Source organism: Ruminococcus difficilis, from assembly GCF_016680995.1.
Genome location: NZ_JAEQMG010000041.1, coordinates 1 through 57,671, shown reverse-complemented (window position 1 = coordinate 57,671; position 57,671 = coordinate 1). Strand labels below are relative to the sequence as shown.

Here is a 57,671-nt window from a genome sequence, read left to right as displayed (position 1 = left end):
CTACAACAACGGTTCGATCACCAAGGAGACCAGGGACAGCTTACAGTCATCGATCAAGGCGAATATGGAGCTGTATACAAAGAAAGCGACAGCAGTAGCCAAGTCGTATGAAACCACCAAGAAGACGATCGATAACCTGACAGCAGCACAGGTGACCGTGGGCGGAAAGACAAAGAATATGTTCTCCTTCGGCGACGCATGGGCAACTGTCTCCAAGAACGGCGGTACCATGAAGCTGATGCAGGATTGGAAGAGCAACAACCTCTCCGCGGATACCTACTATTACAAAGACGGTACTACCTTCAGCGGCGGCGCGCTGTATGTCAAAGATAAAACCGTAACCCTCGATCTGAACGGTCATTCGATCATTCATTCCGAACGCCAAAAATTTGATATCAAATCCGACAACGCCACCTTAAGCGTGATCGATTCCACCGGAAATCGCGGCGCGATCAACGGATTGCTCGTCAGCGGCGGAAAGCTCAATCTCGATAACATCACCGTGAAGGATTCGACCGACTCCGGTCTGAGAGCCGATCATGTCGATCTGAAAATCAAAAACTCAGACTTCCTCAACAACGCAAACAGTGCGATCGTCACAGAGATGAACGCCGACGGAACCATCGATCATTCGACCTTCCGCGACAACAAAAACACCGCTTTGTTTAACAAAGATTCGAGAGTCACGGTCAACAACTCTGTATTTGAGAACAACTCCGGACAAAACGGCGGCGCGATCTATACGGGTTGCGTGATGAAGATCAACAACTGCACGATCAAATCCAACAGCGCAGCAAAGGGTGGCGCGATATTCGGCGATTATACCACCGAGGTCAACAACTGCACGATCATCGATAACAAGGCTACCTCCAACGGCGGCGGCATCTGCTTCGGATACAGGGGCGGCGGAATGTGTGTACCGCTCACCGTAACGAACACAAAGCTGAACCGGAACAGCGCCGGCTGCGACGGCGGCGCGATCTGGTGTGACTCCATGAACTACCTCACTTTGGAAAATGTTGAGATAACAGACAATAAGGCAGTCAATAACGGTGCGGGTCTATACGCGCAAAAAGGCGACACATCCGCCTGCGATCCCATTATCAGCGGAAAGATGACCATCATCAACAACAAGCTCACCAACGGTACGGCATCCAACGCGTTCCTCGGCGAGAACACAACATCCAAATGTATCTTCCGCATCTTTGATAACATAGACCCCTCGTCTCGTATCGGTATCACGAGCAATACAAGCGACAACAAGCTTGACGTCGTCAGGATCACTACAAAAAACGCATACAATAACACAGCCAATGTATTCAGCTACGATACATCGAAGTACAGGATCAACCGCTACAACCCTTGGTATTCAGAATGCTTCTATGTTGAGATCGTAAAGAACTAATATCATATCATAGAATCAATACGGAGCAGTTCACCGCGAACTGCCCCGATTTTTGTTATTTATTATTGATCTGCCATTCCTTGATATCCTTGACCTCGTTATACATCCTCACGTAACTGTCATGGCGAGATTGAGGGATGATCCCCTCTTCGACGGCTTCCAAAACCCGACATCCCTTTTCACACACATGATTGCAGGAATTGAACTGACAGGTACCGAAGTATTCGTCAAACTCAGGAAACGCGAACTTCAGCTCATCCTTACGGATCAGCTCAAATCGTTCGATGTCCACGGTAGAGAAGCCGGGAGTATCGGCGATATAACCGCCGTGTTTTTTGAACAGCTCCACCGTACGGGTCGTATGTCTGCCGCGACCGAGCTTATCGCTGATCTCTCCGGTTTGGAGCGACAGCTCGGGAAACAGCGCGTTGAGCAGTGTGCTCTTCCCTACTCCGGAGTTTCCGCAAAAAGCGGTCACCTTGTCCTTGAGCACCGCTTTGATCTCATCCAGACCTTGGTTATCAATCGAAGAAAAGGAGAACGCCGGGATATTGACCTTGCGATAGATCTCGACCAGATCATCTGTCTGCGCCAAGTCGCTTTTGGAGAAAACAACGATCGGCGTGATCTCTTTATTCACAGCCGCGGCGGTCATTTTATCGATCAAATACAGATTCACATCCGGTTCTTTGACAGAGCTGATGATCATCAGATTATCCAGATTCGCCAGTGCCGGACGCACCAGAGAATTACGGCGTTCATGGATATGATCAATGGAGCAATAGCCGTCATCAGGCACCGTGATATCGACGACGTCACCGACCAATGGAGTCATTCCTCTCTTGCGAAAAACTCCGCGTGCCTTACACTCATATACACTATCGGCGGCTTCTACATAATAGAAGCCGCCTGTGATTTTCATAATAATACCTGTTTTCCGATCCATATTTATCCTGTCGTTAATCCACCGACTTCTTCCTGATTGGAAGGAGTTTCTTCCGGTTCATCAGCGGCGGGCGCCTGTGTAGCGGGAGCATCCGTCGATTTCGGGGTATACGGATAAGAATTCGCCAAAGAAACAGAATTGTTTGCGTAATCGACCTTATACTCACGGTACTGCTGATCATCCAGCAGGACGACAATAGTAGCGTCATCCTTGACCTTGACCGTGATCTTATATTTGGGACTGTACGAAGGTACAACGTCCTTTGAGTTATCATTGTCGACCGCGCCGTCAACCAGCACCTTCATACTGACGCTTGTTGTCACCTCAGAAGGCAGATCGACTTCGATGTTTACCTTCTTTTCTTTTTGTGATCCCTTGGAACAGATCACAGTAATCTCATAGTCGGAAGGAACCTCACTGCCCTGCATCGGATTCTGTCTGACAACTTCATCCTTTTCGGCCTCGATCCTGTCGTCATATTCCACATTGCAGTTAGTAAAGCCTGCTTCTTTTAACGCGGCGACCGCCTTTTCGGCAGAATAGCCTTTGATATCGGGCATCACAAACCTGGGCTTGGTAACTCCCTTCGAGACATAAACATATACCGGAGAACCGATCTTCACCTGTGTACCGGTAGGCGGATAAATGCCGTCGATCTTCTGCGCGGTCTGTTCACTTTCGACATACAGGATCTTGGGTACAAGGTTGGCTTTTTCGATGGTCGCCTGGATCTGTTCCGTGCCGAGAGCGCCGTTGATATAAGGGACGGCTATGTAGGTATCCGCAGAGTTAACGACCAGCTCGATGGTCGAGCCTTCTTTCATCTTTTTCGAACCGCCGGCAGGGCTTTGTTCGATAATGGTGTCGACAGGAATATCGTCACTGTAACGACTAATGTAGCTGAAGTTGAATTTACCGTTATTCTTGGCATTCGCCTCACTCAGCGTCATATTGGTAAAATCGGGAACCTCGATCTCCTTCGGCTGAGCGGAAATATAACCCTGGTATGCCGCGACGCCGCCGAAAACGACCAGCGCGATCACAGCCGCCAGAATGATACCCTTGATAGCGGAGAGAACGGGGCTGCGAACGGGAACATCCTCATCGTAGTAGACTTCCTCCGCGTCCGCTTCGGGATCTTCATAATCCTTTTTGGAATCTTCCTCGGGGACATCCTCAGGGGGAGCGGGATCGGTATGATAAGTATAATGGAACAGGATGCTCGGATTGAGGCGGAAACGCTCGATATCGCTGAGCATTTCGACAGCGGAGTGATAGCGATCCTCCGGATCCTTCTGCATCGCCTTCATGGTGATCTCTTCCAGACCCTCGGGGATATCGGGATTGATCTCACGCGGACGCTTCGCCTTTGCCTGCAGCTGCATCAACGCAACTGTCACGGCGGAATCGCCGTCAAAGGGCAGTGTGCCGGTGAGCATTTCATACATCATTACACCGACGGAATAGATATCGGTCTTGCCGTCGGTCTTTTCACCTCTCGCCTGCTCGGGAGCGATGTAATGAACGGAACCGATCGCCTGTTCGGTCATGGTGCGGGTCGCGTTCGAGGAAAATCGCGCGATACCGAAGTCTGTGACCTTGATGGTGCCGTCCTGCAGCAGCATGATGTTATGCGGCTTGATATCGCGGTGGACGATGCCGTTCTCATGCGCGTGCTGCAGCGCCTTTAAGATCTGGGTGGTAAGGTGCACGGTCTCCTTCCAATCGAGCACCTTCTGCATATCGATATATTCCTTGAGCGTGATGCCGTCGATATATTCCATAACGATGTACTGGATCATATCGCCGAAGCTGACGTCATAGACGCGGACAATGTTCGGATGATTCAATACAGCGATCGCTTTGCTCTCGTTCTTAAAACGGCGGATAAAATCCTCGTTGTCCAAAAATTCATCTTTTAATATCTTGATCGCAACTTCACGTGCGTCGATCGTATCATAGCAGTGATATACATTTGCCATACCGCCTACGCCGATCAACTCACGGATCTCATATCTGCCGTCGAGCTTCTTACCGGTATATTTATCCATGTGACTCACTCCAATCCTCAGTAAACTACCGTGACGGTGATGTTATCATGACCGCCGTGGCGTTTCGCAATCTCTACCAATGTATCAATGAGTAATTCGCCTTTTTGTTCCGTGACGGTGCGCACCATATCAGCCTTGCTGACATAGTTGGACAAACCGTCGGAGCAGATCAGCAGGACGTCGCCTTTACTGAACTCAGCCTCGATATAATCGATATGAACCTCATGGGAGATACCGAGCGCTCTGGTGATCAGGTTCTTGTTGGGATGGTGCATCGCCTGATCGGGAGTCAGCTCACCGCGGCGAACCATCTCCTGCACCAGAGAATGATCCTCTGTGATCTGCAGTATTTTACCGTCGCGAATCGAATAAGTACGGCTGTCACCGACATGAACGACATGGGCGACCTCTCCGCGAACAAAAACCAGATCGCAGGTCGTACCCATTCCGGCAAGGTCGTAATCCTCCATCGACATCTTATAGACGCAAAGATTGGCACCGTCAACAGCGGATACCAGCATCTCATACAATGCATCGTCATCCATATCTTCCTTGAATTCGCGATTGATAAATTCAGAAATGTAATTGACAGCGACAGAAGAAGCCGTTTTGCCTCCGTTAGCGCCGCCCATACCATCGCATACAACTGCCCATGCGCAGTCTGAGGAGATGACAGAATACGCGGAGCTGTCCTGATTTTCCGAGCGGACCAGTCCGATATCGGTTTTAGAGAAAACTTCCATGTCATACATCCCCTTTCGTAAAGTTTCTTTTCAGTTGTCCGCAAGAAGCGTCGATGTCGGAGCCGAGGGTTCGGCGCACCGTGGCGTTGACGCCATAGCCGGACAATATATCAACAAAGGTCTGTTGCCTTTGCAGTGAGCTTTTTTTGTACCCCGCACCCGTCACATTGTTGACGGGGATCAGGTTAACGTGACAGAGCAAGCCTTTGAGCAATTTCGCGAGCTCTCTCGCTGTTTCATCAGAGTCGTTCTCGCCGTCGATCAGCGCGTATTCAAAGGTGATCCGTCGGTTGGTCTTATCGACGTAATAGCGCGACGCTTCCATCACCTCAGCGATGGGATATCGGCGGTTGACGGGCATCGTGCGCGAACGCATGATATCATTCGGCGCGTGGAGCGATACGGACAAGCCGCATTGCAGCTCCAGATCCGCGAACTCCTTCATCCGCGGTTCGATCCCGCAGGTGGATACCGTGATGTGCCGCATACCGATATGAAGCGAATCCTCAGAGGATACCAGCTTCAAAAATCGAATGACGTTGTCGAAGTTGTCGAACGGCTCGCCCATCCCCATCAAAACGACATTGGAAACGCGCTCGCCGCAGTCGATCTCGGCACTGCGGATCTGTGCGACCATCTCGGACGCGGTCAAAGAGCGGGAAAAGCCGCTTTTACCTGTCGCGCAAAAGGTACAGCCCATCTTACAGCCGACCTGCGAGGAGATACACATCGTCCTGCCGTGGTGATAGTGCATCAACACGCCCTCGACATACTCGCCGTCATAAAGACGGAACAGGTATTTGACAGTGTCATCGAGCCTCGAGCGCTGAACGCGAACGATCTCGGCACAGGCAAGATACGCGTCAGATTTCAGAAAGTTCCGCAGCTTTTGCGGAATATTCTTCATATCATCAAAGGATGTGACATCCTGTTTGATCCAGTTGAGCACCTGCTTGGAACGGAACTTTTCAAAGCCGTTCTCCACAAGATATGCTGTCATCTCAGAAAGATTCATCGACTTGATATCCGTCATGTCGGTCTCCTCCTGAGCTTTGCGATAAAGAATCCGTCCGTATCATAAACGCCGGGCAAAAGGGTCAGGCAATACGGCTCTTCCTCGATGATGTGATCGATCCCTTCGGGCAGCTTGATCGGCTCGCCGACAAAATCAGGGTGCTCCTCCAGAAAACGACTGATGATATCATGGTTCTCCTTCTTGCGGAGTGTGCAGGTCGAATAGACCAAAACACTATCTGAGGGTAGATCCTTTATACTCATACACAATATACTGTATTGCAACTTTGTCAAGTTGTCAATATTTGTGTCTGTTTTGTAACGAATTTCGGGCTTTCGACGAAGGATACCCCATCCCGAGCACGGAACATCACACAGGATCCTGTCACAAGCTGGCAGTTCACATGCTGACGACGCGTCTCTGAGGGCAGTCCGGATGATCGAAATACCCAGTCGACGAGCGTTGTCCTCCATCAGTTTAATCTTATGCTCATGGATATCATAGGAGTAGATCGCTCCCCTGTTCTCCATGCGGATCGCGGAATAGAGCGATTTGCCGCCCGGAGCGGCACAGACGTCCGCGATCGTTTCATCGGGCTGAGCGCCGAGGATCTCGGCACACAGCTGTGACGCCGCGTCCTCTACAAAGAAGTGACCTTCTCTGTATTGCGGGAGCTGATCGATACTTCCCGCGGCGCTGAGATTCAATGAATTTTCTAAAAAAGAAATATCATCTACTGTCGCGCCTTGCTTTTCCAGTTCTCTTCTCAATGTGGATTTATCGGTTTTCAGCGTATTGACGCGGACGGTGATCGGCGGTCTGCCGAGGATCCCCCGCAGCGCCTTCTCTGTCAAATCCTGTCCGTATGTCGCGATCAGTTCCGTCACCATGCTTTCGGGACAGGAATAGACCACGCTGAAATATTTGACGATGTTTTGCTGATCCGGCAGACAATACGCTTTATCCGCGCGCACAAAATTGCGCAGGATCGCGTTGACGAAGCCGGAGCTTTTATACAGCCTGAGCTGTTTGCAGAGCTTAACGCTCTCATTGACAGCGGCACTGTCGGGCACCTTATCCATATAGATCAGCTGATACATACCCAGATACAGGACGATCAGCGTACCCTTTTCGATCTTTTTGATACGGATGGACGAATACTGACGGATGATATACTCCAGCGTCAGCTTGCGTTCCAACACGCCGTATACCAGCGCCGACAAGAAGGAAACATCCACGCCGCTGAGGTTTTCTTTATGAACGGCGTTATTGATGGCAATGGCAGAATACGCGTCCTCATAGAGCACGCGGTACAGCACGTTATGCGCGATGGATCTGACATTAGCCATGATTATTTCCTCTGCAATAATGTATAGTAGTTTATCTTCTGCGGTTATTCGCGATCATCACCAGACGCAGGAGCTGTGCGATCGACGTCGCGGCGGCGGCAACATAGGTCATTGCCGCGGCGCTCAATACCTTTTTCGCGCCGCTGTATTCATCAGGGTTGAGCATGTTGGTTTCTTTGATCGTTTTCAGCGCGCGATTTGACGCGTTGAACTCGACCGGCAGTGTGACCAGCGTGAACAGTACCGATAAGGAAAACAGCACGATACCGATGATCAGTACAAAGTCGTATTTTGCGGGCAGCAGTAATCCGACTACCAAAAAGAGCCAGCTCAATCGGGAGCCGAAGTTTGCCATCGGGACGATCGCCGAACGGATCTTGTTGGGCAGATAACCCTCGGCGTGCTGAACCGCGTGACCCGCTTCGTGACAGGCTACGCCCACCGCCGATACGGTAGCGGCGTTATAGACGGATTCGGAGAGACGGATCACATTCGTGCGCGGATCAAAATGATCCGTCAGATTGCCCTGTACCGGTTCGATACGAACACCGGTCACACCGTGTGCCGACAACACCTGCTGTGCCGCCTGAGCACCGGTGAGATGTCTGGAATTCGCGATCTGTGAATACTTGCTGAAGCTCGATTTGACCGCGATATTGCAGATCAGCGACAAAATGAAACACGGCAGCATATAGATCAGATAGTTCAAATTATAAAATACCATCGTTCTTTCTCCTTTTCGTTTATTCTCCCAGCTTATCCTTGCCGGTGAGCGGATGACCGATCAAAAATGTTTTCGCGTCCATGCGCTTTTTACCTTCAAGCTGTAATTCTTCGATCACGACAGCGCCGTCGGAGCAGGCGATCGTAAGCGGATCGGTCGCGATCACCGAACCCGCTTCACCGTTTCCTTTGCCTAAGGAAGTACGGTAGATCTTGAGCTTTTTGCCGTGCAGTGTCGTCTGCGCGATCGGCCAGCTGTACAGACCTCTGACAAGATTATGCACCTCGAGTGCCGGTTTATGCCAATCGATCTCAGAGATCGACTTGTCGAGCATCGGCGCGTGGGTCGCGAGCGCTTCATCCTGCTTTTCGGCGGTCAACTCGCCTTTTTCGAGCATATCGAGCGCTTCCGCGATCATCTCGCCGCCTAAGTCGGAGAGCTTGTTGAACATACTCTCGGCGGTATCGTCGATGTTGATCGGGATCGCCTTTTGATACAGCATATCGCCGGTATCGACGCCCTCAGCCATCTGCATGATGGTCACGCCGGTTTCCGTATCACCGTTGATGACCGACCACTGGATCGGCGCCGAGCCGCGGTATTTCGGGAGCAATGAGCCGTGCACGTTGATACAGCCGTACTTTGGCAGATCGAGGATCTCTTTGGGCAGGATCTTGCCGTATGCCGCGACCACGATACACTCGGGGTCGATCTTTTGGATGATATCAAGCGCTTCGCCGTCACGCAGGGTCTTCGGCTGACAGACCGTCAAGCCGTGCTCGAGCGCGCATACCTTCACCTCGGGAGGTGTCATCACCATTTTTCTGCCACGGGGCTTATCGGGCTGGGTGAACACCGCCGCGATCTCGTGTCCCGCTTTGATCAGACTTTCCAAACAGGGTACGGCGAAATCGGGTGTACCCATGAATATGATCTTCATTCTTCCTCTTCTCTCATTTCACGCAGTTCTTCATCGGTCAACATCCGCTCCACCTTCGATTTGAAGATGATGCCGTCGAGGTGATCGAACTCGTGGCACATCGCCTGTGCCAGCAGATCGTCGCCCTCCAGCTCAACGAATTCGCCGTTTCTGTCCTGAAAACGCGCTTTGACATGGGCGGGACGCTTGATGATGCCGAATTCGCCGGGACAGCTCAGGCAGCCTTCCTGTACCTCCTGCTCACCCTCGGATTCAATGATCTCGGGATTGATGAACTCGATCGGACCTTCGCCGACGTCGATCACGCAGATACGGCGCATCACGCCGACCTGAGGCGCGGCAAGACCTACGCCGCCGGAATCGGCAAGGGTCTCGACCATATCGTCGAGCAGATCCCATATCCTTTGATTGAATTTTTCTACCGGGCGGCATTTTTTGGTCAGGATCGGGTCGCCCTCTTTTACAATATTACGCAGTGCCATATTGATCACTCCTGTGATTGGATCTATCGGGAGAAGCAAGACCCTCCCATACATAGTAAAATAGTCATTGCGAAGTTCCGTAGGAACTGTGGCAATCTCAACCTATTTATAAACTCAGCGGATCCATATCCGCGTAGACCGTGACATTGCCGAACTCGCGATTGGATGAAAACTGCACGAGCATACGCGCGAGCATCTCGCGAAAACGGCTGTCGTTACGGCATTTGAGTATCAGCTTGAATCTGTATTTATTACTCACCTTGAATACCGCCGCCTGTGATGGTCCCAAAACCCTGAGCGGGATATCGGTGAATTCTGTCTGCAATAATTGTGTCATCTGCTTGGTGAACGCAAACGCGGCGCCTTCGGTCTGCTTCGCGTTCTCGCCGACAAAGCCGACCATGCAAATGCTTGCGAACGGCGGATACAGCATCGCTTTTCTGATGCCGATTTCCGCGTTATAAAACGCGTCATAATCCTGCCTTGCCGCTAAAGCGATGATCGGATTCTCGGGTGTGTAGGTCTGGATGATGGCTCTGCCCTTATCCTTTCCCCTGCCGGATCGACCGACTACCTGTGTCAAGAGAGAAAAGGTGTTCTCATAACTGCGGTAATCATCGAGATACAGCATGTGATCGGCATTCAGCACGCCGACCAAGGTGACGTTCGGGAAATCCAATCCTTTCGCGACCATCTGCGTCCCGACGAGGATATCATACTCGCCGTTCGCGAAGGCGGTCAGCTTCTTCTCATGGGAAGAACGCGTCATGGTGGTATCGGTATCCATCCTGAGGATCCGCGCTTGCGGAAAGATCTGTGCGATCTCGACCTCGGCACGCTGGGTACCGGTGCCTCTGAGCCGCAAACTGTGGCTGTGACAGGTGGGACACTCCGTCCTGTACGGCACGGAGTAACCGCAGTAGTGACACATCATGCGGTTGTTGGCGCTGTGATAGGTCAATGAGATCGAGCAGTTCGGACAGGTCAGCGGTTCGCGGCAGGAATTGCAGGTGACATAAGAATTGTACCCGCGGCGGTTCAACAGCAGAATACTCTGCTTGCCGTTGTCGAGATTCTCCTCAATATTCTGCAAAAGAATATTAGAGAACACACCCGTGTTGCCGACTTCGATCTCCTCATTCATATCCGCGATCACAACGTCGGGCAGGGTCGCCGTGCCGTAACGCCTGGTCAGCACATGCTTATGATATCTGCCCTCGTTGGCGTAGTAATAAGTCTCTACGCTCGGAGTCGCGGACGAGAACAATAACAGCGCTTTATGATAAGAACAGCGGAATTTCGCCAGTTCTTTTGTATTGAATCGGGGCTTTGACTCGGATTTATAAGTATGCTCCTGTTCCTCGTCCATGATGATCAAGCCGAGATTTTGAAACGGTGCGAATATCGCGGAGCGTGTGCCGACGGCGATTTTGGCGATCCCGCGGCTGACGCGCTTATACTCATCCAACCGCTCACCCAGCGACAACGCGCTGTGAAATACCGCGACCTTGTCACCGAAATGCGCGCGGAACATTGCGATCATCTGCGGCGTGAGCGCGATCTCGGGCACCATCAAGATGACGTCCTTGCCGTCGTTCGACGCCTGCTCGATCAGCTTGAAGAACACCGAGGTCTTGCCCGAACCGGTGATGCCGTAGAGCAATGACACCTCGGGCTTGTCCGAATGATACAGCGTACTCAGCTCGTCATACGCCTTTTGCTGTTCCTCGGTCAGGGTGATCTCACGCTTGTCGGATACTGAGGATCTCGGCACGCGAAACACCTCGTCATCATAATAGACGGCGATGTTTTTGCGCACCAGCGTATCGGGCACGGAGGTGGTCACGCCGGTATAGTAGCATACCTCTTTGACCGAAGCCGAACCGACGGTAGACAGCAGATCGATGACGCTCTCCTGCTTGGCGCTGAGCTTCATGCCCTGCAGCAGGGTCTCGGCGTCGTCACTCAGGCGGATCATCTTGATCGTCTTGTCGCCGATACGGCGCAGTGCCGCATCGTTCTTAAACAAAATGCCTTCCGCTTCCATCTGATCCAATAAGGAGGAATCGGCATAACCGAGCTCTTGCAACAAGTGATGCTTCTCGACTTTATTATTCTTTGAACGAATAATAGTAACGATCCTGCGATATTCATCCGAAAGATCATAGAAGCGATCGCCGAGGTCGGCGCTGACGGAATATTCAAGCGACAACCGATAGTTGATACCCGCCGGCAGCATCGCTTTGACCGCGTCGTAATAGGTGCAGAAGCAATGACTTTTGATGAAGCTGCACATTTTGAGCATTTCATCATTCAAGACAGGCTCGTCATCCAACAGCTCGGAAACTGTTTTCAGATCATCGGCGTCCTCTTCACCCAGTCCGAGAACGATCCCCTGACGCTTACTGTCGCCTCTGCCGAAGGGCATCGCCACACGGCATCCCGCCTGTACGGGCATCCCCTCGGGGATCCGGTAGCTGAACGCGTTGTCAAAATGCAGCAGCGCGTTTTCCACCGCGACATAAGCGATCTTGTCGGTCATCAGTCCTCGTCGTCCTCTTCGAGGATGTTGTATTTATGGTTCTTGAAATCTTCGATCGCCAGCAGAACGGGCTTTTCATCGGTGATGATGCCCTCTTCCTTGAATCCGTCCGCGATCTCTCTGGCGCGCTTCGCGACGCCGATCACCAGTGCGTAACGGCTCTCCTTGCCGCTCAACATATCATCTAATGATGCTCTTTTCATAATGATGCTCCTTTATTTTGATTGTCATTGCGAGGGATTGACGCAGTCAACCCGTGGCAATCTCAACTGATTACTATTTGTCATTGCGAGGAATTGATGTTTATCAACCCGTGGCAATCTCAACTGATATTGTCATACGATTCCCGCAGACATTTATACTTTTTTCTTATTTTCAGCGATGATGGACAGTACCTCGTTCACCGCTCTTTCAAGATCGTCATTGACGACCACATAGTCGAACAAATGCTGATGCTGCATTTCTTCCTGCGCGATCCTGAGACGCTCGGCGATAACTTCTTCGGACTCTGTCCCTCTGCCCTGCAATCTCAACTGCAATTCCTTGAATGACGGCGGCGCAATGAAGATCGTCACGCAGTCGGGGCAAGCTTTTTTGATCTGCAAAAAGCCCTTGACCTCGATCTCGAGGATCACATCCAAGCCCTCGTCCAGCATACGAAACACCGGTTCCTTCGGCGTACCATACTTATTGCCGACATACTCGGCGTGCTCCAAAAAGCCGTTTTCGGCGATCATCTCGTCAAAACGCTCGTGGCTGACGAAGTAATACTCTCTGCCGTCCTGCTCACCCAAACGCGGCTTTCGCGTTGTCGCGGAAACCGAGAGTCGAAGGTTGGGATTTCTCTTGAGCAGCATTTTCATGATCGTGCCTTTGCCGACGCCCGAGGCGCCGGTGTAGACGATCAGCAATCCTTTATTCTCCATTCGCGTCCTCCATTCTCGCGGCGATCGTCTCGGTGGTCAGCGCCGACAGAACGATATACTCGCTGTCGGTGATAATGACAGCCTTACACTTTCTGCCGAAGGTCGCGTCGATCAGCGTCGAAGCTGCCTTGCTCATCTGCACGATACGCTTGATGGGCGCGGATTCGGGGCTGACAACGGACACGATCTTGCTGATATTCACCACATTGCCGAAGCCGATATTCACAAATCTCATAACAACAATCCTTATTCGATATTCTGGACCTGTTCGCGGATCTTCTCGAGCTCGCCTTTGATGTCGACCACCTTATGCGCCAAAACGGAGTCATTCACCTTGGAGCCGATGGTATTCGCCTCACGGTTCATCTCCTGCACGATGAAGTCAAGCTTTCTGCCGACCGGTTCACCGGAGCTGAGGAACTGCTTCATCTGGTCAAAATGAGAGCGCAGACGGACGGTCTCTTCATCCACCGCGACCTTATCGGCAAAGATCGCCGCCTCGGTCAGGATGCGCTGGTCGTCGATATTGGTGCTCTGCAAAACCTCGCTGAGCTTTGCGTACAGTCTGTCGCGATACTCCTGCACGGTCTGCGGAGAACGCGCCTCGATCTCACCGACGATGTCGATGATCTTACCTGCACGATTGAGGATATCCTCCCTGAGCTTTTCACCCTCTGCCTGACGCATGGAGAGGAATCGCTCCAGCGCCGCGTCGACCGCGACCTTGACGTCGGCAAATACCGCGTCTTCATCCGCGGGCGGTCTGGTGATCTGGAAAATGTCATTGAAGCGAGACAGCACGGATACGGAGATATCGTTCGTGATCCCGTATTCATCCGCCATCGTCTTCATCGCGTCGATATAACCCGACGCGAGCGGCTTATTCAATTCCACCTCGACGGACGAATCATCATTATCGGTCACGGATACATACATATCCACCTTACCGCGGCTGACACGTTCGCCGACATACTTCTTGAGTTTATCTTCCAAAAAGCTGTAACCCCTGCTGGTTCTGCATGAGAACTCAAAAAAGCGGTGGTTGACGCTTTTCATCTCAACGATAATATCACGGTTCCCGACAGATACTTCCGCTCTGCCGAAACCGGTCATCGACATTACCATCATCATTCCCCCTTTTCTTACATACACACTTATCTTACCATTATCCTCATCAAACTACAAGGAGTTTATTACAAAATTGTAACTATTATTTTCAATTCCTGAGAATTGTGGTATATTAATACAGTTAAAATACTGAAAAGGAATGATAAACAATGTCAGGACATAATAAATGGAGCACGATCAAGCAGAAAAAGGGTAAGAACGACGCTGCCCGCGCAAAGGTATTCACTAAGATCGGCAGAGAGCTGATGGTAGCGATCCGCGACGGCGGCAGTGCAGACCCGAACGTCAACTCCAAGCTCAGAGATTGTATCGCTAAGGCGAAGGCGGCGAATGTGCCGAACGATAATATCGAGCGTATCATCAAGAAGGCGCAGGGCGGCGAGGCTGCCGATTATGAGGCTGTCACCTACGAGGGCTACGGTCCCAGCGGCGTTGCCGTTATCGTAGAAGCGCTGACCGACAACCGCAATCGTACCGCGGGTGAAGTCAGACATTATTTTGACAAGTTCGGCGGCAACATGGGTACCCCCGGCTGCGTCGGCTTCATGTTCGCCAAGAAGGGCGTACTGATCATCGAGCGCGAGGATCTCGAAAAGGATGAGGACACCGTGATGGAAGCCGCTCTGGAAGCGGGCGCCGCTGATTTTGAAGCGGATGAGGACATCTTCACCATCTATACCGAGCCCGAGGATTTCGGCGCGGTACGTGACGATCTGCAGGCACAGGGCTATGAATTCGCGTCCGCAGAGATCGAGCAGGTTCCCTCCACCTACACCAAGATCGACGATCCCGATACTCAGGTTCAGATGCAGAAAATGCTGGATATGTTCGAGGATAACGACGATATCCAGAACGTCTGGCATAACTGGGAAGACGCGGAGTAAGGAACTGAGAAACCATAAAATGAAAGGCTGTTCAAATCGAACAGCCTTATTTTTATTTATTCGGTTGAGATTGCCACGTCGCAGAACGCTCCTCGCAATGACAATTTTGCGGTTGAGATTGCCACATCGAATACTTCTCCTCGCAATGACAAGTTATAGTTGTGAAAGATACTGTTCAAATTCTTCTTTGGTGAACAGACAATTCATCGCGGCGAGCATGGCGTTTGCGGAAAGGTATTTCGGCAGACCCAATGAAGCGAGCACCTCTTCCCTGTTTTGCGCGGCATTCGCACAGCCGGAAAGACCGTAGTCGAAGAAATCCATTTTGGTGATATCGCGGTTCTCGCTGTCGCTCGTAAAATTCTGCAATCCCTCCGAGTCGGCTTGCGCCGACCCACCTCCCTTTACCAAAGGGAGGCTGTTTTCAATATGTGCGCCGCTGTTGCGGATGGATGCGATCAGCGCGTCACGGTCGATGCCCTCCACGCCGAGGATACCCTCCTTGGACGCCTCGGGCTTGCGCTTTTCCTTCCCCTTGATCGTCGGGATATAGGCGTGCAGGATCTGCTCCTGCGGCACGATGCCGCGCAGGAAGTTACGGATCACAAAGCCCGCGGAATCCACATCGGTCATCACAAGGATCCCTCTGCGTTTGGCGACAGCACGAATCAGTTCTTGCTTTTCCTTATCCTTGAACACCCGAAAACCGCCTGTCTCGATGATCGGGCTCGCGATCAGCTCACTGAGTTTGATCCGATCATAACGCCCTTCGACGATCACGGTTTCTTTTAATTTGATTTTACTCATGGATTTCTCGCTTTCGCTCAATCAATTCATGCAATCCCTCACCCACAGTTGTGGGAGCCTCCTCGCCGGAAGCGGCTCCCCCCTTGTCCTTCGGACATTCCCCCAACGGGGGTACCTTTACCAAAGGGAGCCTTATTATTCATCGGAGCGATCCCCCGCGATCAGCACCAGATTGCATACCAGTCGTTCGATCTCCGTGCGCTCGTCGACCGTTTCGGTCACCATGCGCGTCTGCATGGCAAGCAGTTCGTCGATACTGCGCCTGAGGGACGCGGTGGTGACACGGCGGATCTGTCTGCCGAGCTTATCCAGCACCCAAGCGCGTCTGTTATAGCCGAAATCCTCCGCGACAACGGCATTGGGCTTGCCGGCTTCACTGCCGATCCGCGCGCGGTACGCGTCGAGATACGCGCCCGACAGCACCGTAGCGATATACCCGCCGCTGACCTGCTGATAAAACAGCGCGTCAATGGCGGACAGCGCCTTGTCGGTCTTGCCCTCGACGATCAGCCCGAACAGATCATATACGCTCGCCTCGGCGGTTTTTGACACCAACAGCTCGATCATCTCGGGCGTGATCTCACCGCCGTCCGCATAGGCGGTCAGCTTCTTCATCTCGGCGTTCAGACGGTTCAGATCCTCGCCCGCGTATTGGATCAGCGCGTGAGCGGTCAGCTCGCTCATGGAGCATCCGCCTACCTTTGCCCATTTGCACAGGTCACGCTCGAGCATCAATCCCGTGCGGTGAGCAAGCTCGATACAAACACCGTTTTTATCGATATGGTTGATCACCTGCTTGAACTGCTTTTTCGCCGATTTCGCGGTGACCTCCAGCGTCGGCATGGCGATGATGATGACCGTCTGACCCGACGCGTTCTTGATGATCTTCATCAGCGCGTCAAAGTCGCCCTTTGCGAGCTTATCGATATCCATATCGTTGATACGCAGGATGTTCCACTCGCTCATAAAGGGGATCATATCGGCACAGACGGAGATATCGCTGAGATCCGCGTCATTGTCGAATACGTGATAGTTGAATTCGTTGAGATCGCCGCCGGATATTTTGTTTTCGATCAACTGCGCACAGCGCTTAACGAGCATCTTTTCCTCACCGAAGCAAAGATACAGATTACTGATCTGTCCGCTGTTCAGTTGTTTTTTCAGTTGGCTTTCTGTAACCATAATCTACCTCAACCGATAACGCACATCGCCTTGATCGGTAAAAAACACATGATGATAACTGTCCTTGAGCGCGTCCGCGGAAAGCATCGACAGATCGCTGTTATCGCTGATGATCATGTCTTCACACCGCAGTTGATCATATCCCTGCTGTGCTTGGGACAGGAGGATCACATCCGCTGTGCGCAGTTCCTTCGGGATGTCATCGATCTCACACCCCGGCGGGATGATCAATATCCTCCGCTCACCTGCCGTAATATACGGCACGGCGGTGTAGTTGACAACAGACAGTCGGATCACGACGTCATCATCCACGACATAGGTACAGTCCTTGTCAAACGGGACGATGTTTGCTTCGTTTTGATATTTCTGCTCCTTATCATACAGCAAAAGTGCGGAAATTGCAAATTCATCATCACGATACAGCTGAAAATGCCTGATCTCGTTCTCGTTGCAGCATAGTGCGACATCCGCGGATCCGTACCGGGAGGAAAGATGATCCCACAAGGTGTACAGCTGTTTTGTATTCGCGTCCATCTGCAAAAGATACAGTTTGCCGCCCTTATTGATCCCCGCGCACAACCCGTTGTCGCAGGAATAGACTTCGAGCGAAAAAGTATTCATCTGCAGTGCTTGCTGTGTCAAACCGCCGCCGAGCAGTATGATCAGCGAGCACAGTACCGCGTATTTCAGATAGCGATAATGATTGCGGTACAGGATGACGACGATCCCCAAGATCACGGTGACTGCCAGCCACGCGTAGATAAACGCCTGACCGACACGAAAATGCGCAAACGGCAAGGACGCGATCCCGTCCACCAGCCACAACACCAGCTTACACAACCACATCAAGGGATAGGCGAGCAATATGGCGACATAGCGTAAGAAACCCAGCGGATACAGGATACATACCGCCAATGATAAAACAAGGATCAAATAGATCTCCGCATACAGCAAAAGCGCGGATAATAATGTCACCAAAGAGAATTCATGGAAGATGAATACCGATATCGGGAACACCATGACATTAGCGGCAAGGCTGACGGAAAGCAAAGCCGCCGTGCTGTTCCACAACTTCATCAACAGGATGCGGAATGAAAATGGTTCTTTGGATTTATCTTTCAGCGGAAGCCTTTCAACTTTTCGCTCTTTATAATAGTGCAGCTTCTCGCTGATATGAAAGAACGGGATATAACCGGTCTTTGTTTTCAGGCACAGCTTCGGCAACAGCGGTCTTGCCCACAGCAAGATACCCATCGTCGCGAAAAACGAAAGGATCAGACCGACGTCGCCCGCGCCGTAAGGTGATACGATGAACGGCATGATGGTGCCTGCTAACCCCAGATGATTCAGCGGATACGGCTGCCGTCGTATCGTCATGCCGAACACGGTAAATACCATCATGATCCCGGCACGCAGTACAGACGACTGAAAGCCTGTCACTGCCGCGTACAACACGATAAACGCCATAATTAACGCAAATCTCACCCAGCGATTGAGGCGTTTCATCAAGCGGAAGAGCAGCATGATCACCACCGCGAAGTGCATTCCCGACACCACGATAAAGTATGACGCGCCCGCGTAACGGAAATGATCTCTGGTATCGAGACTCAGCGCGTACTTATCACCGATTAACACTGCTCTGCACAGTGCGGCGCAATCGGACGGAAGGAGTGCGTCCAGTGACTTTCTCATGAATCGACGCAGTTGTATCGCCCGATAGTAGAGAGAATGAGTCTCGGGCGTTTCCGTTTCTACTTCGATCCCGTAATCATCCGACACCAGATAATAACCTTTGGCGCGGTAATACTGATTATCCGACACCTTCAACTCGGAAGTAAAGGTCAGGATGTCATCCGGTTCCGCATCAATGTCGGTCGGTGTTTTGAGCAGCAGCTTGAACCCCGCCTTTTCCCCATCGACCTCCTGCGCTTTCAGACGGTAATAATGCTTGGAATACGACTGATAAGGCTCCTCGGTCAGCACCGCTTTCACGGTATGTGTTTCATCACCGTAAGTTTCAACCACAGGCTGTACCGCTATCAGCCCGTATCCGATATGTACCGCACAGGCGATCACGACAGTCAGCGCCATCAAGGGAATATAGATCGTCCTGCGGGTTTTCCTGATGATCATGAAAAGAACGGTCAAGATCACGGCAATACCGCCGATCACAACTACCGCGATCTCGGGCAAATAAAAAGCGGCTGCCAGCACAGAAAAGTAGGTAATGCCTATCTGTGCCAACAACCGTTTCATGTCTACCTCTTATCCTTTTCGGATCATTCTGTCATACTTATTTCGGAAATACCGGGAGCTTCTCGAGGAAGATAATATCGTCGCGATCCGCGGCGTCACCCTCCGCCAATACAGCCACCTTGCCGACGATATTTCCGCCTGCTTTATTGACCAGAGCTTCCAGCGCCTTCAGGCTCTCGCCGGTGGAGATCACATCGTCCACGATCAGGACGCGCTTGCCTCTCAGGTGCTCCGCGTCATCGCTGCCCAAATACAGCGTCTGGCGGCTCAATGTGGTGATCGACTGAACATGTACGCTGATGGGATCGGGCATATACACCTTCACGCCCTTACGCGCGATGATGTATTTACCGCAGCCCTGACGCGCCATTTCGTAGCAAAGCGGGATCCCCTTCGCCTCAGCGGAAATGCACACATCATGCTCGGGAGAGAGCTTGAGCAGCTCAGCGGCGGATTTTTCGGTGATCTCAACATCGCCGAACATAATGAAAGCGGCAATATCCAGATGCTCGTCGACCTCGCACAGCGGCAAATCACGCTTGCAGCCCGCGATGGTCATTTGATAAGTTTTAGCCATAATGTACCCCTTCTTACTCTTGATCCGATTCGATCACGCCATATCAACCTTGAGCTTTTTGCCGCCCAACAGATGGAAATGGATGTGCATGACGGTCTGTCCGCCGTCCTCACCGCAGTTGTTGACGATACGATATCCGTTCTCAAGTCCCAGCTCCTTTGCTACCTTGGGGATCTTCGAGAAGATATGACCGACGATATCGCAGTTCTCTTCATTGATCGCGTTCGCGCAGCAGTAATGCTCCTTGGGGATAAAGAGCACATGTACCGGCGCCATCGGATTCAGGTCATGGATGGCGATGATCTTATCATCTTCATACACTTTGTTCGACGGGATCTCACCCGCGGCGATCTTACAAAAAATACAATCAGACATAATTGCCTCCTATTCATAGCGGATTTGACATACTCCGCATCAATTCATCATTATTTTATACCATCAGCCATCAATCGTCAAGACTGAGGTCGCAGGACTTGATAGTGTTCTTGAGGGTCTCAGCGGAATCACGCAGCTTTTTCAGCTCATCGTCATTCAGCGCGAAGGGGATCTCATTCTCGATGCCATCCTTGCCGACGATCACGGGGATGGACAGCGCAACGTCAGTCAGCCCGAATCTGCCGTGCTGGATGGATGATACGGGCAAAATGCTCTTTTCATCACGGATGATCGCCTCGCAAATACGCTTGGCGGACATTGCGATACCATAATAGGTCGCGCGTTTCTTGCTGATGATATCGTAAGCGGCGTTCTTAACCTCTTCGGAGATATTCGCCTTCGCTTGATCATGGTCATGATAGAAGCCGCGCATCTCACAGAAGCGGCTGATCTCAACGCCGGAGACATTGGCGCTGCTCCAAGCGGCAAACTCACTGTCGCCGTGCTCGCCGATGATGAACGCGTGGACGGAACGCGGATCGACGCCCAAGTGCTCGCTGAGATTGAAGCGCAGACGCGCGGAATCCAGTACCGTGCCCGAACCGAACACGTGACTGTCGGGCAAGCCCGAAAGCTGTTTGGCGGCATAGGTCAGCACGTCAACGGGATTCGCGACGATCAGCAGGATACCCTTGAAATTGCGCTTGGCGATCTCGGGGATGATCGACTTGAAGATGCCGACGTTCTTCTTTATCAGATCAAGGCGGGTCTCACCGGGCTTCTGTGCCGCGCCGGCGGTGACGATGATGATCGCGCTGTCGGCGATATCGTCATAATCGCCCGCGTATATCTCGCAAGGCTGTGAGAAAGGCACGCCGTGAGAGATATCCAGCGCTTCACCCTCCGCTTTCTTTCGGTCGGCGTCCAGCATCACGATCTCAGAGAACAGACCGCTCTGCATCAGCGCGAACGCTGTCGATGAACCGACAAAGCCACAGCCGATAATGGCAACTTTTCTTGCGTTAACAGCCATATGACATTCTCCTTCATACTTATACAGAAGACACATGTATTCCGTATTTTTACTTTACGTTATTATCATAACACAAATCGATAAAAATTCAACAGCTATTCTGTAAGATTATTCCATTATTTTTCTCATAACGAATGACAAATAAAGTAATTTCAAAATTATCGCTTTAAATCTTTAAATCTTCTTGACTTTAAATCGTTGAAGTGTTAAAATGAATCCGTTGCATTTTTGATAAGGTTGAGATTGCCACAGGCAAGACATATATGTCATGCCTTCGCAATGACGATCAAAAGGATAAGAGATCGCCACAGGCAAGACATACATGTCATGCCTTCGCAATGACGATCAAAAGGATAAGAGATTGCCACAGACAAGACACACATGTCATGCCTTCGCAATGACGATTAATAGAAAAAGATTATAACAGGCTGATATTCAAATCACGCCTAAACAATATTTAATAAAACGATGATTATAGATTTTCACACCCATGTATTTCCCGATAGAATCGCAAAACGCACCTTAACGGCACTGCAAGATCCGCCCTATGTCGTCCCCTATACCGACGGAACGATCAGCGGGATCCTCGACAGTATGCAGAAAGCGGGGATCGACAAAAGCGTGATACTGCCGGTCAACACCCGACCAGGACAGTTCGACACGATCACAAAATTCGCCAAGCATATCAACGATACTTACGACAACCTCATCTCCTTCGGCGGCATCCACCCCGATGATGAGGATATCGAGGGAAAACTGCGATACCTGAAGGATAACGGCTTTCAAGGCATCAAGCTCCATCCCGATTATACCGAGACCTTCATCGACGACGAGCGCTACATCCGTATCATCGCCGAGGCAAGACGACTGGGCTTGCTGGTCATGACCCACTCGGGCAAGGATCCCGAATACGAGATCATCCACTGTCCGCCGAAGAAAGGCGCATTGGTGCTCGACCGAATCGAGGCGCTTGTCCCCGACGGCAAGCCTAACATGATCTTTGCGCATTTAGGCGGCAATTATCAGCTGGATGATGTGGAACAATATCTGGTCGGACGCGACTGCTACATCGATATCAGCTGTTCCTTCCGTGATCTGTGGCATCATAGCACCGCGACCGATGAGGATATCGTGCGCGTGATCAGGAACCACGGCTCGGATAAGATGCTCTTCGCGACCGACAGCCCGTGGAATGATCAGAAAGCCACGGTCGAGCGATTCAAGACGCTTGACGGCTTATCGGATACCGAGAAGGAAATGATCCTCGGAAAAAACGCGGAGAGATTATTATCATCTCATTAGTCATGTTGGTCGCTTCGCTCCGATCATACAATCCCTCAGTCTCGGCTTTATCGCCTCGACAGCCTCCTCGCCGGAAGCGGCTCCCCCCCTTGTCCTTCGGACATTCCCCCAACGGGGGCACCTTTACCAAAGGGAGCCCGAAAATGTACATCAACCCCATACGGGGATAAGGAGTATAAGAATATGGATATGTTTATCAAAATCGCTTTCTTAGTCGTCTTCTTCGCCGTGATGATCGGCGTAGGCATCTACTGCAGAAAGCAAAGCACAGACGTCAACGGCTTTGTACTGGGCAACCGCTCCGTCGGACCGTGGCTGACCGCTTTCGCGTTCGGTACCTCGTATTTCTCGGCAGTTATCTTTGTCGGCTACGCGGGTCAGTTCGGATGGAAATTCGGTATGGCTTCTACATGGATCGGTCTGGGCAACGCCTTCATCGGCTCACTGCTCGCGTGGAACGTTCTCGGCAGACGTACCCGCGTCATGACCCAGCACCTCGACACCGCCACCATGCCCGACTTCTTTATGAAGCGGTATGATTCCAAGGCGCTGAAGATCGCCGCGGCGGTCATCATCTTTATCTTCCTGATCCCCTATACCGCGTCGCTGTACAACGGTCTTTCCCGTCTGTTCAAGATGGCGTTCGGCATCCCCTATGAATACTGCGTTATCGCGATGGCGGTTCTGACCGGCATCTATGTCGTTGTCGGCGGCTACATGGCGACCGCGATCAACGACTTTATCCAGGGTATCATCATGATCTTCGGCATCGTCGCCGTCATCTGGGCGGTACTTCGCATCAACGGCGGCTTAGGCTCCACCATCACCATGCTCTCTCAGATCCAGGCAGAGGGTACCGAGATGAAGGGCGCTTTCAGCTCCTTCTTCGGGCCGGATATCTTCGGATTGATCGGCGTTGTCATACTGACGTCCTTAGGCACATGGGGACTGCCCCAGATGGTGCAGAAGTTCTACGCCATCAAGTCTGAGAAGAGCATCAGCACCGGTACGATCGTTTCGACCGTGTTCGCGATCATCGTCGCGGGCGGCTGCTACTTCCTCGGCGGCTTCGGCAGACTGTTTGGTGAAGCGGGTCCCGACGGCAAGCCCGTAGGCGGCTTTGACTCCGTTGTTCCCACCATGCTCGAGAACCTGTCACCCATCCTGATCGGTATCGTGGTCATCCTCGTTCTTTCCGCGTCCATGAGCACGCTGTCGAGCTTGGTACTGACCTCCAGCTCGGTTCTGACCATCGACTTCATCGAGCCGATCTTCTTCAAAAAGAAAGAGCTCGGCGAGAAGAAAAAGGTCGGTATCATGCGTATCTTCATCGTATTCTTCATCGCGATTTCCGCGATCATCGCCATCATCCAGGCAAAATCCCCCGTCATGTTCATCTCACAGATGATGGGTGTATCCTGGGGTGCGCTTGCCGGCGCATTCCTCGCGCCGTTCATGTACGGTCTGTATATGAAGCGCGTACCCAAGGTCGCCGTATGGATCAACTTTGTCCTCGGCGTCGGCATCTCCCTCGCGTCGTTTATCTGCAATATGGCGGGCGTGAAGTTCGCAAGCCCTGTCCTCACCTACTTCCAGTCCCCCATCAACGCGGGTATGGCTGCGATGATCATCGGTATCATCATCACGCCGATCATTGCGGCGATCACGCCGTCGAAGGATGTGGAGAGAGTGGAGCAGATCTTCTCCTGCTACAAGAAGACGCATACGGTATCATCCAAGCATAGTATCGACGAAACTTGATGTAATAATTTAATCGACAAAATAATACAAAAGAAGTCTATCGGCTATTGCCTTTAGACTTCTTTTGCGCTATAATAAATATGTATGTACGCCGTTAGGAATCCTTCGCGTACAAAATCGAAAAGAGGATTTGACAAAATGATTTTTCAGAAAGACATTGAAACTCTACCGAGAAAAGAAATCGAAGCGATTCAGCTCGAGCGCCTGAAATGGGTCGTCAAGTACTGCTATGACAACGTACCGCTGTATCATCAGCGTTTGACCGACTGCGGCGTGCTCGACGGCGCTAAGATCAAGCAGCTCTCCGATATCGAATACATCCCCTTCACCACCAAGGACGATTTCAGAGATAACTATCCCTTCGGTCTGGTAGCCTCCGACATGAAGGACATCGTGCGTATCCACGCTTCTTCGGGTACGACCGGTAAGCCCACCACCGGCGTTTATACCAAAGAGGATCTCGACATCTGGTCGGATTGCGTCGCGCGCGTCGCTTGCGCAGGCGGCGTCACTCCCGATGATATCATCCAGATCAGCTTCGGTTACGGACTGTTCACCGGCGCTTTGGGTCTACACTACGGCATGGAAAAGCTCGGCGCGACCGTCATCCCCGCTTCTTCGGGCAATACGCAAAAGCAGTTGATGATGCTGCGTGACTGGGGCGTGACCGGTATCGTAGCCACTCCGTCCTACGCGCTGTATCTCTCCGAGGCGATGAAGGAAGCGGGCTATCCGCTTTCGGATTACAGCCTGCGTCTGGGTATCTTAGGCTCGGAGCCCTGCACCGTATCCATGCGTGAGCAGATCGAGAACAACTTCAACATCCGCGTATCCGACAACTACGGCATGACCGAGCTCGGCGGCCCCGGCGTCAGCGGCGACTGTGAAGCGCGCGACGGCATGCACTTTGCCGAAGATCACTTCCTGCCCGAGATCATCGACACCGATACCGGCAAGCGCCTCGGCGAGGGCGAAGTCGGCGAGCTGGTCGTCACCACCCTGACCCGCAAGGGTATGCCGGTGCTCAGATACCGCACCAAGGATATCACCAAGCTCGATTATCAGCCCTGCTCCTGCGGCAGAACCCATTGCAGAATGGCAAAGACCATGGGCAGAACCGATGATATGCTGATCATCAAGGGCGTCAACGTGTTCCCGACCCAGATTGAGAACATCCTGATCAATATCCCCGATATCGCGCCTCACTACATGCTGTACATCACCCGCCAGAATTACCGTGACAGCTTGGAGATCAAGGTCGAGGTCATCAACGAGTCTCTGCTCGATAATTATAAGATGCTCGACGGACTCAAAAAGCGCATCGAGGCTAAATTACAGTCGATCTTAGGTCTGAGAACCAAGGTCACGCTGGTAGCGCCTAAGACGCTCGAGAGATTCCAGGGCAAGGCGAAGAGGATCGTTGACCTGAGAAACGAATAAATTGGTACGCCGTTGGCTTAAATCAATACAATCCCTCAGTCGCCAGACACGCATGTCAGGCGACAGCTCCCTTTACCAAAGGGAGCCTTGAAGAAAGGCAAGAGAATTATGAAAGACTTATTGATCGGTAACGCCGCGGTCGCGCGCGGCTTATACGAAGGCGGATGCGCCGTGATCTCCAGTTATCCCGGCACACCCAGCACTGAGATCACTGAATTTTTCGCGAAATACGACGACGTCTACTGCGAGTGGGCGCCCAATGAAAAGGTAGCGATGGAGGCGGCATTCGGCTCCGCGCTGCGCGGCAAGCGTTCCGCCTGCTGTATGAAGCACGTCGGCTTGAACGTCGCCGCCGATCCGCTGTTTACCATGAGCTACACCGGCGTCAACGCGGGTATCGTCATCTGCGTCGCCGATGATCCCGGTATGCACAGCTCACAGAATGAGCAGGATTCGCGCCATTACGCGATCGCGGCTAAGATCCCGATGCTCGAACCCTCCGATTCTCAGGAAGCGTTGGATTACGCTAAGCTCGCTTATGAGATCTCCGAGCAGTTCGATACCCCGGTATCCCTCAAGATGTGCACCCGTGTGGCACATTCCCAGAGCATTGTTGAGCTGGGCGAGCGCACCGAGATCACCAAAGATTACACCAAGAATCCGCAGAAATACATCATGACCCCCGGCAACGCGCTCAAGCGTCATCCGTTTGTTGAGGAACGCACCAAGAAGCTGATCGAATACGCCGAGACCTCTCCCCTCAACCGCGTGGAAGATGGCGACGGGAATCGCGATTTCGGTATCATCACCTCCTCCACCTCTTACCAGTATGTCAAAGAGGCGTTCGGTGACAGCGTAGCTGTTTTGAAGCTCGGCATGATCAACCCCCTGCCCGTCAAGCTGATCAAGGATTTCGCCGCGAAGGTCGGCAAGGTCTATGTCATCGAGGAGCTCGATCCGATCGTCGAGACCCACTGCAAGAACATCGGCGTTGAGGTCATCGGCAAGGACAAGTTCTCGATCCTCGGCGAATTCAGCCAGAAGAGCATCGAGCAGGCGTTTGAGATGGCGGATAAAACCGTATTCAATCTCGACACCGAGATCCCGGTACGTCCTCCGATGATGTGCTCCGGCTGTCCCCACAGAGGCATGTACTATGTTCTCGCGAAGAACAAGATCACCGTGCTCGGCGATATCGGCTGCTACACCCTCGGCGCGGCGCCGCCCTTGAACGCGTTGGATATGACCCTTTGCATGGGCGCGTCGGTATCCGGTCTGCACGGCTATAACAAAGCAGGCGGCGATCAGACGGAGAACAACACCGTCTGCGTCATCGGCGACTCCACCTTCATGCACTCCGGCGTCACCGGTCTGATCAACATCGCGTATAACCAGAGCAATTCCACCGTCATCATCCTCGACAACTCCATTACCGGTATGACGGGTCATCAGCAGAATCCGACCACCGGCTACTCCATCAAGGGTGATCCCGCCGGCAAGGTCAACCTCGAGGATCTGTGCCACAGCATCGGCATCAACTCCGTGCGCGTGGTTGATCCGTATAACCTTGAGGAATGTGAGACGGTTCTCAAAGAGGAGCTCGCCAAAAACGAACCCTCCGTCATCATCTCGCGCCGTCCTTGTGTTCTCTTAAAGTACGTCAAGCCCAAAAAGCCGCTCTACGTTAATCCCGAGAAGTGCCGCGGCTGTAAGAAATGTATGAAGTTCGGCTGCCCGTCCATCTCCTTCCGCGACGGTCACGCTGTTGTCGATACCACCCTTTGCGTCGGATGCGGCGTATGCGCTCAGCTCTGCCCCTTTGACGCGTTTGAAAGCGAGGTGCCCTCTAATGACTAAGAATATTATGATCGTCGGCGTCGGCGGACAGGGTTCTCTGCTCGCTTCCAAGCTGCTCGGCAGACTGCTGGTCGATGAAGGCTACGACGTAAAAGTATCCGAGGTGCACGGAATGAGCCAGCGCGGCGGTTCCGTCGTCACCTATGTCCGCTTTGGCGAAAAGGTCTACTCCCCCGTGATCGAAAACGGTGAAGCGGATTTCATCGTGTCCTTCGAGAAGATCGAGGCGGCTCGCTATGTGGAAAACCTCAAAAAGGACGGTACCATCATCGTCAACACCCAGCAGATCGATCCCATGCCGGTCATCATCGGCGCGGCGACCTATCCCGAGGATATCATCGGCGAGATGAAGAACAAGGGAATCCATGTGGACGATATCGACGCGCTGGCGCTGGCGAATGAAGCCGGTTCCTCCAAGGCGTGCAACATCGTTTTGATGGGCAGACTCGCTAAATACTTCGATATGCCCAAAGAAAAATGGCTGACCGCCATCGAAAAATGCGTCAAGCCGCAGTTTGTTGAGATCAACAAAAAGGCGTTTGATTTGGGATATAACTGCTAAATAATGTTGAGATTGCCACGGCACGTTGTGCCTCGCAATGACATTAATAAAAAAGCAGTATGGTATAATGAAAAAACAAAAGAAAGGATGAAGCCCCATGCAGAAAAGATTCTATCAGCCCGACGCTGAGACCATGCCGGTCAACGAGATCAAGAAGCTGCAGGAGTACAAGCTCATCCGTCAGGTGCGCTATGTGTATGAGCACGTCGAATACTACCGCAACCTGATGGATGAAAAAGGCGTCAAGCCTGAGGATATCACCTGTCTGGAGGATATCAGCAAGCTGCCGTTCCTGAGCAAAAACGATCTGCGAGAAGCATACCCCTACGGAATGCTCGCGACCGACCTCAAAAACTGTGTACGTATCCACTCCACCTCCGGTACCACCGGCAAACGCGTTGTCGCGTTCTACACCCAGAATGACGTCGATATGTGGGAAGACTGCTGTGCGCGAGCGATCGTCGCGGCAGGCGGCGACAAAGGCGACGTCGTCCAGGTAGCCTACGGTTACGGACTTTTCACCGGCGGCGCGGGTCTGCACGGCGGCTCACATAAGGTCGGCTGTCTGACCCTGCCCATGTCGAGCGGCAACACCAATCGTCAGATCCAGTTCATGATGGATCTCAACGCCAGCATCCTTTGCTGTACGCCCTCCTATGCCGCCTATATCGGCGAGACGCTGAAGGAACAAGGCTACAAGCCCGGCTACAACAGCCTCAAGGCAGGTATCTTCGGCGCGGAGCCGTGGACAGAGGAAATGCGCCACGACATTGAGAACAGCCTCGGTATCAAGGCGTATGACATCTACGGACTGACCGAGTCCAGCGGCCCCGGCGTGGCGTTTGAATGCTGTGAGCAGAACGGTATGCACATCAACGAGGATCATTTCTATGCCGAGATCATTGACCCCGACACCGGTGAGGTACTCCCCGAGGGCAGCAAGGGTGAATTGGTGTTCACCTCTCTTGACAAAGAGGCATTCCCGCTGATACGTTATCGCACCCGCGATATCACTGTTCTCACCCGCGAAAAATGCTCCTGCGGCAGAACCTTTATCCGTATGCACAAGCCGATGGGACGTTCCGATGACATGATGATCATCCGCGGCGTCAACGTCTTCCCCAGCCAGATCGAGGCGGTTCTCCTGAACAAGGGCTACGCCCCGAACTACCAGATCCTGATCGACCGTGTGAATAATACCGACACCTTTGAGATCCGTGTAGAGATGCTGCCCGAGGACTTCTCCGATAAGCCGCAGGTCATCACCAAGAAGGAGAAGAAGATCCAGAGTGCGATGAAGGAGATGCTCGGTATCAATCCCGTCATCCGTCTGGTCGCGCCGAAGTCGATCGCGCGCAGCGAAGGCAAGGCTGTCAGAGTCATCGATAACCGTAAGAAAATCGGTATCCATACATAATCACCGTACATCCGAATTATGCGGGAGGAACTCTCTCCCCCATCATCAATCATAAGGAGTAACATTATGGCAATTAAACAGTTATCCATCTTTGTAGAAAACCGTGAAGGCACACTCGTCACCGTCACCGACGCGATCGCCAAGGCAGGCGTTGACATCCGCGCCATGAGCGTTGCGGATACCAATGACTTCGGTATCTTCCGCCTGATCGTCACCGATATCGCCAAGGCAAAGCAGGCGCTCGATGACGCGAACGCGTTCGTTTCCATCACCGAGGTCGTCGGCGTAGCCGTACAGGATGAGCCCGGTGCTCTGGCTAAGGTCGTCAAGATCTTAGCGGACAACAACATCAACATCGAGTATATGTACGCGTTCATCACCGTTTCCAAGAAGTTCGCGTATGTGGTACTCCGCGTCGAGGATAACGACACTGCGGAGAAGATCCTGACCGAGCACGGTATCAGCCTTGTCACCGAAGAGGATATGGCAAAGCTGTAAAGCAAATGTAAAAAGCATAAATGAAGAGAAAGACCCGCCGATCTGGCGGGTCTTTCAGTTTCTAAGGCACCCTTTGGTAAAGGTACCCCCGTTGGGGGAATGTCCGAAGGACAAGGGGAGATTCCCCTGCTAGGGGAAATGTCCGGAAAGCGGACAAAAGGGTCGGCTGTCTTCGCAGAAGAAGCCGCTTCTGGCGAGGAGGCTGTCGCCCGTTGGCGACTGAGGAATTGTATTAAATTGTTCGAGCGGAGCGAGCACCTAAATCGGTGCGTCTTTTTCCGGTTGAGATTGCCACGGCTCATGCGAGCCTCGCAATGACAGATTCGATTTGCTTTGATAAAATAGAGCAGAATTCGTTTCAGCTCCCTCGTCAGAAGGGTCGGAAAGAACAGATCAATGCAAAACAATCACAATGATTCAATATATTTTTCGATATCAAAGGGATCAAGAGGCGTGTCCTTTTTCAGATAGAGCGGATGATGCGGATGACCTTTTTTTGAGATCTTTCCTGCGGAGTACCATTTAGCGTGATGCTCGGTACCGAGCGCGATCATCGAGCGCACGCAATCGGGCAAATAGGGGCGTTTTTCGATGATATTCCCCCATGCCGCCCAGACAGCGGGACTTTCACTCAAGCCTAAGATATAATCGAACGCCTTCATGTTTTCCTCATGGAGCAGCGCATTACACTCACGCTCCATATCATCGGGGTTCGTGGCGCGTTGGGCGTAAACGTTGAACATGATAAAGCTGTCAAAGCCGTTTGCCAACGCGATCCTCTCGACAGATTTGAGCGTGTTATCCAGATCATCCGGTGCGGCGGTCGATGGATTAATGCCGATGCAGATCAGCGGCCTCTCCCCTCTTGTGCCGAGGATATAACGGTATTCACTGTAGAAATCGGGCACATACAGCCAGCGTTTTTTATCATAATCATCATTGGTGCTGACCATCGCGTCCGCAAAGGTCAGGACTTCAATATCAATGGTATCGGATGACGGAATGTGCATGAGAGCCTCCAATAAATAGGTTGAGATAGCCACGGCTCCGAGGGAGCATCGAAATGATGATTTGAATGTGGCAACCCTCCGGTGCTTCGCACCACCTCCCTTAGGAAAGGGAGGCTTGATTGGTTGAGATTGGGGGCGTACGCCCTTTTCTCATGTTAATCGCTTGAGATAGCCACAGGATAGTATCCACATTTCACATATTATATATTTAACATAAAACGGGAGCAGACCGAAGCCTGCTCCCGTATTTTAATTGGGAATGTTCACAGCATTCGCTGAGTTAAACGATTATTTCCAGCCGATGTTAAACTTGTTACCGCTGCCCCAACCTGTGAAGTACAGGGTGCCGGACTGCATCTTTACATCCTCGGACTGGTTCCAACAGGTACCCCAGTCTGCGGAAGTAGAACCGGTGGGCATTCTGACTACAAGGATATTACCGTATTCAGCTGCACCGGCAAAGACGATGTTGGAGCCGGATACAGTGCCCTGGATCCATGTGCCTTCGGAATTATCATTCCAGACCCAAGCGAACCATGCGGGATCAGATACATTTGCATCGCCGGGCTCGAAGGTGACGTCCTTGACACTCGGAGTAGGATCGGGAGTGGGAGTCGGAGTAGTACCGGTGTTATCATAGAAATCAACCAGATAATGACCCTCGTTATCCTTATCGGTCATGTATACGCCGGTAGCGCCGGTGAACGGAATGTCAACGGTCTGCTGTGTACCGTCGTTGATGATGTAGTTGGTCATGCCGGCGGGCATCTCGAATGAATACCTCTGTTCGCCCATTTCGTTGGTATCGTAGTAAGTCATCGGAACGCCGGGCCACTCAACAGGCTCGCTTTCATCAGACCAATAATAGATGTTAACGGTGCTAAAGCCCTTATTATTGGAGAAGATGATAGTTCTGTCGGAGGGATCGGGATCGGGAGTAACAGACTGAGTCGGATCAACAGGAGTCGAACCGTTATCGATGTACATGTAGCCGCCGAAAGCGCTCCACTCAGCATTACCTGCCGCGTTGAAGTATACGGTAACATTACCTGCGTGAGCCGCGTCAACAACGTACTCATTATCGGTACCGTCCGGATACCAAGTCGCAACACCGTTCTCTACCTTAACGACCTTAACGCCGTCACCCTCGCTGAGAGTGGTAGAGAGCATATACTCACCGGGAGCGGCAGAGTTCTCGCTCATCTTATACTGAGCAGAGGTTTCCCAGCTGCTGAAAGTGCCTACAAGATAAACGCCGTCATCGCCGACAGGAGTCGGATCAACAGGAGCGGTTGTGGGATCGGGATCGGGAGTAGGAGTCGAGCCGTTATCGATGTACATGTAGCCGCCGAACGCACTCCACTCAGCATTACCTGCCGCGTTGAAGTATACGGTTACGCTGCCTGCGTGAGCCGCGTCAACGACGTACTCATTATCGGTGCCGTCCGGATACCATGTCTGGACGCCGTTTTCTACCTTAACGACCTTAACGCCGTCACCCTCGGAGAGAGTGGTAGAGAGCATGTACTCGCCGGGTGCGCCGGGATTCTCACTCATCTTATACTGAGCATCGGTTGCCCAACCGCTGAAAGTGCCTACGAGATAGACGCCGTCATCTCCGACAGGAGTCGGATCAATGGGACCGGAAGTCGGATCGGGAGTCGGAATGACTTGACCGCCGCCGATATCATAGAAGGCTACCTCATAGTTGCCGGTGCCGTCCTTCTCGGTCATGTAAACGCCGGTAGCGCCGGTGAACGGAATGTCAACGGTCTGCTGTTCACCGTCGTTGATGATGTAGTTGGTCATGTCCGCGGGCATCTCGAAGGTGAATCTCTCTTCACCGTACTCGTTCATACCGATAGAGGTCATCGGAACGCCGGGCCACTCTACGGGCTCGCTCTCATCAGACCAGTAATAGATGTTGACAGTGGTGAAGCCCTTATTATTGGAGAAGATGATAGTTCTGTCGGTAACGTCGGGGTTAACCGTACCGCCGCCCTGAGTGGGCTGCTGAGGATCGGGAGTATAACCGCCGTTATCGATGTACATGTAGCCGCCGAACGCGCTCCACTCGGCATTGCCGCTTGCATTGAAGTAAACGGTAACGTTACCTGCGTGAGCCGCGTCAACGATGTAATCGTTATCCATGCCGTCGGGATACCAAGTCGAAACACCGTTCTCTACCTTAACGACCTTGACGCCGTCGCCCTCGGAAAGGGTGGTAGAGATCATGTACTCGCCGGGGTTCGCGGAGTTCTCGCTCATCTTATACTGAGCAGAGGTCTCCCAGCTGCTGAAGGTACCAACGAGATAGATACCGTCATCGCCTACGGGTGTAGGAGGATTGATCGGACCGGAACCGCCGCCGATATCATAGAAGTCAACTTCATATGCGCCTTCACCGTTGAGATCGGTCATGTATACGCCGGTCGCGCCGGTAAACGGAATGTCAACGGTCTTGGTAGTACCGTCGGTGATGATATAGTTGGTCATGCCCTCGGGCAGCTCGAAGGTGAATCTCTCTTCACCGTATTCGTTCATACCAATAGAGGTCATCGGAACGCCGGGCCACTCTACAGGCTCGCTGGAATCAGACCAATAATAGATGTTAACAGAACCCATGCGCTTGTTGTTAGAGAAGATGATGGTTCTGTCGGTGGGATCGGGAGTAGGAGTGGGTGTGGGAGTAGGCTCGTCAGAACCGTCAGCTCTCCAACCTGTTACGAGGTAGTGACCCTGATCGTTCTTGGAACCGTTCATCCAGTAACCGTCATAGGTAAAGTCAGTGATGTCCTCGGTCTGAGCACCGTTACCGTTGCTCAGGATCACGCCGACAGCGCCCTCGGGAACATTGCACTTGAACTGAGTCTCGCCGTACTCGTTCTGAGTGGTCTCTGCCATAGCGGAGCCCGGCCATTCGCCGTAGATCTTATTATCATCCGCATCCCATGCATAGACATACGCCTGACCCCAACCGAAGTTGTCGGTCAGCAGGAAGGTAGATTTGACAGGATAATCGGGTGTGGGCTCTACAGAACCGCCGGAACCGTCGGAGTTCCAGCCGATGACCTTGTAATGACCCTGGTCATTCTTGGAGCCATTCATCCAGTAACCGTCATAGGAGAAGTCCTTGATGTCCTCGGTCTGCTCGCCGTTACCGTTGCTCAGGATAACGCCGGTAGCACCCTTGGGGATATAGCATCTGAACTGAGTCTCGCCGTACTCATTCTGAGTAGTCTCAGCCTGAGCGGAACCCGGCCATGCGCCGTAGAGCTCATTGCCGTCATCGTCCCAAGCATAGACATAGGCACTTCCCCAACCGAAGTTGTCGGTCAGCAGGAAGGAGCCCTGAACATCGGGATCGGGATCAGGTCCGGGTCCGGGTCCGGGAGTCGGGTCGATAGCGTAGAATTCAACATTGTAATGACCCTCAGCATCCTGATCGGTCATGTAAACGCCGGTAGAACCGTTGAACGGAATGTCAACAGTCTGCTGAGTACCGTCGTTGATGATGTAATTGGTCATGCCCGCGGGCAGATCGAAGGTGAATCTCTCTTCACCGTATTCGTTCATGCCGATAGAGGTCATCGGAACGCCGGGCCACTCTACGGGCTCATTACCATCAGCCCAGTAGTAGATGTTAACAGAACTGAAGCCCTTGTTGTTGGAGAAGATGATGGTGCCGCCCTGATCGGGATCGGGCTCAGTCGGATCATCGGGACCGGTGGTCGGGATAACAATAGGAGGAATCGTGGGCTGTACGGGCTGTACAGTCACTTCCTTACCGATGTCATATTTGACGGGTTTATTCGCAAGATAACGCTGGATCAGCGTAGCGTCGATAACGGTAACGAAGCCGTCGCCGTCAACATCACCCGCACGGCTCTGCTTATCGGTCAGAGTCTGTGTGTTGATGCTGAAACGCATGATCATGGAAACGTCGATGGAATCAACAGTCTTGTTGCCGTCAACGTCGCCGAGGATGTAGGTCTCGGGCGGATCGGTAGGCTTGGGAGGATCAGTGGGCTTGGGAGCCTCATTGTTCTCATAGATTACCGCAACACCGGTAGAGCCGACCGCACCCTTGATCTGGGAGCTGGTAACTGTGAAGGTAGCGCCGGTGATAGCGTCCTTATAGCTGCCCGGAGTCAGTCTGTGGTTGGTCAGAGTAACGTTCTTCGCGGTGGTGCCGCCGAGGTTGACGATCATCGCGCCGGAGTTACCTCTCTCGATGTAAGCAGTATTGCTGTAGTTGCTGGTGCAATACTCGGACTGACCGATGAAGTAGTTATGGAACTGGTTGATCGCCTTGGTGGTAGCGTTGGACCAAGAGGTCTTGCGCGCTTCACCGATAGAGATGTTGTACAGATCGTTGGTATTGGTGTTATCGGAAGGACGAGCAAGGTATACGGAAGAGATACCCGCACGGCCCGCGACCAGAGCCCAGATCTTACCGCGCTGAGTGGTGTTCAGGTCGGTAGTGGACTTGTCAACATAAGTATCATGGGATTCATCCCACAGCATCGCGTTGGACGCGGTGAAGTTAGAACTGGGATAACCGGGAGTAGCGTTGTTCCACTCGCCGATAGCGCCGCCGCTCTTAACAGCGTTGTTGATCTGCCAGTAGCCCTTGGAATCGGTAACATCCATCAGCTTGGTGTACATGCTGTAGGGACGGCCGATACCGCAGGAGTTCAGGATCTCACCGTAAGCGTAGATCTCCTTATCGGTGTGAGCGTTCTGAACCTTCTTTAAGGTGTTTGTCCAGAAATCGGATCTGTACTGAGAAATATCATCGGGAGTCTCGATATGCTTTGCAGCGTCAAAACGGAAGCCGTCGGCGCCAGCCTGTACGAGCTCTTCCATATAATCATAGATCGCCTTCTGTACACGGCTGTCCTCTGTCTTTAAGTCGGGCAGACCGGAGGTGCATCTACGGGTAAGGTCATAGGTAGAGGTCGCGGTATCGCTGTTGCTCTCGATGTACTTCATCTGTTCCCAAGGAGAATGGAACAGCTTGTTGTTATAGATCTCGGGCTCAAAGCTCTGAGCCTTAGGGGTGACATGGGACATCGGATCGGTCGAGGTGTTGTTATCGTCGCCTTCCTTAGTACCCATATGGTTGATAACCGCGTCAACAATGATCTTCAGGCCCATCTCATGTGCTTTGTCGCACAGAGAAATGAACTCAGCCTTAGTGCCCAGCGCGTTATCAGTGCTGTTGTTCAGCTGGAAGCCTGCGGGCTGATAGAACATCCACCAACCGTTCTGGCCGTCGTTCTGCAGGAACTTAGCGCCTTTGGTACCCTTCTTGATCTCATTGGGGGGAGATACCTGAATGGTAGTAAAGCCCTGCTCCGCGATGGTCTCGAGGTTCGCTTCAATGTTCTTGAAGGACCAAGTCCAAGCCTGCAGAATGGTACCGTCGTTGACGGTCTTGGACAGACCGTAGTTGTTTTCGACAGTTGTCTTACTCTGCATATCCTCATATGCGGAGCCCGCGGCAGCTACATCGATGTTCGCTGCCGTATCCGCTGTGTCGACATTGGCTGCCGAGGTAGCAACAATGCCGACGGAAACGCAGGATATAACGAGTAAGACTGCCAGCAGCAAGCTAACTAATCGTCTCATTTTCATATTATTCCTCCTAAAATTTGCGGATAACCGGACATAGTTATCCTATACTGAGTAATCCTCATAATTAGTATAACAAATCTGTCATAAATCTTCAATTCACTTTTTCTACAAATATTAGCCTAATATTTGAACAAATTTGCCAATATTGGAAAGTTGGCGTTGCAAAGATTTATGATTCGTGTTAGAATACCCGTGGTGATAAACATGAAAAAATGCGAATACTGCGCGAAAGAGATCTCTTATCATGAGATGTTTTGTTCCGACGAATGTCAGAACGCTTCGAATAAATTCTATGAAATGCGCGAAAAATATCAAAAACCTTTTTCCGTCATCAACGGTATTTTTGTACTTGCCATCGGCATTTGTATCTTCTTATACGCCTTCACCAAAGGGATCGGCGCGATCGGCGCGTCTGTCTCGATGATCATACTGGGCGTGATGTATCTCTTTCTCCCCTTCCCTCCCGAGATCATGATCCACAAATTCAAATTAAAAAAAGCGATCTTTCTCTCTCGCATCATCGCGGGCGCACTGATTCTGATCGCCGTTGTTGTGTTAATTCTTTACTTTACCAACGTCATATGAATATCCCCGTGATTTCGGCAAACAATAGCATTACAGTTTTACTGTAAGGAGGTTTACCGATGCTGGATAAAATTGCGTTATCGCTGCTGATCGTCGGCGGTATCAACTGGGGCGCCGTGGGCTTGTTCCAATTTGATTTAGTAGCGTTCCTGTTCGGCGGACAGTCGGGTATCATCGCCCGCATCGTCTATGTCGTCGTTGCTTTGGCAGCTTTATGGTGTATCTCGCTGTTGTTCAGAGATACCACCGAGGCAGGCGACCGCGACTTCAAGCCGAGCACCACATAATAATCTCATAGAAGCAAAAGAAGCTGTTTCCGTTCGGAAGCAGCTTTTTTACATATCATCATCCGTTTTTATCGGAAAAGCCCAAAGCGTTGGAGAGCATCTTCGCCTGATCGACGGTCACCTTGACGGCGTTGACAAAATCATCGGCGCTGACGCGGCGGAAGAAGCCGATCGTCGTCAAAGCGTATTTCAGCTCGCCGTTCGCGTCGAATACCGGCGCGGAGACCGATCGCAATCCCACCTTATACTCGCCGTCCTCCACAGCATAGCCCTTTTGACAAATATCAGACAACTGCGATTTCAATGCTTCTATATCGGTGATCGTATGCCGTGTGTATTGGCGCATCGGCTGACGACGCAACAGCGACAAGACCCTGCTTTGCGGCAGATATGCCAGCATCAGCTTGCCCTGCGAAGTGCAGTGGAGCGGCAGTCTGACGCCGATCTCGGGCAAGATCTGCACACCCGAGGAGCTGACCGCGTAATCAAAGGATACCGCGCTTTCGCCGTCAAGCAGACTGATGACGGAGTTCGCGCCGGTCAGGGAGCTCAGGCTCTCCAAGTACGGTCGTGACAGCTCGCTGATGTCAAAGCCCCTCGACACCGCGGAGCCGTACTCGAACAGCCGCAATCCCAAGGCGTAATCGCCGTTTTGCAGTTGGCGAAGCAATCCCCTGTCGCGCAGAGTGGAAGCCAGTGCGTGAGTGGTGCTTTTGGGGTAGCCGGAGCGTTCGGATAATTCGCTCAGGCTCAACCCCCGCCGTGCCGTACATAAGATATCCATCAAGTCGATCGCCTTTGACAGGCTTTTTACTTTCCCTTTTTCATCTATCATCCTATCACCATATTCTGTAATACTGAACGATAATTCTATTATACGGTACAGCCTTGATTGTGTCAACCGTCAATTAATGCTATTATATATGTAAAAGAAAATGAAAGGTTGATCAATCATGAAAAAAATATTTGCGCTGGTATTATCCGTATTGATGCTTACCGCCGTTCTTTGCGCGTGTAATCAACAGCAAAGCACAAAGGAAACCACGATCGCTACCGCGGACGAAAGATCCGTCGAAAAGGCCGAGATCGTCGTATTTGCCGCGGCAAGTATGACCGAAACGCTCGAAAGCCTCGCCGATACCTATCAGGCAACTCATCCCGAGATAAAGATCACCTATAACTTCGATTCCTCCGGTACGCTGAAAACTCAGATCGAGGAAGGCGCTGTCTGCGATCTCTTCATCTCCGCGGCACAAAAGCAGATGAACGGACTGGAAGAGGGCGGCTACATCGACATGGATACCCGTCTCGACCTGCTCGAAAACAAGGTCGCGCTATGTGTCGCCGAGAATTCCAAATCCGGCATCCAAAGCTATGCCGATATGAAAGCGCACCTTGAAGCCGGCGATATCCTGATGGCGATCGGCAACGAGGATGTGCCCGTCGGACAGTATACGCAGAAAATCTTCAACTATTTCGGCTTGGATGAAAATGCTTTGAAGGAGAAGGGCGTGCTGACCTACGGCTCCAACGTCAAGGAGGTCACCACTCATATCAGCGAGGGCACCGTTGACTGCGGTATCATCTATCAGACCGACGCGTACTCCGCGAAGCTCAAGGTCGCCGATACCGCCACCGAGGAAATGTGCGGACAGGTCATCTACCCCGCCGCCGTACTGAGCAAAACCGCTCACGCACAGGAGGCAAAAGCCTTTCTCACCTACTTACAGACAGAAGAAGCGTCCGAGGTATTTGAAGGCGTCGGCTTTACGCCGCTCTCTGAGTAATTCGGTTGAGATTGCCACGGGCGTATATAAATTGTCATTATGAGGAGGAACGCAGTTCCGACGTGATAATCTCAACCTTACAATACACGCCCCTCGCAATGACATTGAATATCGGTTGAGATTGCTGCAACGCCAAAAGAGTCATGTGATGATTACCGGCATATAACAACCCTCCGGTGCTTCGCACCACCTCCCTTGGAAAAGGGAGGCTTTCTGCCTTGCAATAACACTCATGTTTCAGGAGTTATCATGGACTTATATCCCCTATACAATTCCCTCAGGATCGCGGCGATCGCGGCGATCGTCGTCTTTTTGCTCGGGATCGCGGCGGCGTATTATATCGCGAAACTCCCCCGCGTCTTAAAAGGAATACTGGACGTCATCTTCACACTGCCGTTGGTCTTACCGCCGACGGTGGTGGGTTATCTTTTGCTGCTCGTACTTGGGCCGAAGCGACCTGTCGGAGAATTCTTTTTGGAAAATTGGGATATCCGACTGACCATGCAGTGGTGGTCGGCGATCTTCGCCGTATCCGTCATCGTTTTTCCGCTGATGTACCGCACGGCACGCGGCGCGTTTGAGCGATTCGATGAGAATCTGGCCGACGCGGGCAGGACGCTCGGACTCTCCAACACCTACATCTTCTGGCGCATCCGGATCCCCTACTGCAAGCAAGGGATCATTGCGGGCGTTGTCCTGTCATTCGCGAGAGCACTGGGCGAATACGGCGCGACCTCCATGATCGCGGGCTACACGCCCGGCAAGACCGCCACCGTGTCCACCGCCGTCTATCAGCTCTGGCGCACCGGCAACGATGAACTGGCGCTCAAATGGGTACTGATCAACATCGCCATCTCCGCCGTCGTCCTGTTAGTCATCAATCTGCTCGAAAAGCCGCAAAGGAGGCGCTCGTAATGCTGTATGTGGATATCGAAAAGCGCCTTGACCGCTTTACGTTGAAAGCGAGATTCCGATGTGATCACAATACTCTCGCCCTATTCGGCGCGTCCGGCGCGGGCAAAAGCATGACGCTCAAATGTATCTCCGGTATTGAAAAGCCCGACAGAGGTGTGATACAATTTAATGACAGAGTTCTGTTCGACAGTGAAAAGCGCATCGACCTGCTGCCGCAGAAGCGCAGGGTCGGCTATCTGTTCCAGGAATACGCCTTGTTCCCGAATATGACCGTCAGCGGCAATATCGCGGCGGGTATGCGAAAGCTGCCGAAAGCAAAGCGTGAACAAAAGCTGCGTGAGCTGATCGAACGATTCAGACTCAGCGGACTGGAGAACCGCCGTCCCGACAGCCTTTCGGGCGGTGAAAAACAGCGTGTCGCCTTAGCGCGGATCTTCGCCTCGTCACCCGAGGTACTGCTGCTGGACGAACCGTTTTCCTCACTCGACACCCTGCTCAAATATCAGCTGATTCCCTATATTCGTGATATCATCGATGATTTCGGCGGAGAAACGATCATGGTATCGCACGATATCGACGAGGTGCGGCAGCTATGCGCCGAGGTCTCTCCCATCACGGACGGCGTCACACAGGAAACAGTCGATTCCGGGATCTACTATCAAAAGATAAAGAAACAATATGAGGATCTGAAATGATCATGCAAGACAGCTTTGGAAGAACAATCCAATATCTGCGGCTATCCGTCACCGATCTGTGCAACTACCGCTGTATCTACTGTATGCCGGAAGAGGGCGTATGCAAGAAAAGTCACGCGGATATGCTCAGCATCGAAGAGATGACCGAGATCGTCCGCGCGGCGCACCAGCTGGGTATCAGCAAGGTTCGCTTAACGGGCGGTGAACCGCTCGTCAGGAAAGGGATCATTTCCCTGTGCCGCAACATCAAAGCGATCGACAGCGGGATCGAGCTGGGTATCACGACCAACGGTTCTTTCTTATCGACGATGGCAAGTGAGTTGAAGGACGCGGGCGTTGACCGACTGAACATCAGCCTCGACAGCATGCATCCCGAAACATTCAGCCGTATCACCCGCGGCGGCGATCCAAAAGATGTGCTCTGCGGTATCAAAGCGGCTCAAAACGCGGGTTTTGACAACATCAAGATCAACACCGTACTGCTCAAGGGCATCAACGACAAAGAGCTGTATGATTTTATCAACCTCACCAAGGATCACGCCATCCATGTGCGCTTCATCGAGCTGATGCCGTTGGGCGTCGCAAAGAGCTGGGACAGCAGTCGGTTTATGACGACCGCGGCGATTGAGGGTTATCTGCACAACGCCGAGCTGCTCAGGATCAACGGCGTCGCGCGGGTCTATCACCTGCCCGATCACAAGGGCACCATCGGGCTGATCTGTCCGATGTCGAACAGCTTTTGCCCCTCGTGCAACAAGATCCGCGTCACGGCGGACGGCAGGCTGAAACCCTGCCTGCACTCGGATCAGGAGATCGACCTGAGAGGCTTACAGGGTGAAGCGCTGACAGAGACAATCAAAAACGGTATCCTGCAAAAGCCCGAAAACCACCGATTCGGCTTGACAGGAGCTTCCACCGCACGCTATATGAACGAGATCGGAGGATAAGATGGAATTCTCTCACATCAATGAACAGGGTCGCGCCAAAATGGTGGATGTGACCGAAAAAGACAGCACCTTTCGCGAGGCGATCGCCGAGGGTACCGTCGTCGTCAACCCCGATACGATGGCGCTGATCAAAAGCGGCGGTATCAAAAAGGGCGACGTCCTTGCGGTCGCGCAGGTCGCGGGCATCATGGCGGCAAAGAAAACCTCCGATAACATCCCGATGTGTCATCCGCTGATGCTCACCGGCGTAGACATCAACTTTGAATTGACCGAAACGGAGATCCATATCCATGCCGCCGTCAAATGCAAGGGAAATACAGGCGTTGAGATGGAGGCGTTATCCGCGGTCAGCACCGCAGCGCTGACGATCTACGATATGTGTAAGGCGGTACAGCGGGATATCGAGATACAAAACATCCGTCTAAGCTACAAAAGCGGCGGAAAAAGCGGGGTGTATGAACGATGAAAGGGATCGTCACGGCGACCTGTATCAGTGAAAAAAAAGGTACCCGCAAGCATCCTGTCCCCTCGATCACCTTACTGGAAAACTGTGGGATCATCGGTGACGCTCACGCGGTGAACGCCGATACACCCAAATTATACCGTCACCGACAGGTCAGCCTGCTCGCCGAAGAGAGCGTCGATAAAATGCGCGCGCTCGGCATGGAGCTGAATCCCGGCGACTTTGCCGAAAACATCCTCACCAAGGGCATTGAGCTGAAAAGCCTGCCGATCGGTACGATAATGTCGATCGGTGAAGCGGAATTAGAGGTCACTCAGATCGGCAAAGAATGTCACAACGACTGCGAGATCAAGAAGCTCACCGGCAAATGCGTCATGCCCACCGAGGGCATCTTTGCTATCGTCCGCAAGGGCGGCACCGTCAAGTCGGGAGATCATATTATTATCTGATACTCGCATTCGCTCAAACAAGTATACAATCCCTCAGTCAACTTTCGTTGACAGCTCCCTTTACCAAAGGGAGCCTTTTAGGAGATAATACCATGAAACTCATCAAAACAACCGAAGCTGTCGGGCAGGTTCTGTGCCACGATATGACGCAGATCATCCCCGGCAAATACAAGGGCGCGCGATTTTGCAAGGGTCATGTCGTCACTGAAGCGGATATCCCCGTCCTGCTGAGCATGGGAAAAGAAAACCTCTATATCTTTGAGATGGACGAAAGCAAGCTCCACGAGAATGACGCGGCGGAGATCCTGTGTCAGCTCTGCAAGGGCGACAATATCAGCCGCGGTGAGGTCCAAGAGGGCAAGATCGAGCTATCCTCCGAGATCGACGGACTCTTTACCCTTGACAGAGAGAGCTTGAACGCTGTTAATTCTATAGAAGAATTAATGATCGCCACCAGAAAGGGCTTTACCGCTGTCCGCATGGGCGATAAGCTCGCGGGTACACGCGTCATCCCGCTGGTCATCGAGAAAGAGAAGCTCGACCGCGCCAAGTCGATCGTCGGCAATAGCCCCATCATGAGCGTCCTGCCCTATACGCGCAAGACCGCCGCCGTCATCACGACAGGCAGCGAGGTGTTCCACGGCAGGATCGAGGACAAATTCACACCCGTATTGATCGAAAAGCTCCGCGCTTTTGGCGTCACCGTCACCGAGCATCTGACCGTGGACGACGGCACGGACGCGATCGTGGATGCGATCAACGCCGTCAAAGGCAAGGCGGATATGATCCTCTGCACAGGCGGCATGAGCGTCGACCCCGATGACCGCACGCCCGGCGCGATCAAGGCAAGCGGCGCGGATATCGTCACCTACGGCGCACCGGTACTTCCCGGGGCAATGTTCCTCTTAGGCTATTTTGAGGACGGCACACCGATCATGGGCTTGCCAGGCTGTGTGATGTACGCCAAAGCGACCGTATTTGATCTGGTTCTGCCCCGTATCATGGCAGATGTAAAGCTGAGCAAAGCGGATTTCGTCAGTTTCGGAGAAGGCGGATTATGCCTTGGGTGTGACATTTGCACCTTTCCGCACTGTCCGTTCGGGAAATAAACAGCCTATTCCCCGGATTATGGGGAGAGGAGGAGCCGCGATACGAGGACATAACCCGCAAATGAATAGTCATTGCGAGGAGGGCGACCGAGCCCGACGTGGCAATCTCAACCTTAACCAATGCGGGCTTCGCAATGACACCGTTATTGTTACGTCGATTGATTCGGCGGTTACTCAAGGGGAAGGCAACAAGGAGAAATAATCATGTATACAGCAACCATCATCACGATCAGCGACAGAGCCGCAAACGGAATCTATGAAGACAAAAGCGGTCCCATGATCGCGGAACTGCTCAAAGAGCAGGGTTATCAGGTGCTTGATCGCATTATCATTCCCGACGAGAAAAATAAGATTAAAAGCGCTCTGATCGATCACTGTGATAAAGGCATACATCTGATCGTCACCACCGGCGGCACAGGCTTTGCGCCGCGCGATATCACTCCCGAAGCGACCAAAGAGGTCATCGAGCGTGAAGCGCCCGGTATCGCCGAATATATGCGGCAAAAAAGCATGGAGATCACACCGAGAGGGATGCTGTCGAGAGGCGTCGCGGGGATTCGAGAAACGAGCCTGATCATCAACCTGCCCGGCTCCCCCAAAGGAGCGACGGAAAATCTGGGCTTCATCCTCCCCTACCTCGGACACGGATTGGATATGCTGAACGGAAACAAAGAGTGAAACGGCTGAGATTGCCAAGAACTAAATCCTCACATTGACAAATTATTTAATGATATGAAATGAGTACAGGACGACCGATCATCGTCCTGTTTTTGTTTATGATTATCATAGGTCTGACAACCTTCACTCGGTTGAGATTGCCACATCGTCGTCACTCGCCGAGCTTGTGCAGGCTCACCTAACGGCAAGCCTTCGCACCGCGTGGCGGTTCCTCCTCTCCCCACAACTCAGGGAGTTGTGGGGGACCCCATATAGCGATCCCTCGCAATGACAATTATACTATGTTGATAACTACGTGGAAAACATGTTGATATGTTGAGAACCCGACAGGTTTGTTTTTGTCATTATCCTTCTCATTTCATTATCATTCTCTTTTTCTTTATTCTTTTTCTTTCTCTTTCTCTTAGTGCTTTTTGTGACAACCAACCACAATTGTGACAATTGTGCAGTCAGAAAAAAACCGCCCTCGACGAAAACAGTCAAGGACGGATTCATTCTTTATTACGAAGGTCGGCAACCCTCAATCTGCAAGACGCAAGCGTCTACAGACAGCTCCCTTAGAATAGGGAGCCTATTACAGCTTTTCTACGATCGACTTGGTGTCGCGCGCGATCGCCAATTCCTCGTTAGTTGCGATAACGGCAACAGGAATGGAAGAATCTTCGGCGGAGATGAACGCGGTGTCGCGGGTCTTCGCGTTGACTTCTTTGTTCAGCTTCACGCCGGCAAACGCAAGGTAATCGACGACGCTTTCACGCAGAGCAGGCTGATTCTCGCCTAAGCCCGCGGTGAACACGATACCGTCACAGCCGCCCATAGCGACCCAATACTGACCGATGTACTTCGCGATCTGATAATACAGCATCTGGTGTACCAGCGCGGCACGGTGATTGCCCTCTTCCTCAGCCTTGGTCACATCGCGGTCGTCGCTGGAAATGCCGGAAATACCCAAAAGACCGGATTTCTTATTGAGCAGGGTGTTCATCTCCTGCGGAGTGAAGCCCTCTTTCTCAGCGATAAAGGTGACGACGGAGGGATCGAGACAGCCGGAGCGGGTACCCATCAGGATACCGTCGAGCGGCGTCAAACCCATAGAGGTGTCGATGACCTTACCGTTCTGAACAGCGGTGATGGAAGAACCGTTGCCGATATGGCAGGTGATGAGCTTGAGATCCTTGATGTCCTTGCCCATCAGATCCGCCATCGCGCCGGATACAAAGCGGTGAGAGGTGCCGTGAGCGCCGTAACGGCGGACAGCGTACTTCTCATAATACTCATAAGGAACAGCGTACATATACGCCTTTTCGGGCATGGTGGAATGGAACGCGGTATCGAATACGACGACCATCGGGATCTTGTCGCCGAATACCTGCTGACAGCCGCGGATCGCCTGTACATGACCGGCGTTATGGAGCGGTGCGAGCGGGATCAGGCTCTCGATGCCCTTGATGACCTCTTCGGTGACCAGCTCGGGATCGCTGAACAGAGCGCCGCCCTGGACGATACGATGACCGATCGCCGCGACCTCATCGAGGTTCTTGATGACGCCGTATTCTTCGGAAAGCAGCGCGTCGCTGACAGCGAGAAACGCCTTAGCGTGATCGGGCATGGGGATCTCTTTGGTAAAGGAGCGGCCGTCGGCGGTCTTGTGACCGATGAAGGAGCCCTCCTGACCGATACGTTCGCAGTTACCTTTTGCGATCATCTGCTCGGTATCCATATCGATCAGCTGATACTTCAAGCTGGAGCTGCCGGCGTTGATGACTAATATTTTCATAGAATTCTTCCTCCTGTATTGAAATAATAACATTTTTGACCTATACTATAATAGTACATTTCAAAACGTATTTCAAGTGTTTTATCAAGATAATTCACTTGAGAAACCGTCATATGACAACCCTCAGTCACCGTGACACACGTGTCCGGTGACAGCTCCCTTAGGAAAGGGAGCCTGATTGGATGAGATTGCCACGCTTATCCCCATCCCTCGAAATGACGAATTTATAAAAGCTGGTGAGAATATGAGCCGCGCGGCGGTGATTTGTGAGTTCAATCCGTTTCATAACGGGCATAAATTTCTTATAGAGAAAATAAAGTCTGATCCTCATAACGATGTCGTTTGCGTCATGAGCGGCAACTTTGTCCAGCGCGGCGATATCGCGATCACGGATAAATACGCCCGCGCTAAAGCCGCCTTACATAACGGCGCGGATATCGTCGTGGAGCTGCCGACCGTCTACGCGATGTCAGGAGCGCAGACCTTCGCGGAAAACGGCGTGCGTATTGCCGCGGCAATGAACTGCGACAGGCTGTATTTCGGCGCGGAGAATTCGATCAGCGACCTGAAAGAGGTCACCGGTCTGCTCGAAAACAAGCTGATCAACGACAAGATCCATGATTTGATGAAGAACGGTCAATACTACCCCAAGGCGCTGAGTATGGCGGTCGGAGATAAGTACGCCAAGGTACTCGATCAGCCGAACAACATCCTCGCGATCGAATACATCAAGGCTTGTCAAAAATACGGGCTCCTGCCGATCGCCATCCCCCGCAAGGGCGTGAATCACGACGAGAATATCATCCGCGACGGGATCGCGTCCGCGAGTAAAATAAGAGAATTGATCGAAAAGGGTGAATCGTACAAGCTGCTCACACCGATGGAGATCACCAACGTCAGCACCATCAAAAGTATTGAGCCTGCGATCCTCTATCGGCTCAAAACGATCACGGCGGAGGAACTGCGCAAGATCGCCGATGTTAGCGAGGGGCTGGAATATCGGATCATCGAAGCGGCAAAGCAGTATAATTCTTTATCGGAAATATATAACGCGATCAAAACAAAACGCTACACGATGGCACGGATTCGCCGCATCATTCTCTCCGCGTTTCTCGGCATTACCGCGGAGATGCAAAGCACCCCTGTCCCCTATCTGCGGATCCTCGGCGTCAAATCGGTATTGGCGGGAACATTGGCGGGCGCGAAGCTGCCGTTGATCGTGAGAACGAAAGCGGACTATGAAGATCTGAATCATATTTCCGCAAAAGAAATATTCAAAGTTGATCTGCGTGCCTCCGAGGCGATGAACATCGCAAGACATGCTGATCCGATCAACGAATTCACCCAAGGCGTGATCAAAATATGATCCTATATCACAAAAGGCTGTCATGACGACAGCCTTTTTCTTATCCCGATCAGACGGGATGGACTTTATTCTCTTTGTCGAGTAATTCGGAGTTGATACCGAGCTTTTTGTTGCGGCGCTTCTCAAAGAAGTCGATCGCGACCTTCGGGAACTGGGCGTAGCTGAGAACGTCCTCTTCCTGCTCCAAATACTGCGGAATCTCGGCGCGCAGCTTTTCAAGTTCCGGCTCAAGCAGATCGGCGGGACGACATTCGATGGGCTTCATATCGCCGATAATGCGCTTGCGGAACTCGGGGTCGATAGGCATCGGGGTGGTGCCGTATTTGCCCGCGACCAGATCCTTGAACTCGTTGGTGCACATCTTGTAACGCTCGCCCATGATGACGTTGAACACCGCCTGCGTACCGACGATCTGAGAGGTCGGGGTGACGAGCGGCGGATAACCGCTGTCCTCACGCACACGCGGCACTTCCTCGAGCACCTGCGTGAGTTGATCTTCCTTGCCCGCCTGTTTGAGCTGACTGAGCAGGTTGCTCAGCATACCGCCCGGCACCTGATAGATCAGCGCCTTGGCGTCGGTAGCGAGCATCTTGGGATCCAAAAGACCGCTCTTGATATACTTCTCGCGCAGGGTCATGAAGTATTCGCGGATCGGGGTCATGCTCTCGAGCTTGATGCCCGTATCATATTCGGTGCCCATGAACGCGGCGATCATGCTCTCGGTCGGCGCGTGAGAGGTACCCAGCGCCAGCGGAGAGATCGCGGTGTCGATCATATCGACGCCCGCTTCTACGCCCTTCATCAGGCACATGGAGGCAAGTCCGGAGGTATAATGGGTGTGGAGCTGCAAGGGCAGATCGACCTCGGACTTGATCGCCTTGACGAGCTTTTCGGTACGGTAAGGGGTCAGCAGCGCCGCCATATCCTTGATGCAGATGGAGTCGGCGCCCGCATCCGCGATACGCTTGGCGTATTCGACATAGTACTCGTCCGTAAAGACGGGGCCGGTGGTGTAGCTGATCGCTACCTGCGCGTGAGCGCCTTCCTTCTTTGCCGCCTTGATAGCGACCTGCAGGTTCTTGATATCGTTCAGCGCGTCAAAAATACGGATGATATCGATACCGTTCGCGACGGAACGCTGTACAAAATACTCAAGAACGTCGTCGGCATAATGACGGTAGCCGAGCATATTCTGACCGCGGAAGAGCATCTGGAGCTTGGTGTTCTTACAATGCTCGCGAATGGTGCGAAGACGCTCCCACGGGTCTTCATTCAAAAATCGCAGACAGCTGTCAAAGGTCGCGCCGCCCCAGCATTCGAGCGAATAGTAACCGATCTTATCCATCTCATCGAGGATCGGGAGCATCTCTTCGGTCGTCATACGGGTCGCGATCAGGCTCTGGTGCGCGTCGCGCAGCGCTGTCTCTGTGACTAAAATCTTCTTGCTCATCTTATTCTCCTTAGCCTATGGTCACGAGGGTCGCGCCGGTGTCTACACTCTCGCCTTTGCTGACGGAGATACCGGTGACGGTGCCGTCCTTAGGCGCCTTGATCTCGTTCTCCATCTTCATCGCCTCTAAAACAACGAGGACGTCGCCCTTCTTGACGGACTGACCGTCGGACACGTTGACGGATACGATCGTGCCGGGCATGGGCGCGGCGACCTTTTCACCCGCGCCGACAGATACCTTTTTGGGGGCGGCTTTCACATGAGCGGGAGTCTTTTTGGGAGCAGCGGCAGGCGCCGGAGCGGGAGCGGCGTCAGCGCCCAGCTCTTCTACCTGTACGTCATATGCGACACCGTTAACGGTGATTCTCAGATTCTTCATAATCGTTACCTCATATTTCTATAGTTTATCAGATCGAAAGGATCGCGCGTTGTGCGACCGCTATTATACTTTCGTCGTATGCTTCTTGGGCAAGGTGGATACGCGCTTGCTCAGCAAGATCTCGATCGCGCCGGTCAGCTTATCGCGCAGCGTGTCGGGTTCGACGATATCGTCGATATAACCGTCCTCAGCCGCTTTGACCGCGGTGAGATTCGCCTTGACATACTCCATCGCGAGCTGATCCTGTTCTGCCGCGGGAGCGTCGGCGATACTGTTGTCGAGGATGAACGCCGCCGCCTTGGGAGCGATGGGAGATACGATCGCGTCATCCAGTGCGTAGACCAGATCAGCGCCCGCGGTCGAACCCGCCAGCGCGATATAGACCGCTCCTACCGCGGTACCGGAGATGATCGAGATCTTGACGGCGGTAGCGTCGGCATAGGTCGAGATCAACTTGGAGGCGTCGGAGAGATTCTCGAACTTTTCCGCGTCAACGATGGTGATCAGCGGGATCGAGAACGCGTCGCAGAAGCGAACATGCTTTGTCATCTTTTTGGCGCCGTCAGCAGAGATCACGCCGCCCTTGGTGACGATGATACCGACAGGATAGCCGTTCACCCTGCCGAACGCGGTACAGACAGGCTCGCCGTAACCGCCGCCGACACAGAGAAGCGAATCCTCATCGGCAAAGTACTTGGGCAGCTTATCCGGCTCGGCATACGCGGGGATCGGCTCAAACGCGGGAGCGGGCTCGAGGTTGTTTGCCGGGAGATATGCGAGCAATGCCTTCGCCTGATCCACACATGCCTCATACCCTTCACAGATAAAGGAAACAGCGCCCGCTTCCAGATTATCCTGCGCAGAAGCCTTGTCGCCGATCGTATCGACGCTCAGCTTCGCGTCTTTCTCCATGATGATAAAGTCGGCGGCTGACGCGATCAGCGCCGAGGTACCCATGCAGCTGCCGAGAATGACGGAGATCTGCGGGACGATACCGCTCAGCTTCGATGACTTTCTCAATATCTCGCCGTACGCGGAGAGAAGCTCATATTTCTGCTCCAGTCTGCCGCCGACGGAATTGTAGAAGCCGATCACGGGAGCGCCGGTTTTCAGCGCCAGATCATAGAGCTCGGTGATCTTCTTGGACTGCGCCCTGCTCATCGCGCCGCCGCAGACGTCGACATTCTGCGCGAACGCGTAGACGTTGACGCCCTCGACGGTACCGTAGCCGGTGACCGCCTCCGCTTCACCCGAATCGCCCTTTAAATACGCGTCGGTCTCGTTAAAGCTGCCCTCATCAAAAAAGGCGTTCAATACATCGTAGGATGAATACTTTTCAACTCCCACAAACATTCCTCCTAACAGGCACACCGATAAACCTGTGCCACATAAATCTTCATTTTATATTATATTACAACCATTCCAAAATAGCAAGGGGAAAACAAGAAATATCTGTTGAAACCTTTGAGATAAACACAGGATATCATTTGCCGCGTCAATCGAGTGTATCCGTATCAAAAAACAAAAGAAAAAGCCCCCTTCACGGGGCAATGTCATTAAGTTAAGAAATCGTATCTCGCTGATGCTCGATCAATTGATACAATTCCTCAGTCCCTGTTCAGGGACAGCTCCTTTTACCAAAAGGAGCCTTCTTAACTTAATGATATTACCTTTCCGGGGAGCGGTAGGATCAATCGTGTGAATGGTTCAGTATTTTGGACAGATCGCTTTTTGCCATGCCGTCCTTGACCGTAAAGCGCAGTGCCTCCAATGTCGGATACAGCACCGGATCAGCACACTCAAAATAATAGCAGGAGTGATTCAGCCCATAGGAGCCGATGGCGCGGATGATCGTGTCGAGGATCGCATAGGTCGGCTTGTCGATATGCTCCGGATCCTCCGGCAGCGGCAACAGCTCGTCCACGACGATGATGTAGCCGCGGTGATGAAAGCGGATATAGCCGCAGGGAGCGTCATCCAAAAAGGCGTTCAGCGTCTTTTTGTCACTCTGTTCATTTTTCGGATCGGGTTTGACTACGAGCATGATCGTTCTCCGTTAGAAATATTATTTTAGAATAAGCCAAAACAGAAAGATTGCGCCCAATGTCGTTGCGTTAAGAAAATGTATCTCGCGAATGCTCGATCATTTGATACAATTCCTCAGTCACCCGACACTCGTGTCGCGCGACAGCTCCTTTTACCAAAAGGAGCCTTCTTAACGAACGGAACTGAGAGAACCTCTCCCCTACATCAGTTCATTGATATCAAAATCAGGGTTGGGATTGGGGTCGGCGGATAATTTGCGCACCTCGATATCGGTCAGGTCACGGTACATGCCCGAACGCAACTTGCCGAGCTTGACGCCGCCGATGGCGATCCGCTTCAATCGCGCGACCTCCAGCCCGACCGCATCACACATCTTGCGGATCTGGCGGTTCCTGCCCTCGCGGATAACGATCTCGAGGATACAGCGCTCGTTATCCTTGTCACGGCTGACGACGCGCACCTGCGCGGGCGCGGTCTTTCTGCCGTCGATGACAACGCCGCTTTCGAGCTTCGCGACCTGTTCATCATTGATATTCGGGCGCACGGTCACGCGGTAGACCTTGTTGACATGCTTTTTCGGGTGCATGACATGGTTGGCAAACTCGCCGTCATTGGTCATCAGGAGCATACCCTCGCTGTCACGATCAAGTCTGCCGACGGGATAAAGCCGAACGTCGATATCCTTGATCAGATCCGCGACGCACTTTCTGCCGCGCTCATCGCTCATCGTGGTGAGCACGCCGCGCGGCTTGTTGAGCATGATATAGCGAACCTTCGGTTTGGCTGTGCCGGTGACACGGCGCTTGCCGACATAGACCTTATCACGGCGCGGGTCGACCTTGTCGCCGATCTGAGCGACTTTGCCGTTGACGCGCACCCTGCCTGCCGCGATCATTTCTTCACTTTTTCTGCGCGAAGCAACGCCGCAGTCGGCGAGCATTTTCTGCAATCTGACTAACTGTGCCAATGTAACAAATCCTTTATATATGTGAATAAACTTCGTTTTTGATGATCCTGATCGACGGCTTGCGCCGTTTTGATCGGCGCTTGTGACAACACCTCTCCGTCAGCGGTACAGACGACCTTTCCGACACACATATCCTCCGCAATCGGAGCATACAGAAACACAGGCAGATAGACCTGTGTGGAAACGTCCTCCGCATCGGCGGGTACGACAACACGAATCTCCTCCGTGTTCAGGGAAACGGAATCCGCTTCTCCTCCGACTACGCCGATGGAATCCCTGTCTGTATCGACCGTCATCGCTTTATAGCGCGAAAAGCCCTCTTCATACAGCTCGGTGTGGTCGCCCCAATCACTGCGGTCATTGAGCGTGACGGCGATCAGGGTGAGATCGTCGCGTCGTGCCGCGGTGACAAGACATCGCCCTGCCTGATCCGTAAAACCGGTTTTGCCGCCGATACAATCCTTGTACATCCTCAGCAGCTTGTTGTGGTTCGGATAGGTGATGAACTTGTCGGCGGGATAGATGAAACGCACTTCCATCGAGGTCTGCGAGGTGATGAAGGCAAAATCCTCATTCCGCATGGCATACGCCATCAACAGCGCCATATCATAGGCGGTGGAATAATGCAGATCGTCATCCAACCCGCTGGGTGTGACGAATCGGGTATGCTTCATCCCGATCACAGCCGCCTTCTCATTCATCAAGTCAGCGAAAGCCTCCGTACTGCCTGATATCGCGATCGCGGCGGCATTGGCGGCGTCGTTGCCCGACTGCATCATCATGCCGACGGCAAGGTCATAGAGCGTGACCTTCTCCCCTTTTTTGAGGTACATGGAGCTGCCCTCGGCGGCCATTTCATCGGTGAATTCCACCACGCGATTATCGACCGCGGCTTCTTCGAGCGTCAGCAGGGTCGTCATGATCTTGGTGGTCGACGCCATCGGGAGCTGTTGATCGGCGTTCTGAGACAAAAGGATCTTTCCGTTATCCGGACAGTACAGCACATATGCCGCGGCGGCAACGGGAACCTCTTCCGCGTGAACGGAAAGAGTCGAAAGGACGCAGATCAACCATGACAGCAGCAAAGAGAATAGCTTTTTCATCGAATCACCCGATATATCTTATGAGAGATACGGGAAATTTATGATGCGCTCAGCCTTTATCAAAGGATGATACAGTCAAGCTGCCTTATCTTGATGGTTGTTATGATCAAGCCTCAAACTTGTCGAGATCGTTCTCGAGGTCGGTCTTGTCGTCTTTATCCTTCTTGATAAAGGATGAGATCTTATCGAACGCTTCGGGGATCATACCGACGATACGATCGGCAGCGCCGTCATACTTTTCGATCGGGATGAACTTGGTAACGCCCTTGCTGATGCTGAGAAATCCAAGAGGCTGGATCGTAACGCCCGCGCCGGAACCGCCGCCGAAGCAATCACGATTCTCCTTTTTGGTCGGCAGATCGGAGCCGCCGGACGCAAAGCCGTAGGTCACCTTGGAAACGGGAATGATCACCGTACCGTCGGGAGTGGTGATCGGATCGCCGATGATGCTGTTGACGTCGATCATTTCCTTGATTTTTCTCATAGAGGTATCCATTAAACTGTTGATAGGATGGTCACTCATAATTACATCTCCTTTTTATGATATCTTTGTAATTGCCGAGAAAATGTTTTCACAACAAATTATTTCTTAAATTTTGCTTTCAGGAACAGGATCAGGAATCTGAAGCCTGCCTTGAGCGCCGCGCCGAGGACAAAGATGATGCGCAGGTATACATGGATATCCGCGTAGACCTCGGTGGGCTTTTCGGGATCGAATACCGGCTCGATGCTGATATTGTAATCCCTGCACACCGTAGCCGAAGCTAAGATATTGATGGAGGGATAGAGCGCGGAACACACCTTGCCGTAGGTCAGCGCGACCGTTGCGGCGTCCTCACCCGACAGCATAATACCGACGTCGAGCTTCTCGAACACGACATGAGAAAAGATGCCCTTGAGCATACCTGTCGCAATGTTCGCCAACGAGCGGAACAGCTCGATCAGCCCCGTGACGCCGTGCTTATCCTTGAGCTTTGCGAGGAAGGATGGCTTTTTTTCCTCTTCTTTTTTATCCTTCTCCGGTTTTTCCTCTTCCTTCTTTTTCTTCTTATTCGGCTTCTTTTCCTTTTTCGGCTTCTTTTCTTTCTTCTTGGTTTCGTCCTGCGGGAGGAGCTTGATCTTAAAGAAAAGAATCTTCAAGGAGAGGGTCAGATCCTCCGAATACAACAGGAACACCTGAACCCGGATCAGCGAAATGAGAAAGATCAGCAAGAGGATCCCCAGTAATATATACAGGATTACCAAGTTACTTACCTTCTACTGCTTCGGCGACGATCTCCTCAACCGTACCGGTGACAGTATCGTCGTTGGTTTCATCAGGCTGAGAAGTCTCACCGTTCTCAGCTTCCTTTTCATTTTCAAAGATACTGAGCTGTTTGCCGCGATCACCCTTATCCTCATCCTTCGGGATAGGCGGCAGCTCGTCCAGCGAGCGGATCGAGAAACAGCGCAGGAAATGGTCGGTCGTACCGTAGAGAAGCGGTCTGCCGGGCAATTCCAGTCTGCCCTTCTCTTCGATCAGACCCTTTGTCGTCAAAGAGCCGATAACGCCGGAGCAATCAACGCCGCGCACCTGCTCAACAAAGCTCTTGGTGACAGGCTGGTTGTACGCGATGACGGCAAGCACCTCCATCGCCGCCTGAGAAAGCGGGATGTTGCGCCTGAGATCCATCGCCTTGCGCACCTGCGGAGCGAACTGCTTGACGGACACCATCTGATAGCTGTCATTGAGCTGAATGATGGTGATACCGCGCTCCAGCTCGGCATATTCGCCGATCAAAATATCCATCTGCGTCTTGACGGCGCTTTCGGGAATCTCCAGCGCCTCAGAAAGGCGTTTGATATCTACGGGATCACCCGCCGCGAACAATATTGCCTCGATCGAGGAACGATATTCTTTTTCTGTCACGATGATCCCTCCTTACTTTTCTATCATATGGACGATCGCTTCGTCGCCGTCGCCTTCGATACGGACGCGCTTGCCCTTGACAAGCTCCAATACCGCGAGGAAGGTGGCAACCAGCTCGCTTCTGCCGCTGCCGGCTTCAAACAGCTCCTTGTAGGTCACGGTCCTGCCGTGCCACAGACGGCGCATCACGTGGATGATACGCGACGATACGGATACGATCTTTTTACTGACGATGCCAGCAAACGCGGAACGATCGGGCGGGAGCTTGCGCTGTCCGCGTCCGACGGCGCTGACATACGCCGCGGAGATATCCATCGGGTCATGGATACGGTTATAGGTCAGATCGAACTCCACCTTGGACGGTGACTTGGTGAAGGTGTCGAAGTCCACCATCGGAGCGAGCATACGGGCGATCTCACGACACTGCTGATACTCGATCAGCTGTCCGGTGAGCTCTTTTTTCAGATCCTCCGCCTCATCCTCGTACTTGGGCAGGAGCATCGCGGATTTGATATATACCAGACGGGACGCCATCTCGAGGAATTCGGAGGCGATATCCATCTCATTCTCGCGCATCAGCTCGATCTGCTCCATATACTGCTCGAGCAGCTCGGCGATCGCGATATCATAGATATCGATCTTATTCTTGATCACCAGCGTGAGCAACAGATCCAAAGGACCGTCATAGACCTCAAAGTGATAGGTCAACTGTTTTTCGCCGACCTGCATCGTGTTTGCGTCGGAGGGCAGGATGGTGATCTGATTATTCTCTTGTTCAGGCATCATACCACTCCTATGATTAACGTTAACGGGATGTTTCTTATACCGGATAGCGCAAGTCCATTTCGAGAGGAGCAAGCACATATCGGGAGGAGCAAGCCCATTTCGGGAGGAGCAAGCCCCTCCCCTACAGATTTATGATTTATTTGACAAAGGAAAACGGCAGTGATGTGATCCAGTTAACAAAGGTCAGCACGTATTTGCTCAGGAAGTTGAGCGGAACACTCAGCACGCCCATCCATAACAGCGCGATCAGCACGATGGAGATGATGTTCTGGTAGCGATAGAACCACGCGACCGCTCTGTCCGGCAAAAAGACGAACAGTATCTTGGAACCGTCGAGCGGCGGGATCGGAAGCAGGTTGAATACCGCAAGACTGACGTTAATCTGGATATAGAACACCAAAAACAGATCGAGATAGTAACCGAAGCCCTCACCGGCGAAAAAATCAGGCGCGAACGCGGCAATCGCGTGAAAGATCAGCCCGCCGACGATCGCGGCAACAATATTGGCGACAGGACCCATCAAAGCGACGATGCCCATACCGAGCTTGGGGTTCTTGAAATTACGGGGATCAATCGGAACGGGCTTTGCCCAACCGAATCCGAAGAGCAGCAGTGCCAGCGCGCCGAACGGATCGATATGCGCCATCGGATTGAGGGTCAGTCTGCCGCGGTATTTGACGGAAGTATCGCCGAGCTTGAGCGCGGTGAACGCGTGCGCCCATTCATGGAACGGCAATACAAGAAATACGATCACCAATATCGCGAGAACCTGCGTCAAAGCCGCGGTGAAATCCAAATTACCTCTGAGTAAACTGAACAGCATAAATATCACCAAATTATCAATTCTTATATTTACATATCAATACAGAATATAGTATACTATAAATCGAAACAAATAGCAAGTTGAAAAAGATAGAATAAATTTTGAAAAAACACTTGCATTTTAAAAAGATTTCTGCTATTATAAACGAGTTAACGTATGTATTACTTTATATTATGATTTTCAAAGGAGGTGTACAAGCATGGCAAAATGTGATTTTTGCGGCAAGGATGTTAAATTCGGCATCAAGGTCTCTCACTCACACAGACGTTCCAACAGAACCTTCAAGCCTAACGTTCAG

General features: G+C 52.3%; 55 protein-coding genes (1 of these 55 running past the window's edge). 21 read left to right on the top strand and 34 right to left on the bottom strand.

What is annotated here, in order from left to right; genetic code table 11:
* Positions 1–1,405, top strand: the 3' portion of a protein-coding gene (locus JKK62_RS03740; protein WP_186833455.1) for a right-handed parallel beta-helix repeat-containing protein. 725 nt of this gene lie to the left of the window's left edge; the window shows 1,405 of its 2,130 coding nt (coding positions 726–2,130); its start codon lies off the left edge, out of view; it ends in the stop codon at positions 1,403–1,405.
* A 55-nt stretch (positions 1,406–1,460) separates the two neighbouring features.
* Here JKK62_RS03740 and rsgA read toward each other — a convergent pair whose 3' ends face one another.
* The 13 genes from rsgA to JKK62_RS03675 all read right to left on the bottom strand — a co-directional run bounded on the left by rsgA (position 1,461) and on the right by JKK62_RS03675 (position 14,248).
* Entirely contained in the window at positions 1,461–2,327 is an 867-nt protein-coding gene (rsgA, locus tag JKK62_RS03735; RefSeq protein ID WP_243411751.1) for a ribosome small subunit-dependent GTPase A, read from the bottom strand.
* Positions 2,328–2,353: 26 nt separating this feature from the next.
* Positions 2,354–4,402, bottom strand: a complete 2,049-nt coding sequence (gene pknB, locus JKK62_RS03730) for a Stk1 family PASTA domain-containing Ser/Thr kinase (RefSeq protein WP_186833457.1) — start codon at positions 4,400–4,402, stop codon at positions 2,354–2,356.
* Between the two features lie 17 nt (positions 4,403–4,419).
* Entirely contained in the window at positions 4,420–5,145 is a 726-nt protein-coding gene (locus JKK62_RS03725) for a Stp1/IreP family PP2C-type Ser/Thr phosphatase (RefSeq protein ID WP_186833458.1), read from the bottom strand.
* A 1-nt stretch (position 5,146) separates the two neighbouring features.
* Positions 5,147–6,178: a dual-specificity RNA methyltransferase RlmN gene (gene rlmN / locus JKK62_RS03720; protein ID WP_186833459.1), complete on the bottom strand. Its 1,032-nt coding sequence runs from the start codon at positions 6,176–6,178 to the stop codon at positions 5,147–5,149.
* The gene (gene rsmB / locus JKK62_RS03715) at positions 6,175–7,509 is read right to left on the bottom strand and encodes a 16S rRNA (cytosine(967)-C(5))-methyltransferase RsmB (protein WP_186833460.1); all 1,335 of its coding nucleotides are present in this window, start codon (positions 7,507–7,509) and stop codon (positions 6,175–6,177) included. The genes rlmN and rsmB overlap by 4 nt, the downstream gene beginning before the upstream one ends.
* A gap of 31 nt (positions 7,510–7,540) precedes the next feature.
* A complete protein-coding gene (locus JKK62_RS03710) occupies positions 7,541–8,233 on the bottom strand; it encodes a zinc metallopeptidase (protein WP_186833461.1) in 693 nt (230 codons plus the stop codon).
* Between the two features lie 19 nt (positions 8,234–8,252).
* On the bottom strand, positions 8,253–9,173 hold the full coding sequence (gene fmt / locus JKK62_RS03705) for a methionyl-tRNA formyltransferase (RefSeq protein ID WP_186833462.1): 921 nt from the start codon (positions 9,171–9,173) through the stop codon (positions 8,253–8,255).
* Positions 9,170–9,655 (bottom strand): peptide deformylase, encoded by a 486-nt coding sequence (gene def, locus JKK62_RS03700; RefSeq protein WP_186833463.1) that lies wholly within the window; start codon positions 9,653–9,655, stop codon positions 9,170–9,172. Before def ends, fmt begins: the two co-directional genes overlap by 4 nt.
* A gap of 106 nt (positions 9,656–9,761) precedes the next feature.
* On the bottom strand, positions 9,762–12,197 hold the full coding sequence (gene priA, locus JKK62_RS03695; protein ID WP_186833464.1) for a replication restart helicase PriA: 2,436 nt from the start codon (positions 12,195–12,197) through the stop codon (positions 9,762–9,764).
* The gene (gene rpoZ / locus JKK62_RS03690; RefSeq protein ID WP_186833465.1) at positions 12,197–12,400 is read right to left on the bottom strand and encodes a DNA-directed RNA polymerase subunit omega; all 204 of its coding nucleotides are present in this window, start codon (positions 12,398–12,400) and stop codon (positions 12,197–12,199) included. The genes priA and rpoZ overlap by 1 nt, the downstream gene beginning before the upstream one ends.
* Before the next feature lie 153 nt (positions 12,401–12,553).
* Positions 12,554–13,123 (bottom strand): guanylate kinase, encoded by a 570-nt coding sequence (gene gmk / locus JKK62_RS03685; protein ID WP_186833466.1) that lies wholly within the window; start codon positions 13,121–13,123, stop codon positions 12,554–12,556.
* Positions 13,113–13,358, bottom strand: a complete 246-nt coding sequence (locus JKK62_RS03680; protein WP_186833467.1) for a DUF370 domain-containing protein — start codon at positions 13,356–13,358, stop codon at positions 13,113–13,115. Before JKK62_RS03680 ends, gmk begins: the two co-directional genes overlap by 11 nt.
* 11 nt (positions 13,359–13,369) lie before the next feature.
* Complete coding sequence (locus JKK62_RS03675; RefSeq protein ID WP_186833541.1) at positions 13,370–14,248, bottom strand: YicC/YloC family endoribonuclease; 879 nt, start codon at positions 14,246–14,248, stop codon at positions 13,370–13,372.
* A gap of 152 nt (positions 14,249–14,400) precedes the next feature.
* Here JKK62_RS03675 and JKK62_RS03670 point away from each other — a divergent pair, with 152 nt between their 5' ends.
* Positions 14,401–15,135, top strand: coding sequence for a YebC/PmpR family DNA-binding transcriptional regulator (locus tag JKK62_RS03670; RefSeq protein ID WP_186833468.1), 735 nt, complete (start codon positions 14,401–14,403; stop codon positions 15,133–15,135).
* Between the two features lie 153 nt (positions 15,136–15,288).
* Here the strand turns inward: JKK62_RS03670 and JKK62_RS03665 are convergent, their stop codons facing one another.
* From JKK62_RS03665 to JKK62_RS03640, 6 genes are all read right to left on the bottom strand, one after another.
* Positions 15,289–15,942, bottom strand: a complete 654-nt coding sequence (locus tag JKK62_RS03665; RefSeq protein ID WP_186833469.1) for a ribonuclease M5 — start codon at positions 15,940–15,942, stop codon at positions 15,289–15,291.
* A gap of 135 nt (positions 15,943–16,077) precedes the next feature.
* Entirely contained in the window at positions 16,078–17,124 is a 1,047-nt protein-coding gene (gene holA / locus JKK62_RS03660; RefSeq protein ID WP_186833470.1) for a DNA polymerase III subunit delta, read from the bottom strand.
* Between the two features lie 3 nt (positions 17,125–17,127).
* The gene (locus JKK62_RS03655) at positions 17,128–19,380 is read right to left on the bottom strand and encodes a ComEC/Rec2 family competence protein (RefSeq protein ID WP_186833471.1); all 2,253 of its coding nucleotides are present in this window, start codon (positions 19,378–19,380) and stop codon (positions 17,128–17,130) included.
* Positions 19,381–19,417: 37 nt separating this feature from the next.
* The gene (locus JKK62_RS03650) at positions 19,418–19,957 is read right to left on the bottom strand and encodes a phosphoribosyltransferase family protein (protein ID WP_186833472.1); all 540 of its coding nucleotides are present in this window, start codon (positions 19,955–19,957) and stop codon (positions 19,418–19,420) included.
* A gap of 33 nt (positions 19,958–19,990) precedes the next feature.
* Entirely contained in the window at positions 19,991–20,332 is a 342-nt protein-coding gene (locus JKK62_RS03645; protein WP_186833473.1) for a histidine triad nucleotide-binding protein, read from the bottom strand.
* A 70-nt stretch (positions 20,333–20,402) separates the two neighbouring features.
* Entirely contained in the window at positions 20,403–21,365 is a 963-nt protein-coding gene (locus tag JKK62_RS03640; RefSeq protein ID WP_186833474.1) for an L-lactate dehydrogenase, read from the bottom strand.
* A 468-nt stretch (positions 21,366–21,833) separates the two neighbouring features.
* Between JKK62_RS03640 and JKK62_RS03635 the strand changes: the two genes are divergently transcribed.
* The 7 genes from JKK62_RS03635 to JKK62_RS03605 all read left to right on the top strand — a co-directional run bounded on the left by JKK62_RS03635 (position 21,834) and on the right by JKK62_RS03605 (position 30,202).
* Positions 21,834–22,667: an amidohydrolase family protein gene (locus JKK62_RS03635; protein ID WP_207752129.1), complete on the top strand. Its 834-nt coding sequence runs from the start codon at positions 21,834–21,836 to the stop codon at positions 22,665–22,667.
* Positions 22,668–22,856: 189 nt separating this feature from the next.
* Entirely contained in the window at positions 22,857–24,428 is a 1,572-nt protein-coding gene (locus tag JKK62_RS03630; RefSeq protein WP_186833543.1) for a sodium:solute symporter family transporter, read from the top strand.
* A 138-nt stretch (positions 24,429–24,566) separates the two neighbouring features.
* On the top strand, positions 24,567–25,868 hold the full coding sequence (locus tag JKK62_RS03625) for a phenylacetate--CoA ligase family protein (protein WP_186833475.1): 1,302 nt from the start codon (positions 24,567–24,569) through the stop codon (positions 25,866–25,868).
* A 108-nt stretch (positions 25,869–25,976) separates the two neighbouring features.
* The gene (iorA, locus tag JKK62_RS03620) at positions 25,977–27,725 is read left to right on the top strand and encodes an indolepyruvate ferredoxin oxidoreductase subunit alpha (protein ID WP_186833476.1); all 1,749 of its coding nucleotides are present in this window, start codon (positions 25,977–25,979) and stop codon (positions 27,723–27,725) included.
* Entirely contained in the window at positions 27,718–28,287 is a 570-nt protein-coding gene (locus JKK62_RS03615) for an indolepyruvate oxidoreductase subunit beta (RefSeq protein WP_186833477.1), read from the top strand. The genes iorA and JKK62_RS03615 overlap by 8 nt, the downstream gene beginning before the upstream one ends.
* 97 nt (positions 28,288–28,384) lie before the next feature.
* Positions 28,385–29,704 (top strand): phenylacetate--CoA ligase family protein, encoded by a 1,320-nt coding sequence (locus tag JKK62_RS03610; RefSeq protein ID WP_186833478.1) that lies wholly within the window; start codon positions 28,385–28,387, stop codon positions 29,702–29,704.
* Between the two features lie 66 nt (positions 29,705–29,770).
* Positions 29,771–30,202, top strand: a complete 432-nt coding sequence (locus tag JKK62_RS03605) for an ACT domain-containing protein (protein ID WP_186833479.1) — start codon at positions 29,771–29,773, stop codon at positions 30,200–30,202.
* Positions 30,203–30,609: 407 nt separating this feature from the next.
* Here JKK62_RS03605 and JKK62_RS03600 read toward each other — a convergent pair whose 3' ends face one another.
* Positions 30,610–31,212, bottom strand: a complete 603-nt coding sequence (locus tag JKK62_RS03600; protein ID WP_186833544.1) for a DUF1643 domain-containing protein — start codon at positions 31,210–31,212, stop codon at positions 30,610–30,612.
* A gap of 288 nt (positions 31,213–31,500) precedes the next feature.
* Positions 31,501–36,852: a starch-binding protein gene (locus tag JKK62_RS03595; RefSeq protein WP_186833480.1), complete on the bottom strand. Its 5,352-nt coding sequence runs from the start codon at positions 36,850–36,852 to the stop codon at positions 31,501–31,503.
* Between the two features lie 204 nt (positions 36,853–37,056).
* On the opposite strand from JKK62_RS03595, the gene JKK62_RS03590 reads away from it, so the two are divergent.
* Both JKK62_RS03590 and JKK62_RS03585 read left to right on the top strand, forming a co-directional pair.
* Positions 37,057–37,437 carry a DUF2116 family Zn-ribbon domain-containing protein gene (locus JKK62_RS03590; protein ID WP_186833481.1) on the top strand — a complete coding sequence of 127 codons (381 nt, stop codon included), beginning with the start codon at positions 37,057–37,059 and terminating at the stop codon, positions 37,435–37,437.
* A gap of 59 nt (positions 37,438–37,496) precedes the next feature.
* Positions 37,497–37,724, top strand: coding sequence for a DUF378 domain-containing protein (locus JKK62_RS03585; RefSeq protein WP_186833482.1), 228 nt, complete (start codon positions 37,497–37,499; stop codon positions 37,722–37,724).
* Positions 37,725–37,782: 58 nt separating this feature from the next.
* Here JKK62_RS03585 and JKK62_RS03580 read toward each other — a convergent pair whose 3' ends face one another.
* A complete protein-coding gene (locus JKK62_RS03580; protein ID WP_186833483.1) occupies positions 37,783–38,559 on the bottom strand; it encodes an IclR family transcriptional regulator in 777 nt (258 codons plus the stop codon).
* A gap of 118 nt (positions 38,560–38,677) precedes the next feature.
* On the opposite strand from JKK62_RS03580, the gene modA reads away from it, so the two are divergent.
* The 8 genes from modA to JKK62_RS03540 all read left to right on the top strand — a co-directional run bounded on the left by modA (position 38,678) and on the right by JKK62_RS03540 (position 44,767).
* Positions 38,678–39,511, top strand: a complete 834-nt coding sequence (modA, locus tag JKK62_RS03575; protein WP_186833484.1) for a molybdate ABC transporter substrate-binding protein — start codon at positions 38,678–38,680, stop codon at positions 39,509–39,511.
* A gap of 249 nt (positions 39,512–39,760) precedes the next feature.
* The gene (gene modB, locus JKK62_RS03570) at positions 39,761–40,426 is read left to right on the top strand and encodes a molybdate ABC transporter permease subunit (RefSeq protein ID WP_186833485.1); all 666 of its coding nucleotides are present in this window, start codon (positions 39,761–39,763) and stop codon (positions 40,424–40,426) included.
* Positions 40,426–41,121: an ATP-binding cassette domain-containing protein gene (locus JKK62_RS03565; RefSeq protein WP_186833486.1), complete on the top strand. Its 696-nt coding sequence runs from the start codon at positions 40,426–40,428 to the stop codon at positions 41,119–41,121. The genes modB and JKK62_RS03565 overlap by 1 nt, the downstream gene beginning before the upstream one ends.
* Positions 41,118–42,068, top strand: coding sequence for a GTP 3',8-cyclase MoaA (moaA, locus tag JKK62_RS03560; protein WP_243411750.1), 951 nt, complete (start codon positions 41,118–41,120; stop codon positions 42,066–42,068). Before JKK62_RS03565 ends, moaA begins: the two co-directional genes overlap by 4 nt.
* Before the next feature lies 1 nt (position 42,069).
* A complete protein-coding gene (moaC, locus tag JKK62_RS03555; RefSeq protein WP_186833487.1) occupies positions 42,070–42,534 on the top strand; it encodes a cyclic pyranopterin monophosphate synthase MoaC in 465 nt (154 codons plus the stop codon).
* Complete coding sequence (locus tag JKK62_RS03550; protein ID WP_186833488.1) at positions 42,531–42,980, top strand: MOSC domain-containing protein; 450 nt, start codon at positions 42,531–42,533, stop codon at positions 42,978–42,980. Before moaC ends, JKK62_RS03550 begins: the two co-directional genes overlap by 4 nt.
* A gap of 92 nt (positions 42,981–43,072) precedes the next feature.
* Positions 43,073–44,089, top strand: coding sequence for a molybdopterin-binding protein (locus tag JKK62_RS03545; RefSeq protein WP_186833489.1), 1,017 nt, complete (start codon positions 43,073–43,075; stop codon positions 44,087–44,089).
* A 204-nt stretch (positions 44,090–44,293) separates the two neighbouring features.
* Entirely contained in the window at positions 44,294–44,767 is a 474-nt protein-coding gene (locus tag JKK62_RS03540) for a MogA/MoaB family molybdenum cofactor biosynthesis protein (protein WP_186833490.1), read from the top strand.
* A 574-nt stretch (positions 44,768–45,341) separates the two neighbouring features.
* On the opposite strand, the gene JKK62_RS03535 is transcribed toward JKK62_RS03540, so the two are convergent.
* Positions 45,342–46,544, bottom strand: a complete 1,203-nt coding sequence (locus JKK62_RS03535; protein ID WP_186833491.1) for an acetate/propionate family kinase — start codon at positions 46,542–46,544, stop codon at positions 45,342–45,344.
* A 244-nt stretch (positions 46,545–46,788) separates the two neighbouring features.
* Here JKK62_RS03535 and JKK62_RS03530 point away from each other — a divergent pair, with 244 nt between their 5' ends.
* A complete protein-coding gene (locus tag JKK62_RS03530) occupies positions 46,789–47,910 on the top strand; it encodes a tRNA(Met) cytidine acetate ligase (RefSeq protein WP_207752128.1) in 1,122 nt (373 codons plus the stop codon).
* Between the two features lie 49 nt (positions 47,911–47,959).
* Here the strand turns inward: JKK62_RS03530 and JKK62_RS03525 are convergent, their stop codons facing one another.
* The 11 genes from JKK62_RS03525 to JKK62_RS03475 all read right to left on the bottom strand — a co-directional run bounded on the left by JKK62_RS03525 (position 47,960) and on the right by JKK62_RS03475 (position 57,373).
* On the bottom strand, positions 47,960–49,360 hold the full coding sequence (locus JKK62_RS03525; RefSeq protein WP_186833493.1) for an oxaloacetate decarboxylase subunit alpha: 1,401 nt from the start codon (positions 49,358–49,360) through the stop codon (positions 47,960–47,962).
* Positions 49,361–49,370: 10 nt separating this feature from the next.
* Positions 49,371–49,739 carry a biotin/lipoyl-containing protein gene (locus tag JKK62_RS03520; RefSeq protein WP_186833494.1) on the bottom strand — a complete coding sequence of 123 codons (369 nt, stop codon included), beginning with the start codon at positions 49,737–49,739 and terminating at the stop codon, positions 49,371–49,373.
* A 63-nt stretch (positions 49,740–49,802) separates the two neighbouring features.
* Entirely contained in the window at positions 49,803–51,086 is a 1,284-nt protein-coding gene (locus JKK62_RS03515; protein ID WP_186833495.1) for a carboxyl transferase domain-containing protein, read from the bottom strand.
* Between the two features lie 343 nt (positions 51,087–51,429).
* Positions 51,430–51,783, bottom strand: a complete 354-nt coding sequence (locus tag JKK62_RS03510) for a hypothetical protein (RefSeq protein WP_186833496.1) — start codon at positions 51,781–51,783, stop codon at positions 51,430–51,432.
* Positions 51,784–51,984: 201 nt separating this feature from the next.
* Entirely contained in the window at positions 51,985–52,752 is a 768-nt protein-coding gene (locus JKK62_RS03505) for a pseudouridine synthase (RefSeq protein ID WP_243411748.1), read from the bottom strand.
* Entirely contained in the window at positions 52,740–53,855 is a 1,116-nt protein-coding gene (locus tag JKK62_RS03500; RefSeq protein ID WP_186833497.1) for a D-alanyl-D-alanine carboxypeptidase family protein, read from the bottom strand. The genes JKK62_RS03505 and JKK62_RS03500 overlap by 13 nt, the downstream gene beginning before the upstream one ends.
* Before the next feature lie 106 nt (positions 53,856–53,961).
* Entirely contained in the window at positions 53,962–54,378 is a 417-nt protein-coding gene (gene ytfJ / locus JKK62_RS03495; protein ID WP_186833498.1) for a GerW family sporulation protein, read from the bottom strand.
* A gap of 59 nt (positions 54,379–54,437) precedes the next feature.
* Positions 54,438–55,100: a DUF2953 domain-containing protein gene (locus JKK62_RS03490; protein WP_186833499.1), complete on the bottom strand. Its 663-nt coding sequence runs from the start codon at positions 55,098–55,100 to the stop codon at positions 54,438–54,440.
* Between the two features lies 1 nt (position 55,101).
* Positions 55,102–55,764: an SMC-Scp complex subunit ScpB gene (gene scpB, locus JKK62_RS03485; protein ID WP_186833500.1), complete on the bottom strand. Its 663-nt coding sequence runs from the start codon at positions 55,762–55,764 to the stop codon at positions 55,102–55,104.
* A 12-nt stretch (positions 55,765–55,776) separates the two neighbouring features.
* The gene (locus tag JKK62_RS03480) at positions 55,777–56,550 is read right to left on the bottom strand and encodes a segregation and condensation protein A (protein ID WP_243411747.1); all 774 of its coding nucleotides are present in this window, start codon (positions 56,548–56,550) and stop codon (positions 55,777–55,779) included.
* Positions 56,551–56,686: 136 nt separating this feature from the next.
* Positions 56,687–57,373 carry a site-2 protease family protein gene (locus JKK62_RS03475; RefSeq protein ID WP_186833501.1) on the bottom strand — a complete coding sequence of 229 codons (687 nt, stop codon included), beginning with the start codon at positions 57,371–57,373 and terminating at the stop codon, positions 56,687–56,689.
* A 199-nt stretch (positions 57,374–57,572) separates the two neighbouring features.
* Between JKK62_RS03475 and JKK62_RS03470 the strand changes: the two genes are divergently transcribed.
* Positions 57,573–57,671 (top strand): large ribosomal subunit protein bL28 (locus JKK62_RS03470; protein ID WP_279380599.1); only part of this gene is annotated, 99 nt, incomplete at its 3' end.

Bases quoted from the DNA above. Each gene is read 5' to 3' on its own strand.
- rsgA (WP_243411751.1), bottom strand. From the start codon at position 2,327: ATGAAAATCACAGGCGGCTTCTATTATGTAGAAGCCGCCGATAGTGTA.
- pknB (WP_186833457.1), bottom strand. From the start codon at position 4,402: ATGGATAAATATACCGGTAAGAAGCTCGACGGCAGATATGAGATCCGT.
- JKK62_RS03725 (WP_186833458.1), bottom strand. From the start codon at position 5,145: ATGGAAGTTTTCTCTAAAACCGATATCGGACTGGTCCGCTCGGAAAAT.
- rlmN (WP_186833459.1), bottom strand. From the start codon at position 6,178: ATGACGGATATCAAGTCGATGAATCTTTCTGAGATGACAGCATATCTT.
- rsmB (WP_186833460.1), bottom strand. From the start codon at position 7,509: ATGGCTAATGTCAGATCCATCGCGCATAACGTGCTGTACCGCGTGCTC.
- JKK62_RS03710 (WP_186833461.1), bottom strand. From the start codon at position 8,233: ATGGTATTTTATAATTTGAACTATCTGATCTATATGCTGCCGTGTTTC.
- fmt (WP_186833462.1), bottom strand. From the start codon at position 9,173: ATGAAGATCATATTCATGGGTACACCCGATTTCGCCGTACCCTGTTTG.
- def (WP_186833463.1), bottom strand. From the start codon at position 9,655: ATGGCACTGCGTAATATTGTAAAAGAGGGCGACCCGATCCTGACCAAA.
- priA (WP_186833464.1), bottom strand. From the start codon at position 12,197: ATGACCGACAAGATCGCTTATGTCGCGGTGGAAAACGCGCTGCTGCAT.
- rpoZ (WP_186833465.1), bottom strand. From the start codon at position 12,400: ATGAAAAGAGCATCATTAGATGATATGTTGAGCGGCAAGGAGAGCCGT.
- gmk (WP_186833466.1), bottom strand. From the start codon at position 13,123: ATGGAGAATAAAGGATTGCTGATCGTCTACACCGGCGCCTCGGGCGTC.
- JKK62_RS03680 (WP_186833467.1), bottom strand. From the start codon at position 13,358: ATGAGATTTGTGAATATCGGCTTCGGCAATGTGGTGAATATCAGCAAG.
- JKK62_RS03675 (WP_186833541.1), bottom strand. From the start codon at position 14,248: ATGGTAATGTCGATGACCGGTTTCGGCAGAGCGGAAGTATCTGTCGGG.
- JKK62_RS03670 (WP_186833468.1), top strand. From the start codon at position 14,401: ATGTCAGGACATAATAAATGGAGCACGATCAAGCAGAAAAAGGGTAAG.
- JKK62_RS03665 (WP_186833469.1), bottom strand. From the start codon at position 15,942: ATGAGTAAAATCAAATTAAAAGAAACCGTGATCGTCGAAGGGCGTTAT.
- holA (WP_186833470.1), bottom strand. From the start codon at position 17,124: ATGGTTACAGAAAGCCAACTGAAAAAACAACTGAACAGCGGACAGATC.
- JKK62_RS03655 (WP_186833471.1), bottom strand. From the start codon at position 19,380: ATGAAACGGTTGTTGGCACAGATAGGCATTACCTACTTTTCTGTGCTG.
- JKK62_RS03650 (WP_186833472.1), bottom strand. From the start codon at position 19,957: ATGGCTAAAACTTATCAAATGACCATCGCGGGCTGCAAGCGTGATTTG.
- JKK62_RS03645 (WP_186833473.1), bottom strand. From the start codon at position 20,332: ATGTCTGATTGTATTTTTTGTAAGATCGCCGCGGGTGAGATCCCGTCG.
- JKK62_RS03640 (WP_186833474.1), bottom strand. From the start codon at position 21,365: ATGGCTGTTAACGCAAGAAAAGTTGCCATTATCGGCTGTGGCTTTGTC.
- JKK62_RS03635 (WP_207752129.1), top strand. From the start codon at position 21,834: ATGATTATAGATTTTCACACCCATGTATTTCCCGATAGAATCGCAAAA.
- JKK62_RS03630 (WP_186833543.1), top strand. From the start codon at position 22,857: ATGTTTATCAAAATCGCTTTCTTAGTCGTCTTCTTCGCCGTGATGATC.
- JKK62_RS03625 (WP_186833475.1), top strand. From the start codon at position 24,567: ATGATTTTTCAGAAAGACATTGAAACTCTACCGAGAAAAGAAATCGAA.
- iorA (WP_186833476.1), top strand. From the start codon at position 25,977: ATGAAAGACTTATTGATCGGTAACGCCGCGGTCGCGCGCGGCTTATAC.
- JKK62_RS03615 (WP_186833477.1), top strand. From the start codon at position 27,718: ATGACTAAGAATATTATGATCGTCGGCGTCGGCGGACAGGGTTCTCTG.
- JKK62_RS03610 (WP_186833478.1), top strand. From the start codon at position 28,385: ATGCAGAAAAGATTCTATCAGCCCGACGCTGAGACCATGCCGGTCAAC.
- JKK62_RS03605 (WP_186833479.1), top strand. From the start codon at position 29,771: ATGGCAATTAAACAGTTATCCATCTTTGTAGAAAACCGTGAAGGCACA.
- JKK62_RS03600 (WP_186833544.1), bottom strand. From the start codon at position 31,212: ATGCACATTCCGTCATCCGATACCATTGATATTGAAGTCCTGACCTTT.
- JKK62_RS03595 (WP_186833480.1), bottom strand. From the start codon at position 36,852: ATGAAAATGAGACGATTAGTTAGCTTGCTGCTGGCAGTCTTACTCGTT.
- JKK62_RS03590 (WP_186833481.1), top strand. From the start codon at position 37,057: ATGAAAAAATGCGAATACTGCGCGAAAGAGATCTCTTATCATGAGATG.
- JKK62_RS03585 (WP_186833482.1), top strand. From the start codon at position 37,497: ATGCTGGATAAAATTGCGTTATCGCTGCTGATCGTCGGCGGTATCAAC.
- JKK62_RS03580 (WP_186833483.1), bottom strand. From the start codon at position 38,559: ATGATAGATGAAAAAGGGAAAGTAAAAAGCCTGTCAAAGGCGATCGAC.
- modA (WP_186833484.1), top strand. From the start codon at position 38,678: ATGAAAAAAATATTTGCGCTGGTATTATCCGTATTGATGCTTACCGCC.
- modB (WP_186833485.1), top strand. From the start codon at position 39,761: ATGGACTTATATCCCCTATACAATTCCCTCAGGATCGCGGCGATCGCG.
- JKK62_RS03565 (WP_186833486.1), top strand. From the start codon at position 40,426: ATGCTGTATGTGGATATCGAAAAGCGCCTTGACCGCTTTACGTTGAAA.
- moaA (WP_243411750.1), top strand. From the start codon at position 41,118: ATGATCATGCAAGACAGCTTTGGAAGAACAATCCAATATCTGCGGCTA.
- moaC (WP_186833487.1), top strand. From the start codon at position 42,070: ATGGAATTCTCTCACATCAATGAACAGGGTCGCGCCAAAATGGTGGAT.
- JKK62_RS03550 (WP_186833488.1), top strand. From the start codon at position 42,531: ATGAAAGGGATCGTCACGGCGACCTGTATCAGTGAAAAAAAAGGTACC.
- JKK62_RS03545 (WP_186833489.1), top strand. From the start codon at position 43,073: ATGAAACTCATCAAAACAACCGAAGCTGTCGGGCAGGTTCTGTGCCAC.
- JKK62_RS03540 (WP_186833490.1), top strand. From the start codon at position 44,294: ATGTATACAGCAACCATCATCACGATCAGCGACAGAGCCGCAAACGGA.
- JKK62_RS03535 (WP_186833491.1), bottom strand. From the start codon at position 46,544: ATGAAAATATTAGTCATCAACGCCGGCAGCTCCAGCTTGAAGTATCAG.
- JKK62_RS03530 (WP_207752128.1), top strand. From the start codon at position 46,789: ATGAGCCGCGCGGCGGTGATTTGTGAGTTCAATCCGTTTCATAACGGG.
- JKK62_RS03525 (WP_186833493.1), bottom strand. From the start codon at position 49,360: ATGAGCAAGAAGATTTTAGTCACAGAGACAGCGCTGCGCGACGCGCAC.
- JKK62_RS03520 (WP_186833494.1), bottom strand. From the start codon at position 49,739: ATGAAGAATCTGAGAATCACCGTTAACGGTGTCGCATATGACGTACAG.
- JKK62_RS03510 (WP_186833496.1), bottom strand. From the start codon at position 51,783: ATGCTCGTAGTCAAACCCGATCCGAAAAATGAACAGAGTGACAAAAAG.
- JKK62_RS03500 (WP_186833497.1), bottom strand. From the start codon at position 53,855: ATGAAAAAGCTATTCTCTTTGCTGCTGTCATGGTTGATCTGCGTCCTT.
- ytfJ (WP_186833498.1), bottom strand. From the start codon at position 54,378: ATGAGTGACCATCCTATCAACAGTTTAATGGATACCTCTATGAGAAAA.
- JKK62_RS03480 (WP_243411747.1), bottom strand. From the start codon at position 56,550: ATGATGCCTGAACAAGAGAATAATCAGATCACCATCCTGCCCTCCGAC.
- JKK62_RS03475 (WP_186833501.1), bottom strand. From the start codon at position 57,373: ATGCTGTTCAGTTTACTCAGAGGTAATTTGGATTTCACCGCGGCTTTG.